We start from the raw sequence: 57,671 nt of genomic DNA on the forward strand, positions 1-57,671 counted from the left end.
AGCTAAAGCCCTTTGATGAGGGTAATATGCTTAAACAACAAAACTGGTTTTCGCAATTTAAAAACCAAGTACTGTGGCAAAACAAAGACAGTGCTCAACTTGTGATTATTACGCAAGAAAATTGCGGCTGTACAATTCAAGCACAGCCTCATTTATCAGCCCTGCAACGCTTTGCTACAAACCAAGGCGTTGAAGTGCAAAATTTTGTATTAAATAATGAGTTAAAGTCAGTGATTCCTGCCACACCTGCCGCCGTTTTAATTGATAAAAATGGTGAGTTTGTTTATGCAGGGCCTTTATCTGAAGGGCTGGCATGCTCTCAAGGTAGTGGCTTTGTGGAAACCGTTATTAGTAATTTACAGGCCGGATTTAACTCATCATTATTAATAGCGGATACAAAAGGCTGCTATTGTGTAAATAACGCCTAAATCATATACCCTTATATAAAAAGCGCTTACAACTAACTTGTATAAAAGTAGGTAAGCGCTTTTTATTGTTTAACGATTAAAGAGTGATTTAAACGTTATTTAATCATTATATAGCCACTAAACCATAAATACCCAACAGTACAAAAACACTGGCTGCTATCGCTCTTACGGTATTTAATGGAATTCTTTTTAGTAACGCCTTACCGGCATAAATAACAGGGACATTGGCAATTAACATGCCTACTGTAGTACCCACCGTAACCCAAAGTACTGATTGATATTGTGCACCGAGCAACACGGTTGCAATTTGTGTTTTGTCCCCAATTTCAGCAATAAAAAATAAGATTAAGGCCACTAAAAATGCACCATAGCGGTCGTATTTATGGCTCACTTCTTCATCTTTATCTGGAATAAGTAGCCACAGCCCTACCACAATAAAGCTTATATTGACTATCCAAGGTAAGTATTCGACGGCAAAGTTCCCGCTTAGCCAATCACCAAACCATGCAGATAAACCATGATTAATAATAGTAGCAGCGAGAATGCCTAAAATAAGTGCAATTTTATTATGAAAGCGAGCAGCTAATAGTAAAGATAAAAGCTGGGTTTTATCGCCTATTTCAGCAAGGGCAACAGTGACGGTAGAGGTTAAAAAAATATCCATTAATATAATCTTCAGGCGGGAATACTAAACCAAGGCAAACAGCTATCTCCCGCCATGAGGATAGTGTCTACCTAGGTCTCGCCGATAACGCTTGCTACAACATTACAAACTTACCATGCATATGAGATGCAATTATGTTGATAAGTTTACTCATTACTGAGCGGGCTACTCCCCTAAGAGGGAAGCGATTATTCCACAAAGTTTAAAGCAGGTAAATATATTCGGGTAACTTTTAAATTTAAAAGGTGGCTTTGTGGCGTTAGTGCACAAATAAACTTGCTTTTGGCTATCAAGTTAGCTGTAATAATAAACAGAAGGAAGTTGAACAATTTGAAATTATATGAACGTGTAAAGGAATTTAAATATGCAATCAACAGTCGTTAAATCAACAATGGCAACTATTCAAAATGGAGTTATGAAAGCGGACGGAAAGTTTTGGATTACGCAAACCGACTTAAATTTTGAACCTTTTAATGAAAAATTAGGGTTAGAACCATATACAATTGCCCGTGATACAATTTTAAAAGTGGTTGAATGTAAAGGCAAAGGCGCAGGCCTTGTTCCAATAACAGCTGATGCGATAGAGGTTTTCACGCAAGATGGCAGCTCGTATCAGTTTATACTCTCAAACCCCAGTGATTGGATAAATATATTGTCAAATCAAACTAGTGCTTAAAGTAACAAGCATGCCATCATTTACTCATTGTAAATGATTGAATGATGGCAAATGATGTTTTCATTTAGGTATCAGCTGCAATATGCGGCAAAATGAAAGTACCTAAACTTTAAATACATTAACTTGTCCTTGTAGCATTGCCGCAAGCTGTGCGAGTTCCTGCGATGCCTGTGCATTTTGCTGTGAGTTTTCGCTAACCGACGTGATACTCGCGCTAAACTCATTAATATTACTGCTTAGCTCATTTGCGACCATTTTTTGCTCCTGTGTGCGGTTTATATTTGAGTATTCATATCTGCAATTTCAGTAACTTCACGGTTAATTTCGCTGAGCACCTGCGAAGAATAATTAGCATGGTCAACACTCTCTTTAGCGCTGCTTTCAGCGTTACCTATGGCATTAACAGCTTGTTGGGCCATGCCTTGTCGTTTAGTGATTATTTCATTAATGCTAGCGGTTGCCTTTTGAGTATTGTGAGCAAGTTGCCTTACTTAATCGGCTACAACGGCAAAACCACGACCAGAATCGCCAGCTCTTGCTGCTTCAATAGCTGCATTTAAAGCTAACAAGTTAGTTTGCTCAGCAACGCTTTGAATCATCATAACAACTTGGTTTATATCATTGGTTTGTGTATTTAGATCTGTAATGAGCTGCGTATTAGTATTAACCAAAGTTGAAAGCGTATTTATTGACTCGATATTATCAGCAACAGCTTGTTGCCCTTGACCTGCCTTAATGTCGGCACTTGTTGCCTTGTCTGAGGTTGTTTGCGCGTTTTGAGCAACTTGTTCTATTGCACTGCTCATTTAAGTAATTGCAGTTGCAATCATAGCCGATTGTTGCTCTTGCTGCGTTGCTGAACTGGCAACCTGAATACTAATAGAGTTCATTTCTTCAGCTGCAGAGTCAAGTGTCAGTGTTGCGCCTGCCATATCTTTTACTAAACCTTGGATCCGAAGTAGCATATCATTAAAGTTAGATGCGGTATCTGCAATCTCACCCTTACCTTGAACCTCAGCACTAGCTGTTAAATCAGCATTGGTCGCAATGTGCGTTATGGTATCGCGTAAGGACATTAATGGGTTTTGTATCGAAGAATAAATAAAGTAAGCAACAATCAGTAACAGTAAAATCAATATCGCGATTATCACACTCATTATCAATTTTATAAATTGATAATTCTCATCAGCTTTAACTTTAAAATTACTTGCTTCTTTAAGTTGTAAATCAATTAAAGCTTGGTAGCTGGCACTCAGCGGATCAAATAATTGGTAAAGCTCATAAACAAATTGCTTTTGTGGGATTAAAAAAAACTCACCACTATTAATACTTACAATTAAATTTTTCAAGTGCGTAAGCACAGGCTGTAGTTTACTTTCAACATTATCTACTAAGCGCTTTTCTTCAGCTGTTAGCTGTGTGCTCAGGTAGGCTTTCCATTCATTATCAGCCGTATTTCTAGCATCATTAATATTCGCTAAAAGCGCTGATTTGGTAATAGACTCAGCACGATACTTGTGAAGTAAGTCAACAATATTTACAGCGTAATCATCAGACACATGTTTAATTTGCTTAAGTGGTACGACACGATCGTCGTATAAACTATCAATCCCTGCTACTAACCTTCCCATTGTTTGCAAGACGCCAAGCAAGTTATGTTTTGATTGAAGTTCCGCTTAGCGCTGTGAGTTAAACCATTCTATGCAACACACAGCCTAAATCGCTGCGCAGGTGTTTCGTATTCTAGTATTTTTCGCGAACTCTCATTGCCAAGGTGATTATGGATCGCATGGCTTCGCTACTTATCTGACCTACGTCAAAAGGTAGGTTGGTTAAGCCGAAGGCGCCACCCAACAGAGTTTCTAAGCATCAATTTAATAATGAAAAACTTACTCAAAGAAGGCTTTCATTAAACTTTAATGAAAAAATGATTGAGCACAGACTGACAGTATCGTTCAAACAATATTCCTATTAATTTCTTTTTTAATGATTACTATCGCACTTACTGTATAATTAATTTATTATATAACTAATTTGTTATGGATGGGTTATGAAAGTTCTATTTTTATGCACTGAAAACTCGGCTAGATCTATCATGGCCGAGGCGTTGTTAAAACATCATGGTAAAGGTGAGTACGAGGTTTACAGTGCTGGTACTGAGCCAAATAATGTGGACAGCCGAACGCTGTCAGCTATTGAACACTTTGGGTTGCGTACCGATGGTTTACGCTCAAAACACCTTGATGAAGTTAGCAATATCCATTTTGATTTTGTTATTACCCTGTGTGATAAAGCGGCAAAAGAGTGCGATAGCCGAGTTAATGGCACTAATTGCCTTGCATGGGATTTTCCTGAGCCTCGCTCCCGCAAAGAAGCCAATCCGTTTGAAAAAACACTACAAGAGCTAAATGAACGGCTCAAAATGTTTTTGCTAACAAAAGAAAAGCAAAAACTAGCGCCAATCACACCAACTACTTTTTACAAAGCGCTAGCTGATGATATTCGTTTGAAAAGTCTATTAATTATGGCTGTTGAGGGTGAAGCTTGTGTTTGTGAGCTAATGACTGCTCTGAGTGAAGAGAGCCAACCTAAAGTTTCTCGTCACTTAGCACAACTCAGAAAAACGGGCATTTTATCCGATAGAAAACACCAGCAATGGGTTTTTTATTCGATAAATCCAACACTACCAGAGTGGATGAAGCAAACTATTACATCAACGGTAGTGAATGATCCCATTTTCATTGAACAAGAGCTAGCCAGATTAAATGCGATGGGTGATCGTCCCACGCGTGTAGCAAGCTGCTGTAACTAGGGAGTATTATTATGGGAATTTTTGAACGCTATTTATCTGTTTGGGTCGCTATATCAATTGCTGCAGGTGTCTCATTGGGGGTTATTTACCCGCCGTTTTTTGAAGCAATCGCAGAGCTCGAAGTGGCGCATGTTAATATCGTCGTTGCCATCTTCATTTGGGTAATGATCTACCCAATGATGGTACAAATAGATTTCTCAACAATTAAAGAGGTGGGTAAAAATCCACAAGGACTGGTGTTAACTTTAGTGATTAACTGGCTTATCAAACCATTTTCTATGGCTGCATTGGGTTGGCTTTTCTTCGAAGGATTGTTTGCCGACTTTGTTTCGCCAGAAACCGCGCAAGAATACATCGCAGGAATGATTTTACTTGGCGTAGCGCCATGTACAGCAATGGTATTTGTCTGGTCCCAACTTACTAAAGGTGACGCAAACTACACCTTGGTTCAGGTATCGGTTAACGACATTATCATGATTTTTGCTTTCGCCCCACTTGCAGGATTACTGCTGGGGGTATCGGATATTCATGTGCCGTGGGGAACTTTGTTTACCTCTGTTGTGTTGTACGTATTACTGCCTTTAATTGCAGGGATATTGACCAGAAAGCACCTAAATGCCTCAGGTCGTGATGAAACAACTATCACAACCTTGTTAGAAAAGTTAAAACCATTTTCTGTCATTGGTTTACTAGCCACAGTTATGCTGTTGTTCGGCTTTCAAGCTAACACTATTTTAGAGCAACCACTCAATATTTTTGCTAATCGCGATTCCGCTGGTTATTCAAACTTATGGCATTTTCATCATTGCCTATTTTATTGCGCTAAAAATCAAGCTTAAACATAACATTGCAGCTCCATCGTGCTTAATTGGTACATCAAATTTCTTTGAGTTAGCTGTAGCTGTAGCTATTTCTCTTTTTGGCCTCCATTCCGGTGCAGCACTGACTACAGTCGTTGGTGTACTTGTAGAGGTGCCTGTGATGCTATCTCTTGTTGCCATAGTTAACAGAACAAAACATTGGTTTAACTAATAATTAGAGGATCTTTATGCAAACTCACCCATTTGACAAACTGACACTTGATAACGGCGCTAGCTTTATTTTCACGCCATGCCCAGGAACGAAAGACGTAGACTTAACGACATCAGTAAAGCAATTGAAAGGTGCAGGAGCGCAAGCGATTGTCACTTTAATGTATGATATAGAAATAAAGAAAAACGAGGCCGAAACACTTCCTCAAGTTTGTAACGAACAAGGCATAAAATGGTTTCAGTTACCTATTTTAGATGATGATGCGCCTAGTGATGACTTTGCAACGGCGTTCAGATCTCACCTTGATGATGTGTTAGTTATTTTGCGTAATCAGGGCACGATAGCTGTGCACTGTAAAGGCGGTTCAGGTCGCACGGGCTTAGTGATTGGCATACTGATGTATGAGCTAGGTTACAACAAGACAAGTATTATTAATCAAGTACAGAAAGTACGCCCTAAGGCGCTTTCTAACCCTGTGCAACTTTCATTTTTTAATGAATATCAAAAAGTAGGAGTTTAACCATGACAATTAAAATTGGTATTAACGGTTTTGGCCGCATGGGCCGATTAACGCTTAGAGCAGCCTTTGGTTGGCAAAATATTGAGTTTGTGCAAATCAACGATCCTGCTGGCAACGCAGAAACACTGGCACACCTATTAAAATACGATTCAGTGCATGGCACTTGGTCACATGATGTATCTAATGATGACAACAATGTGATAATCAACGGTCAAGCTATTCGGGTCACTCAAAATAAAGTAATTAATGATACGGATTGGTCTGAATGTGATGTCGTCATTGAAGCATCAGGTAAAATGAAAAAAATCGATCTGCTGCAAGCCTACTTAGATCAGGGTGTTAACAAAGTAGTGGTCACTGCACCAGTGAAAGAAGAAGGCGTACTCAATGTGGTGATGGGGGTTAACGACCACCTTTATAATGCTGAAAAACATGCCATTGTAACAGCTGCGTCTTGCACCACAAATTGCTTAGCACCAGTGATAAAAGTATTACAGGATAAAATCGGTATCAAACATGGTTCAATGACAACCATCCACGATATAACTAATACTCAAACGATTTTAGATGCACCGCATAAAGATTTACGTAGAGCGCGTGCCTGTGGCATGAGCCTTATTCCAACCACTACAGGCTCAGCAACGGCTATTACCCATATTTTCCCTGAACTAAAAGGCAAGCTAAATGGTCATGCCGTTCGCGTACCACTGGCAAATGCATCAATAACTGATTGTGTATTTGAAGTGGAACGTCCAACAACTGAAGCTGAAATTAACGCTTGGCTGAAAGAAGCGGCTGAAGGCGAGTTAAAAGGTATTTTGGGCTATGAAGAAAAGCCGCTAGTGTCAATTGATTATAAAACTGATCCGCGTTCAAGCATTATCGATGCGCTATCAACAATGGTCGTCAACACCACTCAGGTTAAACTGTATACATGGTATGACAACGAGTGGGGATACGCCAATAGAACAGCTGAGCTTACTCGTAAAGTGGGTCTATCAATAAAAGGGTAAAGTGACACTATGAAGCGCTTGGCATCATTATCAGACGATATTAAACAATACCTCGTGGTCACAGGCAATTATTGGGCATTTACCTTAACGGATGGCGCACTACGTATGTTAGTAGTGCTTCATTTCCATGCGTTAGGTTATAGCCCGCTTAGTATTGCTATGCTGTTTTTGTTTTATGAAATCTTTGGCGTTGTAACCAACTTGATTGGCGGCTTCTTAGGTGCTCGTTTAGGGCTAAATAAAACCATGAACATTGGTTTGGCTATTCAAATTGTTGCCTTGCTCATGCTAGCTGTTCCCTCTGAATGGTTAACAGTTGTATATGTGATGATTGCCCAAGCGCTTTCTGGTATTGCCAAAGACTTAAATAAAATGAGTGCTAAAAGTGCTATCAAGTCGTTGGTTACCGATGGGCAAGAAGGCACGCTTTTCAAATGGGTGGCAATATTAACAGGCTCTAAAAATGCTTTAAAAGGTGTGGGCTTTTTCTTAGGTGGTTTACTGTTAACCTTATTATCGTTTAAAGGTGCAATGCTGCTGATGACGGGTGGTTTAGCACTTGTATGGTGTTACAGCCTTTACGCTTTAAAAAGTGATTTAGGAAAAGCGAAGAGCAAAGCTAAGTTCACCGATATATTCTCAAAAAGTTGTTCAATTAACCTCTTGTCGGCTGCACGACTATTCTTATTTGGTGCCCGTGATGTCTGGTTTGTGGTTGCACTGCCCGTATTTTTGTCGCAAGCCTTTAATTGGGATCATTGGACGGTAGGCGGCTTCTTGGCACTATGGGTGATTGGTTACGGTTTCGTACAATCTATCGCACCTAAGGTAATGAATCTCAAAGAAGGTTTTTCGCCTGCTATAGAAACAACCAAATGGGCGAGTTTACTGGCACTGGTTACATTAGGTATAGCCTTATCCCTGTATTTTAATTGGCAAGTAAAAACAGTGCTCATTGCTGGTTTAATGTTGTTTGGTGTACTGTTCGCTATTAATTCATCGCTGCACAGTTATTTGATTGTTAGCATGGCCGATGCCGACGGTGTTTCTCTCGATGTTGGCTTTTACTATATGGCTAATGCGATGGGGCGTTTGATTGGTACAGTATTGTCAGGCTGGATTTTCCAGCTATATGGATTAGCGGCTTGTTTAGCGATATCGTTTGTATTTATTGCACTGGCTGGGCTTTTCTCAACAAAGTTACCAACAACAGCAACTAAATAAGCATATAGCTGATTTAATAACTATCCTATGGCACTCATCCGTCAGGGATAGTTAACCACTCCATGATGGTAATAAGCTTTTAGCTTAATGGTTGCATTGTGACACAAAAATACTGCCTTTCTAAAATAAGTGAATGTATAAATTAGCTTAAAGGCACCTATAAAGTATTTACCCTAAAGCGTTTTAGGCAGAAACGAGTTATATCTGAATGACTGTTTTTGGCACCCAGGCGTACTTCGGCAAAGAGCGATAACCGGTCATTGAGGTTGGCTAAATATCGTCGTTAATTGATTGGTGAAACTGCGCTTTTCACACATATTCATGAAAATGAGTCCTGAGCGCATATTAGTTCATTTAACTTTACCTAAAAAATTTACAAAACTTAGTAATAGTAATGCCTTAGGTAATTTGTTAAAACTATACAAAATAGATAAATGAGCGTTAAGTCGGCAGAAATATGCGCAATTTTCGGACTATAAAATATTATGTTTTACTTGGTATTCGGTGAATGAAAAAAAGAAATTCTACATTTTGTGGTGGTAAGCCGACTTGGGCTAATGCTTGTGTCGGTAACAACGGTTCACCAAGCTATGTCGAGTACGCCATAGGTTTTTCTAAAGCTGCAAACCTCATAATTGATCAAGTGCTTAGTTCTAGAGATTTTCTTGTTGATGATATGGTTTATCCCGTATGTTTTAACATGCGACACTCTGTCGAGCTAAGGTTAAAAGGGGCTATTGAAGATCTTAAGATTATTGCTGAATGGAAAGGTATTCAACTAGATTTTGACTTGGCTGGATCTCATGATATCTGCAATATATGGTCATTTTTCAAAGAAGAATCTGAAAATATAGATACACGATATAAAGTAATAAATGAACGAATCCAACCAACTATCCTCGACATTTCTGAAGTTGATTCTACGGGACAAACATTCAGATATCCAATCGACAACGAGAGCCAAAAGCATTTAACGGATGTTTCCCTTATTAATTTTACCGTTCTAAAAGATAAGTTTGGCACTTTAGAAAAAGAACTAGATAATTTGTTGCACTTAACCGAATTTCTCATCGAAGAATATTCATTAGGTTCATTTACAAAAAAGCTTTCGAGACATCAACTTTTTCTATTGGCAGATGAACTGCCAACACTATCATCATGGAAACTTGATGAGTTCAAAGAAACTAAGATGGTTATCCGAGAGAAGTTCTCGTTAACTAGTAATGACCTTACTAAAGTAATAAACCTGATAAAGTCCAATTATGAACTGTCCTTTAAAATAGACAATAGGCTACCTTTAAGAGGGGTTGATGAATATATTTTAGTTTGGTTCCTAGATTTCTGGATGCAGCTTAACCCTGAAATACTGAGTAGACATGATAAGGGCTTGTTTGAAGTAGATACGAGCAATATTTTTGAGTCGCTAAAACGTGATGATGAGATTAAAAAGAAATTTTGGGAAAACTTATACGGTTATTTAACTGCTGAAACCCTAGCAGGATTAAAGGCATTATTCTACTTCGCACAAGATAAGAAATTTTCTGAAACATATGTTCGCACGTATGAGCAAGAGCTAGAAGAGTCAACAGCACACATCAAGGGTGGTATTGATAGTTTGTGGGAGAGTTTTATGCATTTGGCTGACAAAGCCAACTTTTTTGAAAACTTGGTTATGAGTTTATTCTTCATAAACTATGACGATTTGGCACTTGAACTAATGGATATTTATGGCACTACCAATGCTTTTCCTTGGCTTGAAAAAGCAAAGAGTAGAGAGCTATTTCGTCTTCCGGCACTAGCTGGGTACACTTGTAAAATATAACAGGGCGTTACCAATGTCTGCTTCTGGCACTGAGCCGAACTTCGGCAAAGAGCGAACAGCGCTCGCTGATAAAGTCTTTACCTGCATGCAAAATACAAGACGTGACCCCATTAATACGCGTTAGATATACTTTTAGAGGAAAAATGAATCCATACAGAAAGCGATGTTTAAGTAGATACTCATTTATGAGTGAAAAAGCAATAGTTTACCTTGATACTAAATTCTGGATTATCCTTAGAGATGTTCAGCTCAATAACGTAAGCTGCGCAAAAAAAATAAAATTATACAATACAATTATTGAGCTTAATGAATCAAGAAAGATAATTATTCCCATATCACACTATGTGCTTAATGAATTTGTAAAACAAAAAGATAAGGATACTTTGAAAGAGTGTTTTGATCTAATTCTTCAGCTTTCTGGAAACATATCTATTAGAGACTATCATGAACGAATTTTTGAGGAGTTAATCTTATTTATTACACTTATAAAAAACGGAGAATTAAACACTAAGTTAGATGTAATAAGCCAATATGTTTGGACACCTATACCATATACCTTTGGCAAATTTGTTTGCTCTGATGGAGACGATGTATCATACGATGAGATTGTTCAAGATGCTATTTTTGAGTGTAAAACGATTGATTCCAAGTTCCTAAGTATGATTTTGGATAAAAGTGAAAGCATGAGCGACTACCCAGATCCAACTTGCATGATCAATGCAAAAAGGAAAGATAAATATGGAAGCTCAGCTAAGAATCAATGTAGTGAATTCTATTTAGCGCTTAAAAAAGGACTTATCGCTAACGCCTTAAAAGAAGTTATGGGATCTTATAATGAAGAGAATGTTAACCAAATTTTTATTATGCTAAACAATCTAAAGTATAAAAATAAGCTTGGAAATTTTTTACCAACTTTAAACACTTATTCAACACTCTTAAGTACATGGTTAGTTGAACAACAATCAAATATTAAGGTAAATCACTATTTTGATATTCATCATGCTTCTGCAGCACTGCCTTATTTTGACGTTTTTCTGACCGAAAAAAGTTTAAAAGATGCCATCCAACGGGTATCTCCTAAATACCTTTCATTCAATAAATGTAAAGTTGGTTCAACACCTGAAGAAGCTATCGAAATATTAAACTCCATTAAATAATCTCTCGCTAAGGAGATTTTTGGAGTCGCGTCTTGCACTGTGTATATTTGTAGATGACTAACGTCCGCTCATGGCACAAACCGGAAATAGCCCACGCACTAATTCTATATTTATACATTAAGGTTTCTTCAGACTTAATGTAATTCATTTCAATCATTCAACTATTTACTTAAATCTAAACCTATTTAAATTCAAGGTCAGACTTTAGTTAATAAATCTCAATTTAAGTGCCATACTTCGAATGAAATTCAAACAATTCTCAAGCTGCCGCGAATTCTCAACTTAAGTGGCGCTGGCCAAAAATGATCGACGCCATATAACTTGAGAATCTCAGCCATGTAATAAGATTTCAAAACAATAACTTAGCTTGTGTTCTTTATCGGTACTGCGCCTCTTAAATTGAGAATTATTTATAGCTAAAAACTGCCCCAACACAAATTCTCATCCAGCCAAAAAGTTCTCATTCTGCCTTGCAGATTCTCATTCTGCCACTGAAGAACTCTGACTTGATTTTAATGAGCACATAATTAAGTAGATTCTGTATTCGGTAAATTAGTGGCGAACACTATACGCTAATATTTACTTAGTAAAAGTGTAGTAAATCGATTAGAAAATGGATTTTTAGGATAAAGAGAAATGAAGCCATTTAAGTGAAAGTTAAAATGCAGATATGCGAAGCTTCATTTGTAATGTTGAGTTAATTCAAATTTGGTTTGATTTAGGTTTAGTTATGGATGAAATTACTAAACTTTTATTAAAAAAGGGAAAGTTAAACTTATTGATATTCAGTCGATTAGTTTTAGTGAACTGCCGGTATTGTTATTAATAAAGCATAGGCCGAGAACATGTCTCGGCCTAAAAATTAAAGTTGAAATTACAAAGTACTAAATGTCGAGTGATAGCTGTTTGTTTTGCGTTTTCGCCAACTTCAAAGTATCACAATTAAGTATACGTTTTGAATTATTGCCATGAATGTAAACGGGCCTGAGCTTACCGGTATTAATCAACCTCATTAGTTCTACCTTTGGTATACCGGTGACTTCAGCTACGTTTGCAACGGACATCGTTTTATCTCTTATAAGTTGAGTATGTAATTTACAAAAGGTATCGAATGCTTCAGGCAAAACGTGTATGGAATGCATTAAGTCTAATGAAGGTTTGTATGTTATTGATAATTCTTTATTTTTAGCAGCTATCAGTACATCAGTTATACAGATATTATGAAGAGCCATAAAGCGACGTAGCTCAGAAAGGGGGACGTAATCTTTATTGTGGCTGAACTCGGCTAAAAAGGTATAAACACCTGATATTTCAACGCGAGTATCTGTTCTTAAGGCCTTTTTTGAATCAGTTCTTATCAATCCAACTTCGACTAAAAGAGCGATTTGTTTAAACGTTACCCCAATTATAGAGGAGGCTGTTTGAGCTTCAAACCAAAGCTGAGTTATGGGAGCTTTTGAACGAATATACTCGCTATTATACATTTCATATAGTGTGGATAATGACCCCCATTCACATAGCAAATTCTGAACAATAATTTCAATTTTGTGAAACTCAATGTTCAACGGTAGATCTGTTGGTACACGTTTAGCCCTTTCACTTAAGAATACTCTAGCACTATCTGGGTTATTAAGAATATCAGCCGCTCTATTTAATAATGTGGAGGTAATCTCCTTTGGTGGGAAACTCGTTCGTGTATTACTATCGTCAACTATCACTTTAGCTATGAGGTATGCATCGTGGACTTGTTCAGGTGATTTTAATTGATTATTCAATGGCATATGCGTTAAGCGTAAGCCGCACAAAGGTGATGTGCAGCGGCCATTTAGAAGATTAATGGTAAATTGCAGCGGTGAATTGCAATGAGGGCATTCGGATAACAGGGCACACTCATGAATAATACAGTGTCGTAAAAATGGATTTTGCCACTGGGCCCTAAAATACCCATATTGGTTAACACAATCTGGACAAACTTGTGGCGTTAGCAATCTCGCATGTGTCCAGCACTTTATCTTTAATGATGATAAAGTGCGAGTTATAGGAATAAGGTGATCAAGGAGTCCGTTCTTTGTTGATCTACCTTTGATGATACTGGTTAGCATAGCCTTATTGAGTACGCGAGATTCTGATTGTATGCCATTTCTTTTAAGTAAACGAAGTACATAACCAATACCTGACTCCGCTTCATAGTAAGAGGGTTTTATTGGGAAACGCATTAGCATAACCCCGAATAGAACTGACTTCTAAGGTTTTTATCTTGCTCATTTAGATATGCATCTAATTGTTTTTTTGTTAAAAGTTCATAATCAAATGGATTGACAGCCCCAATTGCATATTTCTCAAAGTTTTCAAATAAGGCTTCTATAAGCTGATCATAGTTTTTTGCATTTCGTGTGTTATTACGTAAAAATAAATCGCGCATTGTACTCATGGTGTGCTCACTGTACGCAAGGTAAATACGATCAAGTAGCTCACTGTGCTCATCCTTTGTTAAATTTGGCAACCCAACTTGTTGAATGAACCAATTACAACAGGCAATCCAGTTTTTCGTTTTAGGAAGGATTGGCTTAATTTCAATGGGGCGCATTTGTCGACGAGACATCTGCTCGTCATCGTCAAATTTACCGGCGGTTCTACCAAATGTAATAAGGCGCTTAGCACTGCTTGTACCGGCGAAAATAATCGAACAACGGATCTTGTTGCTATCGATCAGATAGCAAAAATATTTAATAATTCGTTGAAACTCTATCCCATCATAACTTGAGGCAATATTCTGAATTTCATCAAGAATGATTAGCTCCACTTCTAGGCCTTTGAGAAGTGAGATAAGTTGGGCATCCAATTCAGCTGCAGTAGTGCGAGAATTTTGTGTTGTTCCGTCTAGCTCTGAAATTAAAAATCGAGTTATCTCTGCAGTACTTTTTTTAAACTCCTTAAAAGCGACATAAAAGATTGGTTTTGTCGTTTTTTCTGGCTTAGTAACAGGTAAAAACTGAGCGTGATACTGCTTTAATATATACGTCTTGCCAGCACCCGAGGCACCATAAATAAGTTGAGCTCGTTTATCCTCTGAAGGTACGTGATACATATTGTGGATTTCCGCTATCCTTTGCCATATCTTCATTTGTATGTCACATGCGAAAATTGTACTGGGCATAGTTACCATTGTTTTTCATTTCCTTCATCATCATTATAACGGGTAGAGGCCATTTCTCTGGTTTTGCTCACTATCGTATCTGCGTAGGTATCTTGTTCACCTGAGTGCGATATCTGTGATTTAAGTTCATTCACTTTATGAGATTTTTTTATTCGCTCTACAATGGATAAGTTCTCTTTCGTATTTTTATTGAAAGACGCTACCTTCGGGCCTCTGTGCTGTTTGCGTTTGGGCTTTTGCTTTACGAATTCAGTTATTTCACCGACATAGTGACCAGTAGGAGTATGGGAGAAAGTTTCTGTATATATTCCGAGTTGGGTCAGAGTTTGATTGCCATTTAGTTCAGCAAAGCTGACTGGTAGTTTAGTATCATGATGGTCAATATTATCAGCCACTATTTCCACAGGATTGTTCTCGCCAGGCAGTGTTGCTTGAACTGTTACTTTTCTGGCATCTAGGTCGTCATGAAACACATAAACAGAGGGGTTTTCACCCAGCTCCATGTCTGTTTTAGTAGCCGCGTATAGTTGTTTTAGCTCATCACTGTAATAATCTTGACCTAAACATCTGATAGTTCCACGTTGCTGTAATTTATGTGAGGCCTGGGCTCTGGACACGTGGAAGCAATGTTGTAGCTGATCATATGTGAATGAAGGCATAGGCGTATCAATAATGGACTGATTCCATTTTTTGATAGGCGTATGGCCAGCCTGTTTATGGTGTTTGTGCATGTATTCTGTCAAAAATATATTCAGTAGCTTTGTAAAATCAGATACCTTTATATCCGCACGTTTAGCTAATGGAATTGTGTCGAGTGAGTTCGGGTTAGTACGTTTTCCTGAATAACTTTGAAATCCAATACTCGTCTCACCACTTTGCGTTTCAATCTTCATACCTGAAAAAAAGTGATCTCTTAATACGTTAAAAAATGACTCAATGAATGGCTTCTTAGCAGGTTGATTTGATGGTGTATAATGAATATTTAACTCAAGTCGCTCCGCAGCCTTTTTTATCAAACGATTATTAAACCCTGGGCCATTATCCATAATCAATGTAGTCGGTTTGCGTCCATTCATTGTAAGATTACTATCCGCCATAAATATTTGACGTAAAAGGTTAAGCCCACCGGCAGAGTTTTCAGGTTCAAAGCTAAGCACCACAGAGATAGGTGCGCGTGTGTATACGTCTATTGCTACATACAAAGAAATAGGCGGTGTCGGAAGACCTGTTTTGTCGTCAATTAAACACATATTTAGCACAACACGGTCGCATTCAACGCGCTGCATTGCGTAATAGGTTTTTATTCGTTTACGTAGCGTTGTTAGTCGCTTATTGATTTCCGCTTGTGAAAGGCCTTTAAAATTAGCAAGTTTTTCGGCATCAGTAAGCTCTTGTAACCGGCGGTAAAAGGTGCGTTGTGATGCGATTTGAATCTCATTATTTTTCAAGCTAGCTTCTTGCGCTTCTCGTTTATAGTTACTGTAATATGCGCCTTTGAAAGCAGAGTTATTACACGAATAGACGGTAGCGATGTAGTGCTGTATGAAAGCCTCAGTGGCCGCATTTAGCCGTATAGGCCTATTACGCTTCACTCCCGCAAGCGCCTCATCATTAAAATCTGATTGAACCCATACGCGCCAATGGCGACATACCGTTTTCCATTGCGGGTGTTTTGTGGCAATAGTTGCAGGATGTTGACTCTCGACTCGTTTGATGAGCTCATCATATGTCTTCTTGGTTGTAGCAGGGTATCCTTCACTAACCAGTTCTTTCAAGATAGATTGATAAATCAATCGTGATGTAACCGTTAACTTTTGATATTCTGTTAGTTCAATATGTGGATGCTGTGCGTTTCTTAATATAAAGCCTTGATCATCAATTGATTTCTCAAAGTCGTCTCGAGGTAATAGGCGCTTCTTAGTCTCTATACCATCACCGGAAAGGAGTATTGATGTACTGTCAACAAACGCAATAGATTCAACGTTACCGTACTTATTAGTCAAGTCAGTGCCCGTAGCATATCCGATCATTTGAGGTGACCTCGCATCAATGTAGTAGAGGCGTTTAACGGCTTCTCCATATCGAATTTATATACATTTGATGCAATTAGTCCATAAGCCTCTGACACTGGGTTTTTAGCTATACCCTCCAAGCATTCGATGAGTTGACCAAAGGTTAAATCTCCATCAGGCAGCATTGTTAATGGGAATGAATGCTCCGAGTAATACATTGTTATCAGATTCAGGTTCGCCATAAAGATAGTATTGAGCTTATCGACGATGATTAACCGTAAACCTATTTGTGCTTTTTTTCGGGTGTACTCATTAAAAAGATGAATTTTCGAGTGATACTCTTTATCAACCTGAGACTCATGATGAACTTCAATATATTCAGCGAAGCCAGAATGATATAGGACTAAGAAGTCGGGTGTATAGCGGTAAACTTTTTTGTCTATAGTCACTTCTATTTGCTCAGGCTGGGTGGCAAACAGCTTCACATTAGGGTCACATTCCAGTTTAAAAGCCAGGATCAGCTCCTGAAATGACTCGGGATTAAGTGCGCACTGATTTTTATGGGAGTAAAATCGTATAACAAATCGACCTCTGTGAACGTTAGCGTTCGTCTTTGTAACGGTCATAATTTTACCTCCCAAAAAATAAATGTCTTTACACTATAGATAATGGGTGATAAATTAAAAGGTTTATCTTTAGAATAGTTGTTCTTGGTAAGCATTTTTACATTATTCCTTTCGTCATAATTAGGCTTATCAATCCTTGGAGCCACTGAAAATTTTGTTTTATTTTCAAGGGTTAATCTCACTTTAAAATTCAAAAGTTAAGTTCAATGTTTTTTCTACGAGCAAATTATTTATTCTCAAAAAAAATTTATCTTTAAAGTACTGTGAAGGTTTCTCGAGTTGTTTTTACCTTATCCAAACCGGTTTTATGTTTGTGTTTAACATGACGTTGTTATGTTCAAGTAAAACACCCAAAGCGTAATTAATATTCCGCGCTACCCCCAAAAGCTTAAATTTAAAATTTCACACCTGGACCCAGCAAAGTTGATGCTTTTCATAAGGCAGTCACTATGATTGCAGATATTACAGAAATAGAGAAGGTTAAACTGGTCAGACCTCTCGCTATCTTCTTTAAGTGTCTTTGATTTGGGTTTTAAAATTCATAAAATGCCAACGATATTAATTCTAGGTTAATTTAAGCATTTTTATTTTTTGTGTTTTTTAAGAAAAAAGAGGGGGTGTTCTTGTTTATTAAGTTAAGGTTAATGGAGGCTTAAATTTTTTTGTAAACAAGATGGAGTGACATATGAAACACAAGCCAGAAGGGTGGGTTGTTTTAACGTTTCAAACTATTGATAGCAAACCCTGCTATGTGTTGTTTTGTTCGTGGAAAAATGATGATGAATGGAGAGTAAGCTCAGGTTCAATGGTTCTACCCCACTTATCAGCCTGTGGGAATTATTGGATTTGGCCTCAAATATCAGGCTCTGTTTATGAGCTTCCCGTTGATGAAGAAAATGGCTATACCTTTTACACCGGCGCTGTATTAGATGAATTGTTAGTAAAAGGGTATCGCGATGGTACTAAGCTAAAGCGCATTGCACTTAAAGATATTATGGAAGATAAATAAGGCGATTAGCGCCTTCTAATCTGTCTATTTTACTTTTAAAGGTCATGAGCTCTACATTACGGTAGATACCTAGGGGCTTTGGTAGGCAAAGATGAGAATCTGTATTTTGTAAATGTTGCTAGTTTTACATTAAAAGCTAATAAATGAATACAGTAAAAGCTAATAAATGAATAGAGTATAGGTATAACTAACGCGCACTCCTTTAGTAATCCAGCCTAATAAAATTTGGCTAGTATCCAATGAGGTTCTGCTTGCGTTGCCGAAGGAGTTGATATTCTGGCTTCATTAATCTTTAATAAGCACAAATATTACTTCACAAAGGATTACTTATGGGAAAGGAACTCGATATTTATAAATTGCACAAACCAGATAGAACATACGATATAATTGACCTAGATATCGTATCGATGGCAGACCAAATTGCCGAAGAAAATAACCTCAGTTATAAAGAAGCAGTAATATTAGCCAAGATTGGCTTTCCAAGCGGCAAAACTAGAATAACGGATATAGTCAAAAACGGATTTAGCTGCAAAGTTGAAAAAGAAGCTTTATAGCAAGCCTACGACGTAAACTTATTTTCGAATTACCTTGTTTTGAACCATAAAGCGTATATTGCCCTAGGGAACTATCTGCAAGTTTACGGGGAATTTATACCGCTTAGGTGTGATAAAGAGCTAATTTTATTTAATCCACTCGTTTTCGAAGAAGAAGACGAATTTCTTACTGAAAAGGCTTACCTGAATGGTATTGAGGATGGCCTCAAATCCTTATCATTTAAATCAGACAAACATCTTGTTTTCAAATCATGCATTCAAGGCGGGACAGCACTTTATTGCAATGCTGAGTTTAAATCTCTGATTAATGAAAATAACTTAAGCGGACTTTCTTTTAATAGTGATTTAGTTAGCATTTTTGCTTAACAAGATAAGCGCGGAATGAATTCATTTAATAAGACCTAACCAAAACTGTCAGATTTGAACAAATAGAGTCAACCAAATCGAACAGACGCATTTGTGCCATGAGCTGCCTTTCCGATTTAACTCATTTCTGCCCCAAGACGAGTTAACGTAAATGCTCTAAGGGCAGCTTTTAGTGAAAACCAGTCATTGTAGTTCGAGCAATTTTACTTCGTATTGATATACTAATGTCATGATTAAAGTTGATTTTATGGTTGGACGATGAAAACAATAGGCAAGTTGGCTAAAGAACTTGATATAGGCGTAGAAACTATACGGTTTTATGAGCGGGAAGGCTTGATAAAACAGCCTCAAAAACCTCAAAATGGTTATCGTGTCTATGACGACTCAATCACCAAACAATTACAATTCATCTGTAAGGCCAAAGCACTTGGCTTTACTCTAAAAGAAGTGGCTTCATTGATGTCAATGGATGGCGATTGTGCCAAAGTAGAATCCCTAGGCTTGCTGAAATTGAACGTAATTCAAAATAAGATAGCTGACCTTCAACGCTTAGAAGTCGTCATAAAAGAAATGACTAATTCATGCCGCAACAATAACGATCAATCCCACTGCCCAATAATCGATTCGCTAAAATAGTATTGACTCCGTACCTACCTACGGAGTTCATACTCAAATCATTCAAATAATGTTAGACGTTAAAAATGATTAATAAGATTTTAGATAAAGTTAGCTCAGGTGGTGTTTGGCTTGCGGCTCTTAGTTGTACGGGGTGCTTCCCCGCACTCGGCTCGTTAGCATCAGCATTAGGATTAGGCTTTCTCTCTCACTTTGAGGGAATTGCTGTAAATACCTTGTTACCTATATTTGCAACTCTGGCATTGTTGGTAAATTTGTATAACTGGTATAAAAACCAAAATCATGCGAGAGGTATTCTTGGGGTTATTGGCCCTATAGCGGTTTTGTTAACCCTCTATCCACTATGGCAATACGAATGGAGCACTTATTTGTTTTATGTAGGTATTTGTTTGATGATTGTAATGTCCGTATTAGACATTGTTAAACCTTTGAAGGAGCAAACATACAAAGTATAGAGTTAAATTCTACCATTACTTGCCCTGAGTGTGGCTTCAGTAAAACTGAAGAAATGCCAACCAACGCTTGCCAGTGGTATTATGAATGTGAATCTTGCAAAGTTCTCCTAAAGCCTTTGAAAGGCGATTGTTGCGTATATTGCTCTTATGGAACAGTGAAATGCCCGCCAATTCAAGAAGGTCAAAGTTGTTGCGATAGCTAAATGACAGTCTATTAATGGCAATGAGAAGGCATAAAAAGAAATAGTGAAATGTCAGCAATCGTATCATTGCAGCCTTTATCACTAAGTCACTCAAGGGCTGCTTTTGGCACAGAGCCGTCCTTCAGCTCTAACTCATTTTTGTCCAAAAAACGAGTTTACCCGACCCTCCGCTTTTCGCTCAAATAAGACCCCGAAAAATGGCTCATATAGCTATCTAGGCCAACGCTTTCAAAAACAGAAGTATATTTCCGATAACTACCTTTGAATTCCTATAAACGGAAGTTTGCTTCCGAAATATAGCAATATTGGGTTAGAAACCGGAAGTTTACTTCCGTTTTGTACTTTAAGTTTATAAACCGGTGTTTAATGAAAGCTGGGAAGTCTAGAGGTACAAGCAAACATTGGGTTATTAAATTTAATAATTAGCTTTTAGCTAAATTTAGAAAAACTTTAAAGCTGGTAGTTTGATTATTTGAACTGACCTCTATATTTCCACCGTTTGCTTGCGCTAGAGCTTTAACTATTGCAAGCCCTAAACCAGCTCCATCGCTGTGTCGTTGGCGCGATTTATCGGGTCGATAAAAGCGGTCAAATAAATAAGGTAAATGCTCAGAAGGTATTCTCTCCCCAGTATTAATCACTGAAATACATATTTTATCAGCGGTAAATATTTCACTATTTACTGTGATTGATGAGCCTTTTGGGGCATACCTTATTGCATTGGATAGGAGGTTTGATAATAATTGGCGAAAGTGTAATTTGTCACAATAAAAACAAAGGTTTTGACCTTTTTTCTTAAATGTAATCAATGAGTCTTCAGCCAAAGCATCAAAGTACTCAAATAATGCTTCAATTTCATCATGGCTTTTTAGAGTATTTTGAACGGGTTTAACCAGTCCATTCTGAGTTTTTGCAAGCCAAAGCATATCACTAACCATCTTAGTTAGTCGTTCCAGCTCTTCTAGATTAGAAAACAATAATTCTTGATACTCTAACAACTGTCTTTTTTTAGATAAACCAACCTGTGTTTGAGTGATTATATTTGTTAGTGGAGTACGTAACTCATGCGCAATATCACTAGAGAAATTTGATAAACGAATAAATTCACCTTGGAGCCTGTCGAGCATCGAGTTAAACGACTGCACCATATTAACAAGCTCAATAGGCACTTTATTTTCATCAAGCCTTACATCCATCTTATTAGTTTGGATGTCATGCATTTTCTGACTCAAACCTCGTAAAGGGTTCAATCCTTGATGTATAGCAAACCAAGCCACCAATAAAATGAGTACCGCAGAGCCAAACATAATAGCCCAAAGACTTTGTTGAAATTGATTGAGAAAGTGTAAATGAAAGCTCATGTCTATCGCTGTAGTAATTTTGTATTGCTGTTGCCCAGTACTTAAATTACTCACCAGAGCTCGGTAGGTGTGGGTATCATTTTGCCATGAGGTAATGTTGTTACGGTTAAAGCCAGCTGAAGCATTAGCACTCATTACAAAATCACTAAAATCTCGTTCAGAACTTTGAAAAATGAGCTCTCCTTTTGCGGTATTTACCTGATAGTAAACACCGTGATGACCCGCTACAGCGTTAGATAATTCATTTTTAAGTTTCAGGTTTGATTTATACTGTTGTCTTAAAACTAATTCAATAGATTGATTAATAACATGCAGTTCACTACTATCTTGCTGGAAAAAATGATGTTTTATCGAACTATTTATTAAGGTGGCAACTAAAGTTAAGCACGCAATAACGGTTACAGCCACAAACAACACAACACGCATCGTAAGTGATAAAGGCCGTGACTTAGTAGCCATCAGTTTCAACCTCTAATTTATAGCCCATACCACGAACCGTATGAATTAATTTAACAGTAAAGTCATCATCAACTTTTGCTCTTAGCCTACGAATGGCAACATCAATCACATTGGTGTCGCTATCAAAATTCATATCCCATACTTGAGAAGCAATTAACGAACGTGGCAGTACTTCACCTTCGCGCCGTAACAATAGTTCAAGTAAGCTAAACTCTTTATTACTCAATAAAATACGCTTGCCTGCACGTTGTATTTTTCGCTTTGGAATATCCATTTCTAAATCAGCAACTATCAGTATATCGTCAACTGTTTGTACTACACCACGGCGAATAAGAGTGCGTACTCTTGCTAAAACTTCAGCAAAAGCAAAAGGCTTTATTAAATAGTCATCAGCACCAAGTTCGAGCCCCTTTACTCTATCGTCTATACTATCGCGAGCAGATAAAAATAGTACTGGGGTTTTGTTATCTGCTTCACGTAGCGACTGTAAAATTTTCCAACCGGATACGTCAGGTAACATGACATCAAGTATTATTACATCAAATAAGTCGGTCATTGCTAGGTGATGACCGTCAAGTCCATTGCGCGCCAAAGAAACCTGAAAACCAGCTTCACTTAGTCCCTGTTTTAAATAATCTCCTGTCTTTGATTCATCTTCAACAACTAATAAGCGCATACAATTCCTTCATTAAAGTCCTAACAACTACCTCTGCAAATATTATGCAGTATCTGTCACTACAGCAACATGACACCAACATTACAACTTTGTAATGTTCGCGTCATGTTTAAGACAGGTCTATTTTCTATACTCAATACATATTCTGGTATGAAGGAGTAAGGAAATGGGGTTTAAAAAGTCATCACAACAGGTTAGCACACCACGAAGACGATTTGTTCAAGGCTTAATTGCAGGAGGTGTACTTGCTGCTTTTCCGAGTGTATTACATGCTGCATCATCTTTAGTAGCAGGAACAATAACAGGCACTGTGCCCGAACTTAGCGGCAAAGTAATTGATCTGGTTATAGATGAATCGCCGGTTAACTTTACTGGCGTAGTACGTATGGCGACAACTATCAATGGCTCTATACCCGCCCCTACCTTGCGCCTCAAAGAAGGCGATGACGTTACTATTAGAGTAACAAATAAGTTATCAGTACCGAGTTCAATCCATTGGCATGGTATTATTTTACCGTATCAAATGGATGGCGTACCTGGTATCAGTTTTAAAGGCATTATGCCTGGCGAAACCTTTGTTTATAAATTTAAATTACAACAAAGCGGGACATATTGGTATCACTCACATAGTGGCTTTCAAGAAATGACTGGCATGTACGGTGCATTAATTATTGAACCGCGAGAAAAAGATATTATTAGTGCAGATAACGAGCATGTTATTCAATTATCTGATTGGACTGATGATGACCCAATGGCGCTGTTCCGCAAATTAAAAATACAGAGTGATGTATTTAACTTCAATCAGCCCACTGTTCCAGAATTTTTTGATGACGTTTCAAATAGCGGTGTTTCGAATGCTTTGCAACGCCGCAAAATGTGGAATCAAATGAGAATGAATCCTACAGATTTAGCTGACTTATCTGCATCAGCAATGACCTTTTTAATGAACGGTAGTACGCCAATGTCAAATTGGCGAGGAATGTTTAAAGTTGGAGAAAAAGTAAGACTTAGGTTTATTAATGGCTCAAGCAATACTTTTTTTGACGTTCGTATTCCCGAACTAAAACTAACAGTTGTACAAGCTGATGGGCAAAACGTTGAACCAGTGACAGTTGATGAATTTAGATTCGGCCCTGGTGAGACCTACGACGTAATTGTTGAGCCTAAAAATGATGCCTATACGATTTTTGCTCAAAGTATGGATCGCTCTGGTTACGCAAAAGGAACTTTATCAAGCTCGCCTAATATTGATGCGCCAGTACCTGCACTTGACCCTGTTGAATGGTTAACGATGACCGATATGATGGGCAATATGACCCACGGCGGTGAGCATTCTGCAATGGCAGGTATGGCTGGCATGTCAGGTATGAACTCTAAAGAAATGGATCATAGCGCTATGGAGCACGGTGCAATGGCGATGGATCATAGCAAACATGGTATGTCTGAAAACCCATTGGCAGTTGCCAGCCCTAAAGTGCGTCATGCCAAAACGGAGTATGGAGCTTCAGTTGATATGCGCGTTGATATGCCTAGAACAAATCTTGATGATCCTGGTATTGGTTTACGTAAAAATGGTCGCCGTGTTTTAACACTTGCAGATTTACACTCACTTGAAGGGATCACTAACCAGCAAGAGCCAGAAGCTGAAATTGAGTTGCATTTAACCGGAAATATGGAACGTTATAGCTGGTCATTTGATGGCTTAGAATTTGGTAAAAGCACGCCAGTGCATATGAAGCATAACCAACGTTTAAGAGTTATTTTACAAAACGATACCATGATGACGCACCCTATGCATCTGCATGGTATGTGGAGTGATTTAGAAAACGAGCAAGGTGATGTGCAAGTGCGACGTCATACAATACCTGTTCAACCCGCACAAAGAATCAGCTTTTTAACCACCCCTCACGATGTAGGGCGCTGGGCTTGGCATTGCCATTTATTATTCCATATGGATGCCGGCATGTTTAGAGAGGTAGTCGTATCATGAAACAATTAAAACTATCTAAATCATTTAGTTTATTAATGTTAACTGGGGCTTCATTAATTAGTTTCCCTTTATTAGCGCAAAGTGAAATGGCACAAATGAATAGCGCTAAGATGCAACCACAAGGAGGAAGTGCACCTAAAGATGCAAGAGACCCCCATGCTTACTCTGCGGGAACAACTTTAACAGAAGGCCCATATGCGCTTGAGGGCAATGAGCGATTAACACTCGCTGATGAGCATCCATTTTACGCATTACTAGGCGATCGTCTTGAATATAACGAGCAAGCAAACGCAGGTGTATTTGACTTACAAGCATGGTACGGCACTACCTTTGATCGATTGGTAATTAAAACCGAGGGTGATTTCAGCGAAGGAAGTATTGAAGAAAACCAAACCGATATTTTATGGGGTCACGCCGTATCAGCATATTGGGATACTCAAGCAGGTGTTCGTCTTGATTACAATAAAGAAGGTGAAAATCGGCAATGGTTGGCTTTTGGCTTACAAGGTTTAGCCCCTTATTGGTTTGAACTTGATATGACAGCATACGTAGGTGAGCGAGGCAATACCGCATTTACGTTAGAGGCAGAGTACGAACTACTACTCACGCAAAAGCTAATTATACAACCGCGAGCCGAAATTACACTTTATGGCAAAAACGATAAACAAAACGAGCTTGGAAGTGGCCTATCAAGCAGCGCGATTGGCTTTAGGGTTCGTTATGAATTTACACGCCAGTTTGCGCCCTATATTGGCGTTGAATGGAGCAATAAATTTGGCAATACCGCCGACTATGCCACATCAAGTGGACAAAGTAGCAACAACACCGCATTTGTTGCGGGTATTAAATTTTGGTTTTAATCATTTTAAATAAGAGGTAATTATGAAGTTTTTTAACTCTGCAGTAGCCATTTTAGGTTTAGTGCTTACATTTTCCGCATCAGCGCATATATCACTCAAGCAATCAATACCTGCACAAGAAGCCATGTTAATGCAAGGACCAGAGGAACTTTCGTTAATTTTTAGTGGTGAAGTAAGGCTAGCAAAAGTCATCATCAAAGATGAAAAAAATAAAACAATAAACTTTGATTTCAAACCCAGCGCCACCCCAAGCACAGACTTTAATTGGTCATTACCGAGCCTAGCCCAAGGCACTTACACGGTTAAATGGACAGCACTGGGTGGTGATGGACATAAAATGACTGGCACGTTTAGATTTATGGTACATAAAAATGAATCGCATAAGATGATGCAAGAACAATCTAATACCCACAGCAAACATAATCATTAAGTAGCAACATCATGCAATTAAGTGAATGGTCAGTGCTCTTACTATTATTAAAACTAGCAAGCTATATAGCAATTGTAGGGCTTGCGGGCACTTTATTAATGCGCTTTATGTGTGGCAACAGCAATGTTGCAGGGCATCACTTAATTAGCTTTCATCAGTTCTTAAAACGTTGGCAAATTACGTGTGTAGTTACAGGTAGTATTGCTGCACTTTTACAAGTACCTATAGAAGCTGGAGCAATGGCTGAATCAGGCTTTATGGGAATGTTTGACCCCTTTATGCTTGAAATTGTTTGGCAATCAGTCATAGGTGACCAAGCAAGGTTTAGAATACCAGCGCTTATTATTGCTCTAATTAGCGCATGTATGTGGAATGTGGAATCAGATGATAACGTAGCAGGTTATAAAAACGGTGCCGTTATACTAATCATGCTTGGGTTTATCGCTTATAGCTTCACTTTTACTGGGCACAGTGCAAACGAAAATGGGTTAGTGAAAAGTATTTTAACCTTTCACCTTATTGCCATTGCGAGCTGGTTAGGGTCATTGTGGCCGCTTTACAAAAGCTGCACTTTACTACCTACCAGTGAAGTAAAGCGGTTAATGCATTACTTTGGTCAACTCGCTATTGTTATTGTATTTGTACTACTTATTTCGGGCTTAACTCTGCTCCTGCAGTACCTAGAGTCATTTTCTGCATTGTTTACATCAGATTATGGGCAACTAATTTTATTAAAGCTGTTACTCGTCAGCGCGATGCTGCTCCTAGGTGCATGGCATAAGCTTTTTTTAGTCCCGCAAATCACTCAACAACACCATATAAGTATATTAAAACGCTCGATTACTGTTGAAATAGTAATTGCCCTGTTTGTACTTATTACAACAAGTGTATTTACCACACTTGTTGGTCCGCCTATTTAACGATTAATAAAAAGGGAAACGTATGTTAATTAAATCCTTTAATTTAAAAATTTTATTGCTACTAATTTTTAGCACTGTTAGTTCTTTTACTGTTAGTGCACATGACGATGAAAAATATTCAAAAAAAGGCAAGGCCTTTGTCAATGTTGATAGCGAGGCTGCAAAAACAGTCAGCCTATTTCATGCATCTCTAAAACAAGGTAATCGCGAAGCTGCACGTAAATTACTGGCCGACGATGTCATCATTTTTGAAGGCGGAAGTGTTGAGCGTTCTGCAGATGAATACGCGAAACATCATATGATAGCGGATATGAAATTCTTAAGTGCTGTTAATAGTGAACTACTAGAGCATCAAGTTTACACAAATGGAGACATAGCTTACTCAATTTCAAGAAGTAAAACTCAAGGAAAGTACAAAGGAAAAGATATTAAGTCTATGGGAATGGAATCAATCACATTAAAAAACACCGATACAGGTTGGAAAATCACTCATATTCATTGGTCAAATTAAGGAGTTAAGAATGCGAGTAATCTACATTACCTCAGCGTTATTTTTATCATTAACTATGTCATTTTCGGCGATAAGTATCGAAAAAAAACATAAAGCATTAATAACTTATGAGAATTCAGAAAAACCTAAAATTGAGCTTACCGTTTATAAAAGTAAAAATTGTGGATGTTGTAATAAGTGGATTGCTCATTTGAGCGAAAACAATATTCAAACAAAAGCAATTAACGTCAATGACATGGGGACGATTAAATCTCAGTATCAAATAAAATCAAATATGCGGTCATGCCATACAGCCGTTTCAGCCGATGGATTTGTATTTGAAGGTCATGTTCCCGCCAAACATATAAAACAGTTTTTAGCTGAACAACATCCTGAAAAGACGATAGGGCTCTCTGTTCCCGCTATGCCTGCTGGTACGCCAGGTATGGAAATGGGCGATCGCTTTTATAAATATAATATTGAAATGCTTACGCACGATTTACAGCAAAATACTTATAAGCATATTAGCAAATACGCTGAGCAGTTTTAACACTTATGGCACAACTCTTGATGTAATATTAAACATTGATTCAATGATTAAATATATAGTGGGTTTACGCCTAATAACCTGTAAGAATTACCCATTGGTATAAATGATATACAAAGTAAATGATAGAAAGGAGCCATCTAATGTCGCAGTATTTAAAGTTTTTCTTAATGATAGCCACATCAACATTAGTCATGTTTGTACTGATGTATTTGAATACTTATCAGCTAAGTCATGTTTTTTTTAGTGAAACTCGCACTTATATGGCGCTTTATATGGGAGCCATGATGGCAGTGATAATGCTACTTTTCATGCTCAATATGTATAAAGATAAAAAGAAAAATATAACAGTACTCATTGCAAGTGTTACCGTATTTGCGGGAAGTTTATTTTTAGTTCGATCACAAGCGACTGTTGATGATAGCTCATGGATGTCGGCGATGATCCCACATCATTCAATTGCAATACTCACCAGTGAAAGGGCAAAAATCAAAGATAAGCGAGTCCAAGAGCTTGCAACAAATATTATTGAGGCACAGCGTCGTGAGATTAAAGAAATGCAGTGGTTACTAAAGGATATAGAGAAAAATGGCCTAGCAGAAACTCAGGAGCAAGCACAATCTAGGACCGTACCGGATTTTAATGCTAAGTAAAATTTTATACCAATACATAAAAGGGAGCTAAACATGAGTAAATCAGCCCAACTTTTTAGAATGGCCACAGATGAGCATATTTGTCCGTTTGGTTTAAAATCAAAAGACCTACTAGAGCGAGAGGGATATACAGTTGATGATCAGCTATTAACTTCTCGAGAGCAAACAGATGAATTTAAAAAACAACACAGTGTAGAAACTACACCTCAAACATTTATTGATAATAAACGTATAGGTGGCTATGACGACTTACTCGATTACTTTGATAAGCCAAAAGCTGGGCAAGAAGGTACAACTTACACGCCCGTGATTGCGATTTTTTCGGTTAGTTTTTTGCTTAGTGTGGCATTTAGTTTTGCAGCGAATAATAGCTTATTATCAATGCAAACCGCTGAACTGTTTGTAGCCCTAACAATGGCAGTGTTAGCAATACAAAAGCTTCAAGACTTATTTAGCTTTACTAATTCATTTATAACCTATGACTTAGTCGCTATGAAAGTAGTCAGGTACGCCTATGTTTACCCATTTTTAGAAGCATTTGTTGGCATTGGAATGATAGCCGGATTACCAGCCTATATTATTGCCCCTATTTCATTGTTCATAGGTGGGGTTGGTGCTGTTTCAGTGATAAAAGCAGTCTATATAGATAAACGAGAGTTAAAATGTGCGTGTGTAGGCGGTGACAGTAACGTACCACTAGGGTTTATCTCCCTAACAGAAAACCTGTTTATGATCGCTGCCGGTATTTGGATGTTTGTTAAGTAAACAACAGCTTTAATTTAAAAACATGATGATGTACTAGTGTGATTACCAAGGGATTATGTCGCTCTAATTACCGAGCGACTTTGTCGTAAATAGCATATCAGCTGTACTAGCTCATATCAGATCTCACAGTTTAAGTGAATAAGTTTAGACTTCATCAGGCAGACTGCTATGAGCGAAAAGCAGACATTGACCGTTAATCGTTTCAACGACGGCAATTAGCCATACGTTGCATGTTTGCTCCCTTACTGGTTTTACGATATCCAAAACCGACATAACGACCATTAAGCAAATACCAAAGTAAAATAGGTATGTGCTTCAATCATATAGCCAAAGAGGATAAAGCGTTAATAGCACTGCTACAGGCCCTAGAATGCTGAAGACAGCTCTGGTATGGTTTTTATTTTTGTGCCAGTTGTATAAGTTTACCAATAGTTCCAAAGATGCAAAAATAGGTAAAAGCGTATTTACAGCTATTCCTTCGAAGTGAGAGAAGAAGCCTAGTCCTAATGCCGATGCAAGTGACCTTAATGCAGGGAAGCAGGCCGTGCCGCTAGCCAAACGCCACTAGAGCCTACTCTGTCTAATATTTTATTTATCATTTGAAAGTCTATTGGTTGATATTACCATCATTCTAAACTCCGTATATAAGTACGGAGTCAATCATTTTAATGAATCAATTATGGGGCAATGTGTTGGATCTTCGTTTTGCATACAGGTATTTGTCATATCCACAATTACTTTCTCTAAACGTTGAAGGTCATTAATTTTGTCTCGAATGATTGCTAACTTTTGTCGGCTTAATAGCTCAACTTGAGTGCAGTTGCTGTCCATAGACATTAGCGATTTTATTTCTCTTAACGTAAAGCCGAGCGCTTTGGCTTTTGTGATAAACCTAAGTTGTCCTGCTATTGTTTCGTCATATTGTCTATAACCAGATATTGGTTTTTCAGGTTGTGTAATCAGCCCTTCTCGTTCATAAAAACGAATGGTTTCTACATTTAAATTTAATGATTGTGCTAATTTGCCAATGGTTTACATTATTGCCTTTGTGAATACTACTAATCTAAAGTTATATTTAGTTTAGCTATCCAATGATTTGATGATGCCGCACGCTTCAATTGTATTGTCTGAACCACAAGCACTTGCCATCTGTTGTAATTCAGCTTTAAGCGCCCTTAATTCTTTCATACGTTTATTCACTAGTGCAAGTTGCTGATCAATTAATGCATTAACGCTAGAGCAGCTTTCTTCTGGCTTATTTTTTAATTCGATAAGACGTTTAATATCATTGAGTGATATATCTAGGCTGCGACAATGCTTTACGAATTCCAATTGTTTAAGTGCTTTACTATCATACAGCCTGAAATTACCTTCTGAACGGTTTGGATTTAACAGTAATCCTTCTCTTTCATAATATCTAATCGTTTGTATTGAACAGCCCGATTTTTTTGACAATTCGCCTATTTTCATCAATTTCCCCCAGACATTTGACTCTATAGTTACTATAGGATCTATAGTATAGGTATGCAACGAAAGGGATATATAAAAATGACTGAGAAATATTTAAACAATACGAATATCGTTAATTTTGAACACAAAGATATCCAATCCCTGATCGATCAACGAGGGTGGAAAAATTTGGATAATTTCAACAAAATTGGTGCCGCTTATCAGTTTGTAAAAGATGAAATAATGTTTGGCTATAACAAGAGTGATGATATTTCAGCAAGCGATGTGCTAGCAGATGGTTATGGACAATGTAATACTAAGGGTAATCTGTTAATGGCACTATTGCGTGGACTAGGTATCCAGTGTCGTTTCCAAGGTTTTACCATTGATCAGCAACTATAAAAAGGTGCTATCCTAAGCTTGTATTTTGGTTAGCACCTAAATACATCATTCATAGTTGGGTAGAAGTTTACTTTGAAGGGCGTTGGATAAACTTAGAGGGCTTTATATTGGATGAGCAATACTTAAGCTCACTACAGCAGAAATTTAGCCAAGCAAAAGATGAGTTTTGTGGTTATGGTGTTGCAACAAAGTGCTTATCTTCACCCGGTACGGATTGGCGTGGAGAGGATACCTATATTCAAAAAGAAGGTATTCATGACGACTTTGGGCTTTATGATTCACCAGATAAGTTCTATCTCGAAAAAGGTACTAATCTATCAGGTGTAAAACGTTGGTTGTATCAACGAGTGATCCGACATTTGATTAATATGAATGTATCAAAAATAAGAAATAAAAAAGTACTGGAGGTACAAAATGCACAACCATAGTCACAGTCATCAGCATGGTAAAGACGACCGGATTGGTTGGGCATTTTTCCTTAATGTGATATTTACCATTATCGAATTTATAGGTGGTTGGCTCACAAACAGTACGGCGATAATGGCGGATGCCGTTCACGATCTTGGTGATAGTCTTTCAATAGGTTTTGCGTGGATTTTAAGTCGTTTTTCAGATAAAGAAGCATCAGACAAATTCAGCTATGGTTATCGCCGACTTACACTTTTTGGTGCATTGGTAAATAGTATTGTTTTGATTATCGGCTCTATTTGGGTTTTATTTGAAGCAATACCTAAGCTGTCCAATCCTGAAATGCCTGTAGTTGAGGGGATGTTAGGGCTAGCCATACTCGGTGTTGCCGTAAATGGTTATGCGGTATTCAAATTAAAAGCGGGTGAAACACTAAATGAAAAAGTGCTGACATGGCACCTACTTGAAGATGTACTCGGTTGGGTTGCCGTTCTTATAGTCTCTATTGTATTGTTGTTCGTTGAACTGCCGATATTAGATCCTCTATTATCAATAGGGTTTACGCTGTTTATCTTATTTAACGTTTTCAAAAATCTTAAATCAACATTGGTGCTTTTTCTTCAAGCTGCACCCGATAAAGAGACCCAAGAGCGTATTAAGCAGTCATTAATTGAATTTCCTGAAGTAAATGGTATACACCATATGCATTTTTGGTCACTGGATGGTGAAAGTCACGTTTTAACAGCGCACCTTGAGCTGAGTGACAACTTTGACGTTAAAGAATTAATTAAGCTTAAACAAGAGGTTGCAGCTAAATTATCTTCCTATCATTTATCGCATACGACGATAGAGTTTGAGTTTTTAAATGAAAATTGTAGGGATGAAGCAGAGTAAGTTTTATCAATAAAATTTTGGAGCATACAATATAAAAAGCAGCTTAATTAGGCATAACTTAGTAATTAAGCTGCTTTTTTGCTTTTAGATTTCGTCGGATTGCTGTTTGTTACTCTCAGCGCCATGCGCCCATTGATATAAAATAGGCAATACAAACAAAGTTAAAATGGTAGAAGATACAATACCGCCGATAACAACTGTTGCTAGTGGTCGTTGTACTTCTGCACCAATTCCAGTGTTTAACGCCATTGGAATAAAACCTAAACTTGCGACCAGTGCCGTCATTAAAATAGGTCTTAAACGAATGATGGCACCTTCAATGATCGCTACGTATAGGTCGCCTTTTTCATGCCAAAGATCTCGAATAAAAGCCAACATAACCAAGCCATTTAATACTGCGACACCTGACAATGCAATGAAGCCGACACCTGCCGAAATTGATAAGGGCATGTCTCTTAAATAAAGTGAAAATACGCCCCCTGTTAATGCTAAAGGCACGCCACTGAAAATGATTAATGCATCTTTTAATGAACCAAATGCTATAATCAAAATACCTAGGATAACAACCAATGTTATCGGTACAACTAGGCTTAATCGCTTACTTGCTGATTCTAGTTGTTCAAACGTTCCACCATAATCAAGCCAGTATCCTGCTGGAATTTCTCCTTCCTGATTAATTTTAGCTTTAACTTCTTTTACAAAACCGCCTAAATCTCTACCACGAACATTGACGGTAACCACAACTCTTCTTTTTCCGTTCTCTCGGCTAATCTGCGCGGGTAAAGACTCTGATTTAAGCTCTGCAACTTCTTCAATTGGCACATAGTTACCATTCTCAAGTGGAAGCGGCAGATGCTTCAAGCTATCGATATCCGTTCTTATTTGCTCTGGTAGGCGAACAACTAACTCAAACCGTCTGTCACCTTCATAAATGATCCCCGCAGATTCACCGCCAATCGCAGTGGCAACCCAGTCTTGCAATTCGGTAACGTTCAATCCATACCTACCAAGCGCTTCTCGTTTAGGAATTACTGATAAAGATGGAACACCTGTGACCTGTTCCATTCGAGCATCAGCGGCACCATCCACGGTTTTCACAATATTTAGAATATCTTTTGCGGTAAGTAATAACCGATCCAAATCATCACCAAATATTTTGATGCCGACATCAGCTCTAACGCCAGAAATCAATTCATTGAAACGCATTTGAATAGGCTGAGTGAATTCATAGTTGTTGCCTGGAATGTTTTTCAGTACTTTTTCCATTTCTTCAACTAATTCACTTTTTGGTTTTGAAGGTTCGGCCCATTCTTTACGTGGTTTTAAAATAACAAAGATATCAGCAATACTCGGTGGCATTGGGTCGGTTGCTACTTCTGGTGTGCCAATGCGCGAGAATACTTTATCAACTTCAGGAAACGCTTTAATACGTTGCTCAAGTACTTCTTGCATTTCTACTGATTGCTCTAGGCCAGTCGATGGAATTCTTAATGCCTGTAGTGCAATATCACCTTCATTTAATTGAGGAACAAATTCTGTCCCAAGCGTAGTTGCTAACCAAAGGCTATACCCCATTAACAGCGTTGAGAATGAAACAATAATCCAACGAAATTTCATCGCCATTTTTAACAATGGTTCATAAATAGACTTGGTTGAACGAATAACTACACTTTCTTTTTCGCTGATTTTACCTTTCATAAACACAGCTACAGCAGCAGGAACCAGTGTAACTGAAAGGATCATTGCGGAAATTAACGCCATAACGACAGTTGCCGCCATAGGGTGGAACATTTTCCCTTCAACGCCAGTTAGCGTGAAAATGGGGATGTAAACAACAGTGATAATTGCCACACCAAACAAGCTTGGACGTATCACTTCTGAAGTGGCTTCAAAAACGGTATTTAGGCGTTCTCTTAAGTCTTGCCTATGACCGTTGTGTTGGGCCTGTGCTAACCTACGGACAGAGTTTTCAACGATGATTACAGCCCCGTCCACTATCAAGCCAAAGTCCAATGCGCCGAGACTCATTAAATTGGCAGATACTCCTGCTTGCACCATACCTGTGATTGTCATTAACATGGAAATAGGGATAACAGCAGCGGTAATGAGAGCTGCACGTAAATTTCCAAGTAGAATAAATAACACAACAATAACTAAAAGCGCACCTTCAACGAGGTTTTTGGTAACGGTTGCAATCGCTTTATCTACTAACGTTGTTCTGTCGTAAACAGGCTCTGCGGTAATGCCCTTTGGCAGAGATTTTTGTATTTCGCTGAGCTTATGTTCCACTTCTAAAGCAACGGTGCGAGAATTCTCACCAATCAGCATCATGGTTGTACCAAGCACTGTCTCAATGCCATTACGAGTAGCAGCCCCTGTTCTAAGTTCTTTGCCTATAGCAACATTGGCAACATCACTTATTTTTACAGGAATACCATCGTTCTTTTTGATGATGACATTGAGGATTTCATCCATTGTCGCAAGTTGCCCGATGGAGCGCACTAACACTTGTTGTCCGTTTTGCTCAATATAACCCGCGCCACGGTTATCATTATTTTTACGTAATGCATCAGAAACGTCTTCAAAGCTTACCTGATGAAAAAGTAATTTTTCGGGTTTCGGCGTTATATGATACTGCTTGTTATAGCCGCCGATGCTGTTGACCTCAATGACGCCTTTAACTTGAGCCAATTGCGGTTTAATGATCCAGTCTTGTATTTCTCTTAAGGCAATAGCGGTATAAGGCTCTCCATTAGGCATTTTAGCGTCAGGAGAAGCTTGTACGGTATACATAAATATTTCACCAAGCCCTGTGGAAATAGGACCCATCTCTGGCTCTAAGCCAGAGGGAATAACGCCTTTTATCGCAGCTAATCTTGCATTGATTAAGTTGCGTGCGAAATAAATATCGGTTCCCTCTTCAAAGATAACGGTCACCTGGGATAAACCATATCTTGAAAGAGAGCGGGTGTGAGACAGCTTTGGTAGTCCAGCTAATGCGTTTTCTACTGGAAAAGTTACCCTTTGCTCCGCTTCTAAAGGTGAATAACCGGGGGCAGAGGTATTTATTTGTACCTGTACGTTTGTTATATCTGGAACAGCATCAATGGGAAGTTTTTGATAACTCCACATACCAACGCCGATGATTACCATCAGCAAGCTTAATACTAAATAGCGCCTATTTATTGCAAGACGCAAAATTGATTCAATCATATTGCGTCTCCTAATCGTCGTCTTCTACTTCAGATTTCAAGATATCTGCTTTAATCAGATAACTGTTTTTGTTTACATATTCAGCGTCTTTACTGAGGCCATCAATGACCTCGATATAGTTTTTGTCTGAACGACCAAGGACAAGTGGTGCAAACTCGTACTCTTCATTTTCTTTTACAAAGACACCTAATTGTCCACCTAGCTCTTGTATGGCAACTTTCTCGACCGCTAAATCCACCTCAAATTGGTTTATCTTTACGTTGCCTTTTAATAATTGACCTGACGTTAGCTTTAACTCAGTGTTGTTTAATCGTACCCGTGCTAAAACATAAGGCTGATCTTTAGCTGGAATAATATTAGTGATGACTGAACTGAATGCGTGTTCACCTTGCTCAATATCAACATGCTGACCGACTTTGATTTGATTATATTGGCTGGTAAACACCTTAAATTCAGCCCACAAGGTGTCAAATTTGACGATTTCAAACAAGCTAGTGTTTTGCGTGATACCGCCAATATTTCCATTTCGCTGTAAAACAGTCCCAGAAACAGGCGATGTTATTTTATAAGTATTTAAGCTCTCATTAGATTCAATAACGGCTAATAGATCGCCTTTTTTTACCGTATCACCAACAGTGAAGTTTATTGTCTTTATAACGCCGTTATATCTAGCGCTAACTTGAAATAATTGTTCAGCGCCTATCGTCGTAGAGCCGTATACAGGGATAGTTTGGTTCAACGTTTTTGAAGCTAAATAGGCTGTTTCAACACCAACCTTTTTTGCCATGTTATTGTCGATTTTGCTTATGCCTTCTTCGCCTTCATGTTCATCTTCACTAGCGAAAACACTTTGAATGGGTGATAGATACCCAATAAAAATCAATAGTGCGAGTAAATAGTTTTTCATTTTGAATTCCTAAACGATTCAGTTAATCACTGAATCAATAAATTGTTATTAAACTTAAAGTGATGTTTATTTAGAGTGACAGCGCTTCGTTTGTTAGTTTTTCTATCTCTGCGCCATAAATTAGGGCAGCAGATGCCGCGTCAATAAGGGTTCGCCGAGCATTTAACAGCTCTTGTCTAGCCGATACATAATCAAGATATCCATATCGACCTTTTTGATAGGCGTCTTGAGTATCTTCCAGTGCATCTTCAAGCATTGGGATAACCGACTGCTTTAATGAATTAGCTGTTAATATGGCTTGTTTTCTATTGGAGTATGCTCGTAGTAAGTGATTTCTAAATCTTAACTTAGTCGCCTCTTTCTCTATGGCAACTTGGTCACGCTCTGCTAGCGCACTAGCGATTGCGCCAGAATTTCGCTTTTCAGCAAACAAAGGTAAGCTAAAGCCAGCGACCAGTGCCGTATCATTGGCTTCTTGAGAGCGCCTAACACCAACAGACCATTTGATATTGGCCGTTGACTCTGTTTTAGCCAACTGTAACTCGGCCTCTTTTAGTCGCTGCTCACTTGCATAAACTTGAATAGCAGGGTTTTTCTCTAATTTCGCAAAAAGGCTGTTAAAGTCACTATCATTGCCAAACTGAAACAGATCTCCAGTTACTCTAGAGAATGACACTGATGTTTCTCCCCAGTAAGCTGATAAAGAAAGCTTTAGATATTCCAAGCGCTTTTGTTCAGATTGAAGGGTGAGGTTAGCCTGAGCAATAACTGCTTTTGAGCGTTTCACTTCAGCCTCAGGAGTAGCACCTGCGCGGTTACGCTGAGATACAATCTCTAAGGTTTCTTGTGCTAAGCTCAAAGCATTTTCTGCCAATATAACTCTTTGTTGGGCTGCAAGTACTTCCACGTACTTCTCAGTGACTTGAGCCATTAAATTAAGCGCAGAGACTTCTTTTTCAGCAGTGAGTAGTGTTCTTGATTTTGAAACAATTCCAATCCGCGCTGAGCGTTTATCTCCCATTTCGATAACCGAAGATAGAGCGACTGTTAATTCAGCACTGTCGAATGTATTAAATTCACCTGAGCCTGCAAAGTTCTCAGCTTCAAGCTCTAGTTCATAAGCAGGATTTAAACTTGCGATTTGTTCTCGTCCAATTAATGCCGTTTGCTTGAAATCAAATATTTTAAGTTCTGGATTTTGTTTAAGCGTCCACTGAATTGCCTCTTGAAGGTTTAACTGCTTCTCAAAGGCATAAACATTAAATGTAAAAAGTGACAAAGCGAGAAACGCGATATATTTAAGCCGAGGTGTTACACACCTTAAAATTGCTATCTTGCGATGCACACAGGTATTAAGTGCCATGTATACTTTCCTATAAATTTATATGTGATATTTAGGTCATTAACATTTGACCTTTCTTAATTTTCTATAAAATTTAGGCGTATTTAGGTGGGCGGAATGGCACCGAGATATAGCCTTTTAGCTCAGGGGAAACTAAGGCGTAGGTAGGGAAATATTCTATTGCTTGTAAAATATTACAAGAAGAATCTGTATTTAAAAATAACTGACAGCAGCAACAAAAATTACAATTATCAATTAAAGTTTGGCTATTACCCTCCTCAAATAAATTAGAGCTTTCAGGAGCTTTTAGCGGGGTAATAGACTCAGTTAGTGATATATTAAAAGAACTTTCAATTAAGTTTCCTTCAATCTCTTCTTGCGAAAAAAACACAGACTGCACCGCGATTAAAATCATTATCACGTATGATATATATGGTTTAAAATATGACGGGTGCATTCTTTTAACTACTTTCTACTTAAGACTTTAGCTGTAAGATGCGGCGAGCACCGTTTAAAACGACAACAGCAATAATCAAACCAATCACTAAATCTGGATAACGGCTGCTAGTTACTGTAACTAATAAGCCAGCTAAGATTACACCTACGTTTGCGATTACGTCATTTGCGGAAAAAATCCAACTCGCTTTCATATGAGCGCCGTCTTCTTTGTTGCCAAATATTAAAAACAGACAAGCAATGTTAGCGATTAGTGCTATTCCACCAAATATCATCATTAAAGAAGAGATAGGTTCACTACCGTAAATAAAGCGTCTTACGACTTCACTCAAAGCACCTAGCGCTAGAATAATTTGAAGTACACCAGATATATGTGCCGCTCTAAGTTTCATGCTTATGCTTTTACCGACAGCATATATAGCTAAACCATAAACAGCAGCATCAGCAAACATATCTAATGAGTCGGCAATAAGGCCAGCAGATTGCGCAATAATCCCAGCAATTACTTCTATAAAAAACATGACTCCATTAATGGCTAACAACCATTTTAGCGTTGATGCTTCTTTCATCTCATTTTTTTGGGCTAGATCTTTTGCTTTTGCAGCTTCGGTGCTGCAACTTTCTTTAGTTGATGCCAACTCTGCACCGAGATTGAGTTGTTGTAATTTTTTTGTTATCTCATCTAAATTTTCATCATGAAAAACCTTGACTAAACGGCTAGGAATATCAAATTGCAACCCAACTGAAGGCTCAATTGAGTCAAGTGCTAACCTAATCAATCTCTCTTCTGAAGGACAGTCCATTTGAGGTACTTTAAATGTACTGACAAACGCGCCACTATAGTTATCTAATTGTGTATCAATTTTTACATCTTCATTGGTAGAAGATGATTGACACTGACCACTACATTTTTCTGACATATTTAACACTCCGTAATAATATTAAAATAAGTATAAAATCTATAGTGGCTATAGAGTCAAATAAAAAATTATTTAATGTAAAAGCGTGGAAACTGAATTGAAAAGCTAGTTTAAGAAAATAGTTTCTGCTAGTATTTTAAATACTATATTTAACTGGTGATAACTTTGAACCTTAATGTTGTACTAAAAATGCTCTTGGTTATTTCGATTGTTTTACAATCGTTAACTGCTGTAGCATCCTCAACATCTGAGAATCACCAAATAGATATAGAGCACCTTCAAACTCAACATGATCATGCAGATGATCGAAATGTCTCAAATGATAATGTAGGTGATGAGCAGCATAATGAAAAAGATTGTCATCACTGCGGTCATTGCAGTGGCAGCCACTTATCTTGGATTTTAGTCAGTAATTCAAATACCACGGGCAAACTAAACATTATCAATAAAACGCCTTATCAAATTGATCAAACAAATACTTACCTTGAAGCGATACTTCGCCCACCCATTTCTTAATTAGATTGATTTTTAATGACCTATTTGTCCATGAGAAGGATAAAGGGTTCGTGTTTATAAATTAAAAAATTAAGAAGTTTTATGTATATATTTTTAAAAAATACAGGTTTAACCCTGTCTTTATGCATGGCTGTGAGTTTTTCAGTTGCCACTTATGGCAAACAGAAAAGTATTTCATGGCTAGATAGTCAAATAAATAAAGATCCCGAAGTTGTTGCGGCTAAAGAGTTACTTAATGCAAGTAATCATAGAGCCAAAAGCTTAACTCAAGCCGTATATAACCCAGAGCTTGAAGCAAGCTATGAAAAAGAAGGTGATTTTGATAATTACTCTATTGGTATCAGTCAAACGATAGATTTTTGGGATAAGCAATCAACAAATAAAACCATTGGTGAAATTGATGTTTATGCAAACCAGCAACAATTGTTATCTCTACTCGATTCTAAAAAGGCTAATGCCTTAACTGCATTAGTTAATTGGCAAGCAGCAAAAAAAGCTGCTCAGTTACTTTCAGAAAGAGAAGAGCAATTGCAAACGCTCGTTGGAATTGTTGAAGACAAACGAAAAGCTGGACTTCTAGAGCCACTTGACGCTGAGCTAGTCTATTTAAACTTGTCGCAAATTTTTAGTGAAATATCTGAGTCTCAAATTGCTTTGAAAAATGCAGAGGTAAAGGTTCAGGAGTTATTGCCTGATTGGACGCCTAATACTACCAATTTGTTTTCATTTACTTTTGGAGCAACAAGCTACTCATTTAACTCCCAGTGGGTTGAGGAACATCCAAAAGTTAAACTTGCTAGAGCGAAATGGAAGGGACAACAATCTAAAGCTCAACTAACCACTATGGAATCTAAAGCTAATCCAACCATTGGCGTTAGCGCAGGGAAAAGTGGAGATGAAGACTTGGTTGGTGTGACTTTTTCAATGCCTTTAAACATCAGAAATAACTATACAGATAATGTTAAAGCCGCTTATTCAGAAGCCATTGCAGCCGAGGCGAATTTTCAGTCGGTATATCGAAAGCAGTCTTTTGAAGCAAAAGCTAATTATGAATCGCTTAATGTCAGTAGAAAATATTATGAGCAATGGCAAAAACTGACAAAAGGCAGATTAGATAGCAGCGAAAACTTATTAAATAAGCGCTGGCAAGCTGGTGATATTAATACTTCTGACTACTTACTTGCATTAAATCAACGTGCGGAAGGGCTTCATGCAGGAATACGTTTGGAAAATCAATTCAAGCTTGCAGAAATATCCTTCATTTTAAGTATGGGTCAGTTATCCAAATTTGAGATTTGAGCGCTTTGTTTTTTCAGTAGCGAAAAACGAAATCTTAAATTTATTAAAAATATAGGTTACAAAAATGAATACAGTAATTAGTAAAAAATTTTTAGCCGTAGTAATTAGCAGCCTGTTAGTTGGGTTTACTACAAATCATGATGCTTTTGCACAGTCGTCAGATGGAACTGGTTCTGTCACAAACGTTTCGAAACAAGAAGAAAAAGAACATCAAGATGAGCATGAACACGAAAAGGGACATGAAGAAGATAAAGGTGACCATGACGAGCACGGCCATGAAGGTGGTAATAAAGAGGGAGAAGAAGAACATGAAGAAGGTATCACTATTGATCCAAAGAAGATGTCGCTTGCTAAAATTAAAGTGGAAAGTGTTAAGCCTGAATATCAATTTAGCTCCGTATATGCACCTGGCGAAATAAAAGCTAATGGCTATAAAAGTTATGTGGTATCACCACGTACAGAGTCAGTCATTATCAGTCGCCATGCAGCGCTTGGCGAGTATGTAGAAATAGGTCAGAAGTTAGTTACATTATTTAGTGAAGCAATGGCACAAGCACAAGCTGACTATTTAATCGCTTCAACCGAATGGCAACGTGTAAAAAAGCTGGGTAATAAGACGGTGAGTGAAAGTCGATTATTACAAGCTGAAACAACATACAATGCGAGCTATGGCAAGCTCATTGCTTTAGGGTTAACTGAAAAAGCAATAAATGGTATTTCTAACAAAGACATTAAAGCATTTGGGCAATATGCATTAACGGCGCACCGTGAAGGTGTCGTGCTTCAAGACGACTTTATCCAAGGGCAACGTGTTGATGCTGGGGATTCAGTCATGTTGTTAGCTGATGAAAAACAACTATGGGTTGAAGCAAAAGTTTCTCCAAATAAAAAGCTAAATTTATCAATTGATTCTCCTGCGGTACTTAAATTAGAAGGCCAGAGTTACAATGCCAAAGTTATCCAAGAAGCCCATACAATTGATCCCGTAACTCGTACAAGAATTATTAGATTGGGGGTACAGAATGCTGATGATAACCTTCATTCAGGTATGTTTGTAAAAGTTTACTTTCAGTTTGCCACAAAGCAGAAAGTGATGGCTGTGCCAGAAGAAGCATTGATCCGCAGCGCAGATGGTGATTGGACCGTATTTGTCGAAGACCACCCTGGAGAATTTAAAGCTGTAGAAGTAGAACTAGGCCGAGCCTTAGGTGATTTTAGGGAAATCATTGGCCTTGATAGTGGGACGCGAATTGTAACCAAAGGCGCATTTTTTGTTGCTTCTGAAATCGCTAAAGGCGGATTTGATCCGCATAACCACTAAGGAGCAAGACTATGTTTAATAAAATAATAGATTGGTCTGTTAATAATAGACTCCTGATTTTGATTGCGCTGTTTGCCACAATTGTCGGCGCAATTATGGTTATACCAAAACTAAATTTAGATGCCTTTCCTGATGTTACTAATGTTCAAGTTGCTGTAAATACTGAAGCGCCAGGACTAGCTGCTGAAGAAGTTGAACAACTCATTACGTACCCCATTGAAGCGGTCATGTATGCCTTACCTGATGTAGAACAAGTGCGCTCAATTTCTAAAACAGGCTTGTCTGGCGTCACGGTTGTTTTCAAAGAAGGCACCGACATTTACTTTGCAAGACAACTTGTATTTGAGCGTCTTCAAGCCGCAAAAGAACTGATACCAGAAGGTGTCGGCACACCCGAAATGGGGCCAAACACCTCAGGGCTAGGCCAAGTATTTCAGTACCTTCTTATTTCAGATAAAGATGCAGGCTATGATGCTATGGCACTCAGGAGTCTCAATGATTGGGTAGTAAAATTACTCGTTATGCCTGTCGATGGTGTTACTGATGTACTCTCCTTTGGAGGTATTGTTAGGCAGTACCAAGTAAATGTAGATCCATCTAAGCTTCTTTCTTATAACCTAACGCAAGAAGACGTTGTTGGTGCCCTAGATAACAACAATGCCAATGTTGGCGGATGGTATATGAACCGTGGGCAAGAGCAGCTTGTTATTAGAGGTGCAGGTTGGTTTGAAAGTGGTGACGCTGGTATTAGTAATATCAAACAAGTTCCCGTCAAAACAGTTGATGGGACAGTTGTGACGGTTTCGGATATTGCTAAAGTTGAAATGGGCAGTGAAATTCGTCAAGGTGCTGTCACAATGACGCGCAAAACCGAAGACGGTAAAGTCGAAAATTTAGGTGAAGTTGTCTCTGGCATTGTCTTAAAACGCATGGGGTCTAATACTAAAGCCACCATTGATGGTATCAATGCAAGAATCCCATTAATTAATCAAGCATTGCCTAAAGGTGTTCGCTTTGAACCATTTTATGATCAGGCTGATTTGATTGAAAAAGCCGTTGATACAGTAGTTGATGCACTATTACTAGCATTTATTTTCATCTGTATTGTATTAGCACTATTTTTAATGAATATACGTGCAACCTTCCTTGTCCTAATATCTATTCCAATTTCAATTGGTATCGCGTTAATGATCATGGCTTGGTGGGGCATTTCTGCAAACCTTATGTCATTGGGTGGCATTGCCGTAGCCATTGGTATGCTAGTTGATGGTTCAGTCGTGATGGTTGAAAACATGTTTAAGCATTTAAATAGACCAGACTCTACCCATTTAAAAACTGTAAAAGAAAGAGTGCCTAGTGCTGATACTGATCCACATGATGTAGAACAAGATGAGCATGGTATTAAGTTACGTCTTCAAAATGCGGGTAAAGAAGTGGCTCGTCCCGTATTTTTTGCAGCTTCTATTATTTTAGTCGTATTTACGCCTTTATTTAGCTTTGAAGGTGTTGAGGCAAAGTTATTTCAACCTATGGCAATAAGCATCATTTTAGCTGTTATATCTGCTATTGTGGTTGCGTTGTTTGTTGTACCCGCTTTAGCTACTTATTTATTTAAGTCAGGTGTAAAAGAGAGGGAAAGCTTTGTTCTTAGGCCATTAGACAAACTCTACAGAAAAGGGCTTACATTCGCACTAAAACGCACCAAATTAGTCATTTCAGCCGCACTTATATTAGTTTTCTCTGCCTTTGCATTAGTTCCATTAATTGGTACTGAATTTGTACCTGAGTTAGAAGAAGGGACGATAAACTTAAGAGCAACGCTTGCACCTTCTTCCAGTTTAGATACCGCGCTCACTGTGGCACCAATTCTAGAAGAAAAACTAATGGCTTTCCCTGAAGTAACCTATGCATTAAGCCGAATTGGTCGAGCAGAAATAGGTGGAGACCCAGAGCCTGTGAATAACATCGAAATTTACATAGGGTTGAAGCCTGTTTCTGAGTGGACCAGTGCATCTAATCGATATGAACTTCAAGGAAAAATGGAGAGATCTTTAGAAGAATTCCCTGGGTTGCTACTCAACTTTTCTCAACCTATTGCGACTCGTGTCGATGAGCTACTATCTGGTGTTAAGGCTCAGTTGGCGATAAAGTTGTTTGGGCCTGAACTTGAGGTACTGGCGGCTAAAGGTCAAGAAATAGAAACAGCAATTAAAAACATTGAAGGTGCAAGGGATGTTGCATTGGAGCAAATTGCTGGTGAAGCGCAATTGGTGATAAGTCCTAACAGGCAAGAACTATCGCGCTTTGGATTGTCTGTGAGTGACATAATGGAGGTTGTGCGTGATGGTATTGGTGGTGTTGAAGCCGGACAAATAATCAATGGTAATGAACGTTATGATATTTACGTTCGCATAGAGGAAGAGTACCGAAGTAACAAAGAAGCTATTGCTGATATTCGGCTTCAATCACCTACTGGTGCTTGGGTGCGACTGGGTGACGTAGCCTCAGTCTCATTTGAGTCAGGCCCACCACAAGTTAGACGCGATGATGTACAACGAAGAGTCGTTATCCAAGCAAATGTACAAAATCGAGATATGGGAAGCGTGGTTGCCGATATCAGAACGGTAATTGCTGAAAAGGTTGACTTACCTTCAGGTTATTCTGTTTCGATTGGCGGCCAGTTCGAAAGTCAAAAACGTGCTCAAAATAGGTTAGCTATAGTTGTACCTTTATCGTTAGCACTAATCGCACTACTACTTTACTTTGCCTTTGGTTCTGTTGGTCAAGCTATGCTGATATTGGTCAACGTGCCGCTTGCTGTAATTGGCGGAGTTTTCTCCTTATATTTATCTGGACAATACTTGTCTGTACCAAGCTCCGTTGGCTTTATTACCTTATTTGGTGTAGCGGTATTGAATGGGGTCGTTATGGTAGAAAGTATCAACCAACGTATTAAAGACGGTCTAGAAGCATCTAAAGCCGTTTTTGAAGGCGCTACTTCAAGATTAAGACCTGTACTTATGACTGCTATAACATCAGCTTTAGGTTTGATACCGATGTTAATGTCTAATGGTGTTGGTGCAGAAATACAGCGCCCATTAGCGAGTGTTATTGTTGGCGGCTTGGTAACTGCAACACTGTTAACATTATTTGTTTTACCTGTTTTATATCGCTGGTTTTCAGAGAAAAAAATAAAAGAGCTATCCAGATAAAATTACTGTGAACTCTAACCCCACGCTAAAGTCACGTTTAGCGTGGGGTTATTGAGTAGATGAACGAAAAGAAAGATTAGATTTAACAATAAACTAATAGTCATGACTGCTTTGTCGGAATATTTGTCGTTAAACAGGCCAAAGCTAACTTCCGCTTTCGTATCTTTGCAGTCTTAATCTCTATGTGTCTCAAGGTCGGCTTATGGCACAGAGCAGACCGCCGGTAATTATTGAGTGATGCAATCCACGGCTATAACTGCCCATGAATACAAGTTCTTTATGTAATGAAAAATAAAGATGCGCTGTTGCTACTCCGCAAAGTATCGGCCTAAATAAACTCTACCTCGAAGTAAACCGATTAGCTTTCGTATAACAGATAGGCAAATTATCAATTCAAATCACTTACTGTAATAGATGTTTTCAAGCGATTTCTCGTTGTTTAAGAAATTTACCTAATAAAAAACATAATTATTTTTAGAGTGTAATTTAGTTAATAAATCTCAATTTAAGTGCCATATTTCAATATAAATCAACAAGTTCTCAACGCGCCGTGAATTCTCGATTTAAGTGGCACTGATCAAAAAAAATGCAAAAAAATCAATTTTTATAAAAAACCAATTGATAACTATTTTCGTTTAGATTAATATAAATCCACTAAATGAAATTGAGAGTTGTTTGTATTCATGTATGTTTGTCTTTGTCACGGTGTGACCGATAAAAAAATTGAGCAAACCATCGACGATGGTGCTACTACCATGCGCGAGTTAACTAAAGAGCTTAAAGTGGGCAGCCAATGCGGTAAGTGTTGTTGCTGTACTAAAAAGATCCTCAATCGTAAACTGATTCAAATTGCAGATATAACCGATCAAGTGGCTTAATAGTAACTTATAAAAGTAGGCCCTATCTAAACGAATTGGTTTAACATTTAAAAATTAAACATAAAAAAAGCAGCCTTAGCTGCTTTTTTTGTATTTATAACTTTAATTTACAGTTGCGATTGTAAGTAGTTTTCAAGCCCAGTATTTTTAATCAGTAGTTGCTGTGTTTCTAGCCAATCAATTTGCTCTTCTTGCTCATTTAAAATGTTATCGAGCGCTTCACGGCTAATATAATCTTTTTTACTTTCAGCTAGTTTAATGGCAGCACGTAGCTCATCTACTGTATCAAGTTCAAAGCTCATGTTAGCGGCAATCATTTCTTCGCTGTTTTCGCCAATGCGTAAGCGTCCTAAATCTTGAAGGTTCGGTAAGCCTTCTAAAAATAAAATACGCTCAATTAAACGATCAGCATTTTTCATTTTTTGTATCGATACTTTGTAATCAGCTTTGTCCAGTTTACTAAAACCAAAATCTTTAAACATACGTGCATGTAAAAAGTATTGGTTAATACCCACAAGCTCATTAGCAAGTACTTTATTTAGCGCTGCAATAACGTCTTTATCGCCTTTCATAATATAGTCCTTATTCGCCCATTTGAGCTTGGTGATAGTTTTGAGTGCCAATTTTGTCAATCAGCCCCAGTTGTTGCTCTAACCAGTAAACGTGATCTTCTTCGGTATCAAATAATAGCTTTTCTAATATTTCACGAGATTGATAATCTTGCTGTTGTTCACAGATAGCAATAACTTCTTTAACACACTCAACCACTTCAAGTTCTAAGGTTAAGTCGTTTTGCATCATGCTTTTTACATCGTCACCAATTAACAGATCACGACGTTTGGTCATGTTTGGTACGCCTTCTAAAAAAAGAATACGTTTAATTAACCAATCAGCGTGATCTTTTTCTTCTTCCATTTCATGGTTAAGACGCTCATAAAGTTTGTTTAGGCCCCAATCGTCGTACATACGAGAATGAATAAAATACTGGTCAATAGCAGCTAATTCGTTAGCTAACAATGTATTGAAGGCGTCGATTACTTTTTGATTACCTTTCATAGCGCTTATCCTAAAAATTCTAATTGTGGCTAGTCTAGTATATAGGCACAGAATTGCAAGTAATTTACTTATAAATCATATGGTTAATATTGAGTTTGATTCTCGTTTAAGTTTGCATTGCTGGCTGACAAATGGACAGGTTGTTATTTGTATTTTAGATCAGCAAGTTAGTTGAGGGTATAAGCGCGTTCATACCGTAAAAGTACGAACGCGTAAGTGATCAAAATTGATAAGTAACACCTACTGTGGCGGTTGTACCTAAACCTTTAATGTTGTATCCACCATAGGTGTAAGATTGTGCACGGGCAGGGAAGTAATCTTGGTTAAATAAGTTTTCTACCCCGATAAAACCTTGCCAACTATCTGCAAACTGATACTGACCACTTAAATTAAACACAGTGTAGTTATCAACAGGCCCCTGATCGCCAACATATTTACCATTATCATTAGGCTCAAAGCGTTTTCTATCACCCACATACAAGTAACTTAATATTAGTGACAGGGTATCCGTAGGCTGCCAGTTAAGGTTTGCTGTGGCTTTTGGTGGGCTGATTTGCTTAGAGCCTAAATATATATCGGCTTCAGTATTTTTACCTTCTACATAACTATAAGTTGCTAGTAATTTAAGAGATGGGCTTATGGTGTAGTCTACTAAGGCTTCATAACCCCAAATTTCTTGAGGTGCTCTAACCGGTTCATAAACACCGGTTACTTCATTAAATTTGTTTGTAGTGCCAAGCTCAGAGGTGCTTCGATATGCTGCGACTTCTAAACGAACTGCATCGAATTGAGAATTAAAACCAATTTCATAATTATCGATAATTGAAGCTTGTGTTTGAATAAGGCCTATATCATTTACTGTGGCAGAGCGAAGTAGGCGGCCAATATCTGATATATCAGATCCCTGTGAGTAGTTTAAAAAGGGGCTGAATTTTTCATCTAGATTGTATTTAATGCCCACGTTATAGGTTGTAGCATTGTAATCAACCGTGTCGCCTTTTACGCTAATTGGCACAGAGCATTGCGTGGCCGTTTTACATAATTTGAGCGTGCGATAATCGTCTACGCTAAGGTCAATATTTTCTTTGCGTACACCGGCCTTTATTATTAAGTCATTAGCGATGACCCACTTAGTTTGTAAAAAGCCCGCGACACTTTTCATGTCCATTTCTGGCACCCAAACCCGGCCATCAACTAGCGGTTGTGCAGTCACATCATTTAACGCATCAATTCCGTAAATAAATGACGCTTCAACTGAGTCAAAGTCAACCTGGGTATTAAAAGTTGCTCTGGCGCCTTTTTTTTCTGAACTTATAACGGATTGACCACCTTGATAATTCTCATCAGGATTGGCAAGGTTTGGAGAAAAGAAAAACACATTTTCTATATCTTGCGTATAGAGGTCTAACGTCATTTGTGTGTTTTCAAGCAGTGCGTAGTCAATGTATTTTAAGGTTATATTTTTGTTGCCTTCTGGCCCTTGTGGTTTACCTTGCTTTTGTAATTCTGACGGCACATGAATCGCGTAGGTTTTTTCTCCTAGGCTCATATCACCAACAACATCGCCTAAGTCGGTTTTTTGTTGTGAGCTGAAGTAGTTATAACTAAATTGGAGTTGCTTTTCATCATCAAAGTCATAGCCAAGTTTAGTGAAGTAATTTTGTGTAACGGCATCAGATAAACCATATTGTAAACCGAGAATATCGCCCTGCGAATCGCGTTGTACACCGTTTTCTTCGTAACTTGCAGTTACTAAGTAGCTAAATTTATCTGCACGACCATTAAATGCTGCAGATACCCTTGCGCCTGCGCTTTCTTCAAGTTTTACCGCACTAAAACGACTCGATAAGCTTATTTTACCTTGGGTTTGCCCATCGCTTTGTGCTTGTTTGGTAATATAGTTAATAATTCCGCCTGATGCGCCGTTACCATAAATCGACGTTGCCCCTTTAATGACCTCTATTCGACCTATTGCGCTTGGATCTAAGGTTTTCACCCCTAATGATCCGTTACGCAATGGTGTTGACTGTGGCACGCCATCAATCATGATCAGTGGGGCCCGCCCGCGTAAAGTTTGTCCTGAATTACTTGAGCTTCCAGTATCTGGAGCAAGGCCGGGAACCATTTGTGCTAAAAGGCTTTGTAATTCTGGATTAACTTTTAAATGCGCTTCTATTTGTTTTTGACTAATAATAGTTATGGAAGCAGGAACCTCATCAATACTTTCAAAAACACGACTACCCGAAACAATAACGTGCTCCATTTCTGTTTGATTTAAATTTCTTTGGATCGTTGATTCGTCTGCAATACTGGCGCCACTGACTATTAATGCTATTAAGCTCAGAGATGTTTTAAACATGCGGGTCCTTCGTTTGAATGGTTTTAGTTGTATTAATGATGGGCGCAATATTAAGAGTAATTTAAAGTAAACGCAAGGTTAATGATAATTGTTGTTATTTGTATTTGATAAGAAGGGGGTAATAGAGATTTAAATATAGCGTTGTGTTAAAAATAGAGGTTTTACTCGTACCGATAGTGGATTATTGTTAGCAGGTCTTCTGCATTATGTTGCACAAGGCATAAAAATAAGGATGCGATCAGCTTTAATTACAAAGCACTTTGTATAATCAAACTAAGATGAACAACACTCAATTACGCAGTGTTCAATTGCAAATTCATCATGTAAATAGTGTTTTATGGCATTAAGCTCAATAGGGGTATCTGTTTGCATCACAATTTCACAGTGAGTGGTAGTATCGTCCAGTTGCCACGCTTTTATTGATTTTATTTGCGTAATAGCAAACTGTTGTAGTAATTTTTTGCTGATAAGTTGCTGGTCAAAACCAATGGGTGCTGCCTGCATTAAAATGCTGCAGCTGGCTTTAAGTAATAATACGCCGTGATAAATAACATACATTGATATCAATATAGTCGCTATTAAATCAACTACATACCACTGGTATAAAATAATTAAAGTACCCGCAATAATAACCACAATAGAGGCCATGGCATCAGACACATTATGAATAAACGCCGCCTTTATATTCATGTTGTTTTTAGCGCCGGCTTTAAAGGTTAATAATGCAGTGACTAAATCAATGAATAGCGCTACTGCAGCAACCCACACAATGATCCAGCCATTGATAGGTTGAGGGTTTACATACCCGCTAATTGCTTCAAAAACTAAATAACAGCCAATCACAATTAAGGTTGTACTGTTAAAAAGTGTGGCTAATATTTCAGCGCGTTTGTAGCCAAAATGATGGGTTGTATCAGCCTGCTTATTGCCAATTTTTCGAGCAACGAGGGCGATAAAAATTGAGGCCGCATCACTTAGGTTATGTAATGCATCGGCAATTAATGAAAGGCTGCCAGAAAATACGCCGCCAACAACTTGCACTGCAGTCAGTAAAACATTTATAAATACGGCAAGAGTGAGCTGTTTATCACTTTGGTTATCATCAACGTGACTGTGTGAATGACCATGACCCATCTTAGTTAAACTTCCTCATTGCTTTACTGTGTACTCATAATGACAACTTTTTGCCATATATAAAAGCATTGTTTTAATTTGTTTTTTTAATGCTCTAATGGCTAAATTGAAATAAGCTCATGAACGTTACTCATTGAATGTAAAACGATATGCTAGGGTATAAATAAATGTATTAATAGCTTAAATTATTATAATTAGTTAAGCACTTTTTATATTAAATTAGATGCTTGCCAGGCATAAAAGTAGTTTTTTAAAGGTCAATAACAATGAACACAGCAATAGAAATTCGCGATGCAAAGCCAAGTGATGCAAAAACAATTCTACACTTTATCAATGAGCTTGCTATTTACGAAAAAGAACCTGATGCAGTTAAAACCGATGAGCAAGCCATTTTAAACACCCTGTTTTGTGAAGGCGCAACGGCGCACAGTTTAATATGTTTACAAGATGATGAGCCAATTGGTTTTGCCGTGTATTTTTACAATTACTCGACTTGGTTAGGTAAAAATGGCCTCTACCTAGAAGATTTATACGTGAGCCCTGATAGCCGCGGAAATGGGGCTGGTAAAGCCATTATGAAAGAACTGGCAAACAGAGCAATCAATAAAGACTGTGGCCGCTTTGAATGGGTGGTACTTGATTGGAATAAACCCGCGATTGATTTTTATAATAGCATGGGCGCTGAGCCACAAAATGAATGGATTATATATCGTTTAACGGGTCAGGCATTAATTGATTTTGCAAACAAAGATTAGTGCCGAATATGGCCAGTAATACGCTTAGTTTTTGCTAAGCTAAGCGCTACCGAATTTACAAGAGCATTTTATGGGTGATCAGCATTGGCAAAAAGCACGTCAAAGTCGTGATGCGCGTTTCGATGGGCTTTTTTATGTAGCCGTTAAAAGTACCGGTATTTATTGCAGGCCAATTTGCCCTGCGCCCACAGCTCACGAAAAAAATGTGGTTTACTATCAGTTTGCGCACTCTGCCGCGCAAGCTGGTTTCAGGCCTTGTATTCGTTGTCGGCCCGATAGTGCACCAGGAAGTGCGGCTTGGCAGGGAACAAAAACAACGGCTCTACGAGCCAAGCAATTAATTGATCAGAATAATCAGCACGACTGCGAAAAGCTCGCTACGTGTTTAGGAATAAGCAGCCGTTATTTAAGGCGATTATTTTCTCAATATTTCGGCATTTCTATCACGCAATATCGATTATTTAACCAATGTCATTTTGCAAAAAAATTAATTCAAAAAACCAGTTTATCGCTTACCGAAATAGCATTTGCCTCAGGCTTTAAAAGTGTTCGGCGTTTTAATGATGCTTTTTTAAAACAACTTAATATTGCGCCCTCAGCGCTCAGAACCGCCAGGCACCCAACTAATATTGGGCTCACCTTAATTTTGCCTTTTCGTCCGCCGTATAACTGGCGGGCATTGCATGGGTTTTTAGCAAAGCGAGTAATAGAGCCAATAGAGTGGTTAACGCCAACCAGTTATGGGCGTACTTTTACTTATAAATCGTGTAGAGGGCGCTTTGATGCTGAGTTTGTTGCAGATAAACATCATTTTCGGGTGCAAATTGATATAGATAATACGCAATATTTACAGCCAATTATTAACAACATTCGCCGCGTACTTGATTTAGATGCTGATATAAATCTAATCGAGGCACATTTAAGCGAACACATTAATAATGCATTTCCACTTACGAAAGGCTTAAGGCTACCGGGTATTTGGTCAAGCTTTGAAGCAGGTATTCGTGCTGTGTTAGGTCAGCAGGTGAGTGTAACTGCGGCGCACAACCTAGTGACTAATTTAGTAACACAGCTTGGTGAAAAGCAACACCAACAGGTCTATTTTCCAGAGCCTGAAGTGTTAGCAAACTGTGATTTTGCATTCTTTAAAATGCCACGGGCGCGTAAAAATGCCCTGCATAACCTCGCTGAATTTTGTGCCGTTAATCCAAATTGTGATGACTTAGATCAATGGCTTAGTTTAAAAGGGATTGGCCCATGGACGGTTAATTATGCAAAGTTACGCGGCCAAAGCCAGCCCGATATTTTACTCAATGGCGATTTAGGCGTTAAAAAGGCACAAGCGGCAGTACGTTCTTTTGAACCTAAGAACTGCGCACCATTTCGATCTTACTTAACTTTTCAACTTTGGCAGCAATTATGATAGTGCAAACCAGTTTACCCAGCCCGATTGACGATATTATTATTCAGGCAACTGAAAAAGATATTAGTTATGTGGGGTTTTATCCACCGACCAGTTATATCAGTACGCCTTTAAATAAGGTGACTAATTCGCATGTTTTATCTTGTGTGGCGCAGCTTAATGAGTACTTTGCTCATACGCGTACTGAGTTTGATTTAGAGCTTGATACCGGCGGCACACCATTTCAGCAAAGCGTATGGCAGGCATTGTGTAGCGTACCCTATGGAAAAGTGGCGACTTATAAAGATATTGCCGAGCAGTTAAACAATCCTAAAGCTGTGAGAGCGGTAGGGGCTGCAAATGGAAAAAACCCAATCAGTATTATTGTGCCGTGTCATCGTATTATTGGCGCAAATAAAAAACTAACTGGTTATGCCGGTGGTTTAGAGCGCAAGCAATGGTTACTAGAGCATGAAGCAAAATAAATAAAATAATGTTTCCAAATTTGTATTCTCTGCACTTTAGGGTAGCATAAGCGCACTTTTTATTTGAAGGCATGGCTATGGCGCAATTATACTTTTACTACTCTGCAATGAATGCAGGTAAATCAACCACTTTATTACAATCAGCGTTTAATTATAAAGAGCGCGGTATGGAGCCGGTGATCCTCACCGCTGCCATTGACGATAGAGCAGGAGTAGGTAAAGTATCCTCACGTATTGGCTTGCAAGCAGATGCGCATATTTATGATGCAGATAAAGATGTATTTGAGCTAATTCAAACTCTTAATGCAGATAAAAAACGTCATTGTGTGCTGGTGGATGAATGTCAGTTTTTATCAAAAGACCAAGTTATGCAGTTAACCGATGTGGTTGATGAGTTAGGTATACCCGTATTGTGTTACGGATTGCGTAACGACTTTAGAGGGGAGCTGTTTATAGGGTCACAGTATTTACTTGCTTGGGCTGATAAGCTGATTGAGCTTAAAACGGTGTGTCATTGTGGGCGCAAAGCAAATCACGTATTACGTACCGATGAAAATGGCGAGGCTATTGCCGATGGTAATCAAGTTGAAATTGGCGGCAACGATCGTTATGAATCGGTGTGCCGCAAGCATTACAAAGCGGCGTTAAATATGGGCCGTTAAGGCTTTAATAAAGGTATCTATATCCGCTTTAGTAATACCTAAATGGGTTACTAGCCTAAGTTGCTTACTTGGGCTAATAAAAATGCCTTGTGCTTTTAAATCGGCTGCTAGCTTTGTAATGTTTATGCTGTTATCAAACGTAGCGTAAACCATATTTGTGGTATTACTCATATTTACTTCAAAGCCTGAAATTTCATTTAACTGCTGTGCTAAATAACGCGCGTTGGCGTGGTCATCGACTAAACGTTGCGTGTTGTTTTCTAAGGCATATTGCCCAGCAGCAGCTAACATACCCGCTTGGCGCATACCGCCGCCAAGCACTTTACGCCAGCGTCTTGCTTTAGCGATTAACTGCTCAGAACCTAATAATAATGTGTCAACTGGCGCACCTAAGCCTTTCGATAAATAAATAGAGACTGAATCAAAATGTTTGGTGATTTCTTTAATGTCAAGGTTAAGCTCGGCTGCGACATTAAATGCTCGCGCGCCATCTAAATGCAGTGCTAAGTTATGTTGATCAACAAATTCACGTGCTTTAATTAAATAATCAATACCCAGTACTTTGCCACCTATGGTGTTTTCAAGGCTCAGTAATCGCGTTTTCGCAAAGTGGCTATCATCGGCTTCATTTTCAATAGGCTGTGATTGAATAGAGCCTATAACGGCAGCGCCACCGCCTTCAAACTTGTAGTTATGAGCAGTTTGCCCACAAATATACTCATCACCACGCTCACAATGCGCCATTAATGCAAGTAGGTTTGCTTGTGTGCCTGAGCTACAAAAAAGTGCATCTTGGACATAGCATAGGCTTCTAATTGGTTAACGCTTTCATCATCACCGTATAGATCATCGCTAACTGGGGCGTGGTACATAATATCTCGCATTTTATTGCAAGGCTTGGTCACTGTGTCTGAGCGAAAATCTATCATGAGTGGCCCTTATGGTTGTTATATGAATTCTTCACAAATTTGTTCACGGGTTGTTTTATCAAAATAACTCCACGCAATAAAGCGACTGACTTTTTGCCCTTGTGCCATTTCAACTATTTTATAGTCGCAAATAGGGAGCTGTTTTAGTTGTGTTTGTAAAGCAGCAAGGGTCTCTTTTTTAGAAACCAACGAGGTGAACCAGATCACTTGCTCACTGTACTGAGCGCTTTCTTTGATCATGTTAGAAATAAAGGCCAGTTCGCCGCCTTCACACCACAGCTCATTACTTTGTCCGCCAAAGTTGAGGGCGTTACTGGGGGCTTTACCTAAGTTTTTCCATTTACGTTCACTGCCTTTATTGGCTTCTTCTGCACTGGCGTGAAATGGCGGGTTACACATCGTTAAATGATACAAATCTTTCGCATTAACCACCCCTTTAAAAATATGCTCGGGATTTTTTTGTTGTTTAAGCGTTATTTTTAAATCATTAAACTGAGCGAGCTGCTTGGCTATTTTTATTGCTGCTAAATCGATGTCGCTGCCAGTAAAGTGCCATTGGTATTCGCTATTGCCCGTTAGCGGGTAAACTAAGTTAGCGCCAGTGCCTATATCAAGCACTTTAATTTGTCGGCCAGTGGGAATAACCTGCTGATTATCTTCGCTGAGTAAGTCAGCTAAGTAATGAATATAATCTACTCTACCTGGAATAGGTGGGCATAAGTTGTGCTCAGGAATGTCCCAAAAGTTAATGTTGTAATGGCTTTTTAATAGCGCCTGATTTAAGGTTTTTACAGCTAAGTTATTACTAAAATCAATACTTTGATTGCCTGCTGGCGTCGTAATTAAAAAAGCAGTTAACGAAGGGGTTTGCGAGGTAAGCAAATTAAAATCGTAACCATTTTTGTGTTGATTGCGTGGATGTAATTTAGAACGAGTTGATTTTGCTTTCATGAGGCTTTTTTAACAACAGGAATAAAAGCCAATAGTAACAAATACAGACAGAAAAAGTGCATATTTTCCCTTTGGCTTACCAGGTATTACTGGTAGGATGAGTTGTTAACAATTATAAGGAATTCGCTTTGGCAGTTACTCAAGAGTCTGTTTTTATTAAATTAGGTGACCATCAAACACTGCATTTGCGCCGTATCGCCAACCAGAAGCCAAGTGGGCCTGTGGTGCTATTAATTCATGGCGCGGTAGAAAATGGCAAAATATTTTACACTCATAGCAATAAAGGGTTAGCGCCTTTTTTAGCTGAACACGGGTATTGTTGCTACGTAGCTGATTTACGCGGGCGTGGTGAAAGTAAACCAGCTATTTGTAAGCAAGCACGGTATGGACAAACTGAGGCGATTGTTGAAGATATTCCGGCATTTATTAAAAAAATTGAACAGTTAGAGAGTAAAAAACCTGACTTTTTAGTTGCTCATTCTTGGGGTGGGGTGTTGCTTAATAGCGTGTTTGCTCGCTTTCCTGAGCTGATAAACGATGTAAAAGCGTGTGCCTATTTTGGTTCAAAGCGTTCGCTATTTAATAACCACCCTAAAAAGTTATTTCAGGCTAATTTAATTTGGTATTTTATGGCGCCAATATTGGCGAAAAAACACGGTTATTTACCAGCAAAACGCTTAAAGTGGGGCAGTGATGATGAAACTCAAAAGTCGCATTATCAAAGCATGCAGTGGGCTAAGAAAAATCCGTGGATAGACAGTGATGATGGCTTTGATTACGCTAAAACATTAGCAAATCTCACGCTTCCTCCAACGTTACATATTGCGGCAGTAAAAGATAAAGCATTGGCACAGCCTATCGATATTCAAAAGTTTATTGATGAGTCAGGTACTGGGGTGCAAAAAATGCAAATATATGGCCGCCGCTTTGGGCACAAAGTAGATTACGACCATATTAATATGCTTACCCATCCACAGGCACGCCAAGAACAGTTTATGGATGTGCTTAATTGGTTTGAGGCAACGAGAGCAGACTAAGTAAAGGGGCTTCATAACGCTGCCATTTATCAAGGCTTTTGTTATTTACAGGCTGCCTAATCGCATGTTTACTGAGCGTTGTAACGGCGCTTTTATTTTTGTAAAAGTCTAGACAAGTCTGTTCAAATTCACAGCCAGTAAAACTCAATAGTGCGGTTAATTGATCT

Annotated in this window: 58 protein-coding genes and 3 pseudogenes (2 of these 61 running past the window's edge); 35 read left to right on the plus strand and 26 right to left on the minus strand. The window is 38.4% G+C overall.

All coding sequences use genetic code 11. The features are described 5' to 3' along the window. Positions 1-428, plus strand: partial view of a DUF6436 domain-containing protein gene (locus LOC50_RS16395; RefSeq protein WP_013463088.1) — the 3' portion only. It extends 97 nt beyond the left edge of the window; the window shows 428 of its 525 coding nt (coding positions 98-525); its start codon lies beyond the left edge, outside the window; the stop codon is at positions 426-428. Positions 429-534: 106 nt separating this feature from the next. On the opposite strand, the gene LOC50_RS16400 is transcribed toward LOC50_RS16395, so the two are convergent. Continuing rightward, the gene (locus LOC50_RS16400; protein ID WP_069440178.1) at positions 535-1,092 is read right to left on the minus strand and encodes a TMEM165/GDT1 family protein; all 558 of its coding nucleotides are present in this window, start codon (positions 1,090-1,092) and stop codon (positions 535-537) included. A 364-nt stretch (positions 1,093-1,456) separates the two neighbouring features. Here LOC50_RS16400 and LOC50_RS16405 point away from each other — a divergent pair, with 364 nt between their 5' ends. Further along, positions 1,457-1,768, plus strand: a complete 312-nt coding sequence (locus LOC50_RS16405) for a hypothetical protein (protein WP_013463090.1) — start codon at positions 1,457-1,459, stop codon at positions 1,766-1,768. A 102-nt stretch (positions 1,769-1,870) separates the two neighbouring features. On the opposite strand, the gene LOC50_RS16410 is transcribed toward LOC50_RS16405, so the two are convergent. From LOC50_RS16410 to LOC50_RS16425, 4 genes are all read right to left on the minus strand, one after another. Beyond that, positions 1,871-2,023, minus strand: a complete 153-nt coding sequence (locus LOC50_RS16410) for a hypothetical protein (protein WP_250653981.1) — start codon at positions 2,021-2,023, stop codon at positions 1,871-1,873. 20 nt (positions 2,024-2,043) lie between these two features. Beyond that, positions 2,044-2,187, minus strand: a complete 144-nt coding sequence (locus LOC50_RS16415; RefSeq protein ID WP_250653982.1) for a hypothetical protein — start codon at positions 2,185-2,187, stop codon at positions 2,044-2,046. A gap of 72 nt (positions 2,188-2,259) precedes the next feature. Continuing rightward, complete coding sequence (locus LOC50_RS16420; RefSeq protein ID WP_250653983.1) at positions 2,260-2,574, minus strand: methyl-accepting chemotaxis protein; 315 nt, start codon at positions 2,572-2,574, stop codon at positions 2,260-2,262. Continuing rightward, the gene (locus LOC50_RS16425; RefSeq protein ID WP_250653984.1) at positions 2,575-3,399 is read right to left on the minus strand and encodes an MCP four helix bundle domain-containing protein; all 825 of its coding nucleotides are present in this window, start codon (positions 3,397-3,399) and stop codon (positions 2,575-2,577) included. It abuts the gene before it with no gap. A 419-nt stretch (positions 3,400-3,818) separates the two neighbouring features. On the opposite strand from LOC50_RS16425, the gene LOC50_RS16430 reads away from it, so the two are divergent. The 7 genes and pseudogenes from LOC50_RS16430 to LOC50_RS16460 all read left to right on the plus strand — a co-directional run bounded on the left by LOC50_RS16430 (position 3,819) and on the right by LOC50_RS16460 (position 11,348). After that, positions 3,819-4,580, plus strand: a complete 762-nt coding sequence (locus LOC50_RS16430) for a metalloregulator ArsR/SmtB family transcription factor (protein WP_250653985.1) — start codon at positions 3,819-3,821, stop codon at positions 4,578-4,580. An 11-nt stretch (positions 4,581-4,591) separates the two neighbouring features. Next, positions 4,592-5,612, plus strand: a pseudogene (arsB, locus tag LOC50_RS16435) (ACR3 family arsenite efflux transporter). A gap of 16 nt (positions 5,613-5,628) precedes the next feature. After that, a complete protein-coding gene (locus LOC50_RS16440; protein ID WP_069440175.1) occupies positions 5,629-6,132 on the plus strand; it encodes a phosphatase domain-containing protein in 504 nt (167 codons plus the stop codon). Between the two features lie 2 nt (positions 6,133-6,134). After that, positions 6,135-7,145 carry an ArsJ-associated glyceraldehyde-3-phosphate dehydrogenase gene (locus LOC50_RS16445; RefSeq protein ID WP_069440174.1) on the plus strand — a complete coding sequence of 337 codons (1,011 nt, stop codon included), beginning with the start codon at positions 6,135-6,137 and terminating at the stop codon, positions 7,143-7,145. A 9-nt stretch (positions 7,146-7,154) separates the two neighbouring features. Then, positions 7,155-8,369 (plus strand): organoarsenical effux MFS transporter ArsJ, encoded by a 1,215-nt coding sequence (arsJ, locus tag LOC50_RS16450; protein ID WP_250653986.1) that lies wholly within the window; start codon positions 7,155-7,157, stop codon positions 8,367-8,369. Positions 8,370-8,877: 508 nt separating this feature from the next. Beyond that, positions 8,878-10,191: a hypothetical protein gene (locus LOC50_RS16455; protein ID WP_250653987.1), complete on the plus strand. Its 1,314-nt coding sequence runs from the start codon at positions 8,878-8,880 to the stop codon at positions 10,189-10,191. A 185-nt stretch (positions 10,192-10,376) separates the two neighbouring features. Further along, the gene (locus tag LOC50_RS16460; RefSeq protein ID WP_250653988.1) at positions 10,377-11,348 is read left to right on the plus strand and encodes a hypothetical protein; all 972 of its coding nucleotides are present in this window, start codon (positions 10,377-10,379) and stop codon (positions 11,346-11,348) included. Positions 11,349-12,232: 884 nt separating this feature from the next. Here LOC50_RS16460 and LOC50_RS16465 read toward each other — a convergent pair. The 4 genes from LOC50_RS16465 to LOC50_RS16480 form a co-directional block, all read right to left on the minus strand. Then, positions 12,233-13,123 carry a hypothetical protein gene (locus LOC50_RS16465; protein ID WP_250653989.1) on the minus strand — a complete coding sequence of 297 codons (891 nt, stop codon included), beginning with the start codon at positions 13,121-13,123 and terminating at the stop codon, positions 12,233-12,235. Positions 13,124-13,563: 440 nt separating this feature from the next. Next, on the minus strand, positions 13,564-14,472 hold the full coding sequence (locus tag LOC50_RS16470; protein WP_164834667.1) for a TniB family NTP-binding protein: 909 nt from the start codon (positions 14,470-14,472) through the stop codon (positions 13,564-13,566). A 35-nt stretch (positions 14,473-14,507) separates the two neighbouring features. After that, a complete protein-coding gene (locus LOC50_RS16475; protein ID WP_250653990.1) occupies positions 14,508-16,535 on the minus strand; it encodes a TnsB C-terminal domain-containing protein in 2,028 nt (675 codons plus the stop codon). Next, on the minus strand, positions 16,532-17,143 hold the full coding sequence (locus LOC50_RS16480) for a TnsA endonuclease N-terminal domain-containing protein (protein WP_055253882.1): 612 nt from the start codon (positions 17,141-17,143) through the stop codon (positions 16,532-16,534). Before LOC50_RS16480 ends, LOC50_RS16475 begins: the two co-directional genes overlap by 4 nt. Before the next feature lie 685 nt (positions 17,144-17,828). Between LOC50_RS16480 and LOC50_RS16485 the strand changes: the two genes are divergently transcribed. The 6 genes from LOC50_RS16485 (at position 17,829) to LOC50_RS16510 (ending at position 20,366) form a co-directional block, all read left to right on the plus strand. Next, complete coding sequence (locus LOC50_RS16485) at positions 17,829-18,152, plus strand: hypothetical protein (protein WP_054981787.1); 324 nt, start codon at positions 17,829-17,831, stop codon at positions 18,150-18,152. A 329-nt stretch (positions 18,153-18,481) separates the two neighbouring features. After that, the gene (locus tag LOC50_RS16490) at positions 18,482-18,706 is read left to right on the plus strand and encodes a hypothetical protein (protein ID WP_055011434.1); all 225 of its coding nucleotides are present in this window, start codon (positions 18,482-18,484) and stop codon (positions 18,704-18,706) included. Between the two features lie 39 nt (positions 18,707-18,745). Then, positions 18,746-19,072, plus strand: a complete 327-nt coding sequence (locus LOC50_RS16495; protein ID WP_055011433.1) for a hypothetical protein — start codon at positions 18,746-18,748, stop codon at positions 19,070-19,072. A gap of 258 nt (positions 19,073-19,330) precedes the next feature. Continuing rightward, positions 19,331-19,708, plus strand: a complete 378-nt coding sequence (locus tag LOC50_RS16500; protein WP_010557530.1) for a MerR family transcriptional regulator — start codon at positions 19,331-19,333, stop codon at positions 19,706-19,708. Positions 19,709-19,773: 65 nt separating this feature from the next. Then, a complete protein-coding gene (merC, locus tag LOC50_RS16505; RefSeq protein ID WP_250653991.1) occupies positions 19,774-20,163 on the plus strand; it encodes an organomercurial transporter MerC in 390 nt (129 codons plus the stop codon). Between the two features lie 53 nt (positions 20,164-20,216). Then, positions 20,217-20,366, plus strand: coding sequence for a GDCCVxC domain-containing (seleno)protein (locus LOC50_RS16510; protein ID WP_464711497.1), 150 nt, complete (start codon positions 20,217-20,219; stop codon positions 20,364-20,366). A gap of 422 nt (positions 20,367-20,788) precedes the next feature. On the opposite strand, the gene LOC50_RS16515 is transcribed toward LOC50_RS16510, so the two are convergent. Together LOC50_RS16515 and LOC50_RS16520 are read right to left on the minus strand one after the other, a co-directional pair. Next, the gene (locus LOC50_RS16515) at positions 20,789-22,186 is read right to left on the minus strand and encodes a heavy metal sensor histidine kinase (RefSeq protein ID WP_250653992.1); all 1,398 of its coding nucleotides are present in this window, start codon (positions 22,184-22,186) and stop codon (positions 20,789-20,791) included. Beyond that, a complete protein-coding gene (locus tag LOC50_RS16520) occupies positions 22,176-22,862 on the minus strand; it encodes a heavy metal response regulator transcription factor (protein ID WP_004588805.1) in 687 nt (228 codons plus the stop codon). Before LOC50_RS16520 ends, LOC50_RS16515 begins: the two co-directional genes overlap by 11 nt. A 166-nt stretch (positions 22,863-23,028) precedes the next feature. Here LOC50_RS16520 and LOC50_RS16525 point away from each other — a divergent pair, with 166 nt between their 5' ends. The 8 genes from LOC50_RS16525 (at position 23,029) to LOC50_RS16560 (ending at position 29,517) form a co-directional block, all read left to right on the plus strand. After that, on the plus strand, positions 23,029-24,852 hold the full coding sequence (locus tag LOC50_RS16525; protein ID WP_055011432.1) for a copper resistance system multicopper oxidase: 1,824 nt from the start codon (positions 23,029-23,031) through the stop codon (positions 24,850-24,852). Further along, entirely contained in the window at positions 24,849-25,712 is an 864-nt protein-coding gene (locus LOC50_RS16530; RefSeq protein ID WP_055011431.1) for a copper resistance protein B, read from the plus strand. The genes LOC50_RS16525 and LOC50_RS16530 overlap by 4 nt, the downstream gene beginning before the upstream one ends. Before the next feature lie 22 nt (positions 25,713-25,734). Beyond that, positions 25,735-26,142: a copper resistance CopC family protein gene (locus LOC50_RS16535; RefSeq protein ID WP_004588802.1), complete on the plus strand. Its 408-nt coding sequence runs from the start codon at positions 25,735-25,737 to the stop codon at positions 26,140-26,142. A gap of 11 nt (positions 26,143-26,153) precedes the next feature. Beyond that, positions 26,154-27,062 carry a CopD family protein gene (locus LOC50_RS16540; protein ID WP_024032685.1) on the plus strand — a complete coding sequence of 303 codons (909 nt, stop codon included), beginning with the start codon at positions 26,154-26,156 and terminating at the stop codon, positions 27,060-27,062. 22 nt (positions 27,063-27,084) lie between these two features. Next, positions 27,085-27,573 (plus strand): YybH family protein, encoded by a 489-nt coding sequence (locus tag LOC50_RS16545; RefSeq protein ID WP_008109928.1) that lies wholly within the window; start codon positions 27,085-27,087, stop codon positions 27,571-27,573. Between the two features lie 10 nt (positions 27,574-27,583). Then, complete coding sequence (locus tag LOC50_RS16550; protein ID WP_250653993.1) at positions 27,584-28,102, plus strand: DUF411 domain-containing protein; 519 nt, start codon at positions 27,584-27,586, stop codon at positions 28,100-28,102. A 140-nt stretch (positions 28,103-28,242) separates the two neighbouring features. Beyond that, on the plus strand, positions 28,243-28,752 hold the full coding sequence (locus tag LOC50_RS16555) for a DUF305 domain-containing protein (protein WP_024032683.1): 510 nt from the start codon (positions 28,243-28,245) through the stop codon (positions 28,750-28,752). Between the two features lie 33 nt (positions 28,753-28,785). Further along, on the plus strand, positions 28,786-29,517 hold the full coding sequence (locus tag LOC50_RS16560; RefSeq protein WP_024032682.1) for a MauE/DoxX family redox-associated membrane protein: 732 nt from the start codon (positions 28,786-28,788) through the stop codon (positions 29,515-29,517). 315 nt (positions 29,518-29,832) lie between these two features. On the opposite strand, the gene LOC50_RS17545 is transcribed toward LOC50_RS16560, so the two are convergent. The 3 genes from LOC50_RS17545 to cadR form a co-directional block, all read right to left on the minus strand. Continuing rightward, complete coding sequence (locus LOC50_RS17545; RefSeq protein WP_327077832.1) at positions 29,833-30,075, minus strand: MerC family mercury resistance protein; 243 nt, start codon at positions 30,073-30,075, stop codon at positions 29,833-29,835. A 102-nt stretch (positions 30,076-30,177) separates the two neighbouring features. Further along, complete coding sequence (locus tag LOC50_RS16565; RefSeq protein WP_028834999.1) at positions 30,178-30,546, minus strand: MerR family transcriptional regulator; 369 nt, start codon at positions 30,544-30,546, stop codon at positions 30,178-30,180. Positions 30,547-30,597: 51 nt separating this feature from the next. After that, positions 30,598-30,987 carry a Cd(II)/Pb(II)-responsive transcriptional regulator gene (gene cadR, locus LOC50_RS16570; protein ID WP_002962247.1) on the minus strand — a complete coding sequence of 130 codons (390 nt, stop codon included), beginning with the start codon at positions 30,985-30,987 and terminating at the stop codon, positions 30,598-30,600. A 78-nt stretch (positions 30,988-31,065) separates the two neighbouring features. Between cadR and LOC50_RS16575 the strand changes: the two are divergent. Together LOC50_RS16575 and LOC50_RS16580 are read left to right on the plus strand one after the other, a co-directional pair. Beyond that, positions 31,066-31,796: pseudogene (locus LOC50_RS16575) on the plus strand (transglutaminase-like domain-containing protein). Next, positions 31,783-32,670, plus strand: a complete 888-nt coding sequence (locus LOC50_RS16580; RefSeq protein WP_002962252.1) for a cation diffusion facilitator family transporter — start codon at positions 31,783-31,785, stop codon at positions 32,668-32,670. The pseudogene LOC50_RS16575 and the gene LOC50_RS16580 overlap by 14 nt, the downstream one beginning before the upstream one ends. A gap of 84 nt (positions 32,671-32,754) precedes the next feature. Here the strand turns inward: LOC50_RS16580 and LOC50_RS16585 are convergent, their stop codons facing one another. The 5 genes from LOC50_RS16585 to LOC50_RS16605 all read right to left on the minus strand — a co-directional run bounded on the left by LOC50_RS16585 (position 32,755) and on the right by LOC50_RS16605 (position 39,508). Continuing rightward, positions 32,755-35,883, minus strand: a complete 3,129-nt coding sequence (locus LOC50_RS16585) for an efflux RND transporter permease subunit (RefSeq protein ID WP_010557527.1) — start codon at positions 35,881-35,883, stop codon at positions 32,755-32,757. Positions 35,884-35,893: 10 nt separating this feature from the next. Continuing rightward, the gene (locus LOC50_RS16590; RefSeq protein ID WP_002962254.1) at positions 35,894-36,790 is read right to left on the minus strand and encodes an efflux RND transporter periplasmic adaptor subunit; all 897 of its coding nucleotides are present in this window, start codon (positions 36,788-36,790) and stop codon (positions 35,894-35,896) included. A gap of 70 nt (positions 36,791-36,860) precedes the next feature. After that, positions 36,861-38,153, minus strand: a complete 1,293-nt coding sequence (locus tag LOC50_RS16595) for a TolC family protein (RefSeq protein WP_350309927.1) — start codon at positions 38,151-38,153, stop codon at positions 36,861-36,863. Between the two features lie 73 nt (positions 38,154-38,226). Further along, positions 38,227-38,523 (minus strand): hypothetical protein, encoded by a 297-nt coding sequence (locus LOC50_RS16600; RefSeq protein WP_232007049.1) that lies wholly within the window; start codon positions 38,521-38,523, stop codon positions 38,227-38,229. A gap of 85 nt (positions 38,524-38,608) precedes the next feature. Next, the gene (locus LOC50_RS16605) at positions 38,609-39,508 is read right to left on the minus strand and encodes a cation efflux transmembrane domain-containing protein (protein ID WP_002962256.1); all 900 of its coding nucleotides are present in this window, start codon (positions 39,506-39,508) and stop codon (positions 38,609-38,611) included. 156 nt (positions 39,509-39,664) lie between these two features. Here LOC50_RS16605 and LOC50_RS16610 point away from each other — a divergent pair, with 156 nt between their 5' ends. The 5 genes from LOC50_RS16610 (at position 39,665) to LOC50_RS16630 (ending at position 46,734) form a co-directional block, all read left to right on the plus strand. After that, complete coding sequence (locus LOC50_RS16610) at positions 39,665-40,024, plus strand: hypothetical protein (RefSeq protein WP_227006932.1); 360 nt, start codon at positions 39,665-39,667, stop codon at positions 40,022-40,024. Positions 40,025-40,105: 81 nt separating this feature from the next. Further along, positions 40,106-41,323 carry a TolC family protein gene (locus LOC50_RS16615; protein WP_010388430.1) on the plus strand — a complete coding sequence of 406 codons (1,218 nt, stop codon included), beginning with the start codon at positions 40,106-40,108 and terminating at the stop codon, positions 41,321-41,323. Between the two features lie 64 nt (positions 41,324-41,387). Beyond that, the gene (locus LOC50_RS16620; protein ID WP_010388432.1) at positions 41,388-42,644 is read left to right on the plus strand and encodes an efflux RND transporter periplasmic adaptor subunit; all 1,257 of its coding nucleotides are present in this window, start codon (positions 41,388-41,390) and stop codon (positions 42,642-42,644) included. Positions 42,645-42,655: 11 nt separating this feature from the next. After that, entirely contained in the window at positions 42,656-45,856 is a 3,201-nt protein-coding gene (locus LOC50_RS16625) for an efflux RND transporter permease subunit (RefSeq protein WP_004588883.1), read from the plus strand. A 683-nt stretch (positions 45,857-46,539) separates the two neighbouring features. Next, a complete protein-coding gene (locus LOC50_RS16630) occupies positions 46,540-46,734 on the plus strand; it encodes a (2Fe-2S)-binding protein (RefSeq protein WP_010389142.1) in 195 nt (64 codons plus the stop codon). Between the two features lie 107 nt (positions 46,735-46,841). Here LOC50_RS16630 and bfr (LOC50_RS16635) read toward each other — a convergent pair whose 3' ends face one another. The 4 genes from bfr (LOC50_RS16635) to LOC50_RS16650 all read right to left on the minus strand — a co-directional run bounded on the left by bfr (LOC50_RS16635) (position 46,842) and on the right by LOC50_RS16650 (position 51,283). Continuing rightward, positions 46,842-47,306 (minus strand): bacterioferritin, encoded by a 465-nt coding sequence (gene bfr / locus LOC50_RS16635; protein WP_008112262.1) that lies wholly within the window; start codon positions 47,304-47,306, stop codon positions 46,842-46,844. Positions 47,307-47,316: 10 nt separating this feature from the next. Continuing rightward, the gene (gene bfr / locus LOC50_RS16640) at positions 47,317-47,790 is read right to left on the minus strand and encodes a bacterioferritin (protein WP_013463107.1); all 474 of its coding nucleotides are present in this window, start codon (positions 47,788-47,790) and stop codon (positions 47,317-47,319) included. A gap of 220 nt (positions 47,791-48,010) precedes the next feature. Continuing rightward, entirely contained in the window at positions 48,011-50,149 is a 2,139-nt protein-coding gene (locus tag LOC50_RS16645; RefSeq protein ID WP_250653995.1) for a TonB-dependent receptor, read from the minus strand. Positions 50,150-50,422: 273 nt separating this feature from the next. Then, positions 50,423-51,283: a cation diffusion facilitator family transporter gene (locus LOC50_RS16650; protein ID WP_138626958.1), complete on the minus strand. Its 861-nt coding sequence runs from the start codon at positions 51,281-51,283 to the stop codon at positions 50,423-50,425. Positions 51,284-51,549: 266 nt separating this feature from the next. Here LOC50_RS16650 and LOC50_RS16655 point away from each other — a divergent pair, with 266 nt between their 5' ends. The 4 genes from LOC50_RS16655 to LOC50_RS16670 all read left to right on the plus strand — a co-directional run bounded on the left by LOC50_RS16655 (position 51,550) and on the right by LOC50_RS16670 (position 54,587). Then, positions 51,550-52,038, plus strand: a complete 489-nt coding sequence (locus tag LOC50_RS16655; RefSeq protein ID WP_016899173.1) for a GNAT family N-acetyltransferase — start codon at positions 51,550-51,552, stop codon at positions 52,036-52,038. Between the two features lie 70 nt (positions 52,039-52,108). After that, on the plus strand, positions 52,109-53,461 hold the full coding sequence (locus tag LOC50_RS16660) for a DNA-3-methyladenine glycosylase 2 family protein (protein WP_250653996.1): 1,353 nt from the start codon (positions 52,109-52,111) through the stop codon (positions 53,459-53,461). Continuing rightward, the gene (locus LOC50_RS16665; protein WP_250653997.1) at positions 53,458-53,925 is read left to right on the plus strand and encodes a methylated-DNA--[protein]-cysteine S-methyltransferase; all 468 of its coding nucleotides are present in this window, start codon (positions 53,458-53,460) and stop codon (positions 53,923-53,925) included. The genes LOC50_RS16660 and LOC50_RS16665 overlap by 4 nt, the downstream gene beginning before the upstream one ends. A 77-nt stretch (positions 53,926-54,002) precedes the next feature. Next, positions 54,003-54,587, plus strand: a complete 585-nt coding sequence (locus LOC50_RS16670; RefSeq protein WP_036983857.1) for a thymidine kinase — start codon at positions 54,003-54,005, stop codon at positions 54,585-54,587. On the opposite strand, the pseudogene ltaE reads toward LOC50_RS16670, so the two are convergent. Both ltaE and rlmF read right to left on the minus strand, forming a co-directional pair. Then, positions 54,570-55,516, minus strand: a pseudogene (gene ltaE / locus LOC50_RS16675) (low-specificity L-threonine aldolase). The gene LOC50_RS16670 and the pseudogene ltaE overlap by 18 nt on opposite strands. 18 nt (positions 55,517-55,534) lie before the next feature. Beyond that, entirely contained in the window at positions 55,535-56,467 is a 933-nt protein-coding gene (gene rlmF / locus LOC50_RS16680) for a 23S rRNA (adenine(1618)-N(6))-methyltransferase RlmF (protein WP_036983858.1), read from the minus strand. 128 nt (positions 56,468-56,595) lie between these two features. Here rlmF and LOC50_RS16685 point away from each other — a divergent pair, with 128 nt between their 5' ends. Further along, complete coding sequence (locus LOC50_RS16685) at positions 56,596-57,504, plus strand: alpha/beta fold hydrolase (RefSeq protein ID WP_036983859.1); 909 nt, start codon at positions 56,596-56,598, stop codon at positions 57,502-57,504. Here the strand turns inward: LOC50_RS16685 and LOC50_RS16690 are convergent. Further along, positions 57,473-57,671, minus strand: the end of a protein-coding gene (locus LOC50_RS16690; protein WP_214552671.1) for a tetratricopeptide repeat-containing sulfotransferase family protein. The gene runs 1,244 nt beyond the window's last position; the window shows 199 of its 1,443 coding nt (coding positions 1,245-1,443); its start codon lies beyond the right edge, outside the window — the gene reads right to left on this strand; it ends in the stop codon at positions 57,473-57,475. The two genes, LOC50_RS16685 and LOC50_RS16690, sit on opposite strands and share 32 nt — an antisense overlap.

Source organism: Pseudoalteromonas sp. SCSIO 43095, assembly GCF_023650455.1.
In the GTDB taxonomy this organism is placed as follows: domain Bacteria; phylum Pseudomonadota; class Gammaproteobacteria; order Enterobacterales; family Alteromonadaceae; genus Pseudoalteromonas; species Pseudoalteromonas tetraodonis.

Coding starts and splice junctions, on each gene's coding strand:
- LOC50_RS16400 (WP_069440178.1), bottom strand. CDS start 1,092: ATGGATATTTTTTTAACCTCTACCGTCACTGTTGCCCTTGCTGAAATA.
- LOC50_RS16405 (WP_013463090.1), top strand. CDS start 1,457: ATGCAATCAACAGTCGTTAAATCAACAATGGCAACTATTCAAAATGGA.
- LOC50_RS16410 (WP_250653981.1), bottom strand. CDS start 2,023: ATGGTCGCAAATGAGCTAAGCAGTAATATTAATGAGTTTAGCGCGAGT.
- LOC50_RS16415 (WP_250653982.1), bottom strand. CDS start 2,187: ATGGCCCAACAAGCTGTTAATGCCATAGGTAACGCTGAAAGCAGCGCT.
- LOC50_RS16420 (WP_250653983.1), bottom strand. CDS start 2,574: ATGAGCAGTGCAATAGAACAAGTTGCTCAAAACGCGCAAACAACCTCA.
- LOC50_RS16425 (WP_250653984.1), bottom strand. CDS start 3,399: ATGGGAAGGTTAGTAGCAGGGATTGATAGTTTATACGACGATCGTGTC.
- LOC50_RS16430 (WP_250653985.1), top strand. CDS start 3,819: ATGAAAGTTCTATTTTTATGCACTGAAAACTCGGCTAGATCTATCATG.
- LOC50_RS16440 (WP_069440175.1), top strand. CDS start 5,629: ATGCAAACTCACCCATTTGACAAACTGACACTTGATAACGGCGCTAGC.
- LOC50_RS16445 (WP_069440174.1), top strand. CDS start 6,135: ATGACAATTAAAATTGGTATTAACGGTTTTGGCCGCATGGGCCGATTA.
- arsJ (WP_250653986.1), top strand. CDS start 7,155: ATGAAGCGCTTGGCATCATTATCAGACGATATTAAACAATACCTCGTG.
- LOC50_RS16455 (WP_250653987.1), top strand. CDS start 8,878: ATGAAAAAAAGAAATTCTACATTTTGTGGTGGTAAGCCGACTTGGGCT.
- LOC50_RS16460 (WP_250653988.1), top strand. CDS start 10,377: ATGAGTGAAAAAGCAATAGTTTACCTTGATACTAAATTCTGGATTATC.
- LOC50_RS16470 (WP_164834667.1), bottom strand. CDS start 14,472: ATGAAGATATGGCAAAGGATAGCGGAAATCCACAATATGTATCACGTA.
- LOC50_RS16475 (WP_250653990.1), bottom strand. CDS start 16,535: ATGATCGGATATGCTACGGGCACTGACTTGACTAATAAGTACGGTAAC.
- LOC50_RS16480 (WP_055253882.1), bottom strand. CDS start 17,143: ATGACCGTTACAAAGACGAACGCTAACGTTCACAGAGGTCGATTTGTT.
- LOC50_RS16485 (WP_054981787.1), top strand. CDS start 17,829: ATGAAACACAAGCCAGAAGGGTGGGTTGTTTTAACGTTTCAAACTATT.
- LOC50_RS16490 (WP_055011434.1), top strand. CDS start 18,482: ATGGGAAAGGAACTCGATATTTATAAATTGCACAAACCAGATAGAACA.
- LOC50_RS16500 (WP_010557530.1), top strand. CDS start 19,331: ATGAAAACAATAGGCAAGTTGGCTAAAGAACTTGATATAGGCGTAGAA.
- merC (WP_250653991.1), top strand. CDS start 19,774: ATGATTAATAAGATTTTAGATAAAGTTAGCTCAGGTGGTGTTTGGCTT.
- LOC50_RS16510 (WP_464711497.1), top strand. CDS start 20,217: ATGCCAACCAACGCTTGCCAGTGGTATTATGAATGTGAATCTTGCAAA.
- LOC50_RS16515 (WP_250653992.1), bottom strand. CDS start 22,186: ATGGCTACTAAGTCACGGCCTTTATCACTTACGATGCGTGTTGTGTTG.
- LOC50_RS16520 (WP_004588805.1), bottom strand. CDS start 22,862: ATGCGCTTATTAGTTGTTGAAGATGAATCAAAGACAGGAGATTATTTA.
- LOC50_RS16525 (WP_055011432.1), top strand. CDS start 23,029: ATGGGGTTTAAAAAGTCATCACAACAGGTTAGCACACCACGAAGACGA.
- LOC50_RS16530 (WP_055011431.1), top strand. CDS start 24,849: ATGAAACAATTAAAACTATCTAAATCATTTAGTTTATTAATGTTAACT.
- LOC50_RS16535 (WP_004588802.1), top strand. CDS start 25,735: ATGAAGTTTTTTAACTCTGCAGTAGCCATTTTAGGTTTAGTGCTTACA.
- LOC50_RS16540 (WP_024032685.1), top strand. CDS start 26,154: ATGCAATTAAGTGAATGGTCAGTGCTCTTACTATTATTAAAACTAGCA.
- LOC50_RS16545 (WP_008109928.1), top strand. CDS start 27,085: ATGTTAATTAAATCCTTTAATTTAAAAATTTTATTGCTACTAATTTTT.
- LOC50_RS16550 (WP_250653993.1), top strand. CDS start 27,584: ATGCGAGTAATCTACATTACCTCAGCGTTATTTTTATCATTAACTATG.
- LOC50_RS16555 (WP_024032683.1), top strand. CDS start 28,243: ATGTCGCAGTATTTAAAGTTTTTCTTAATGATAGCCACATCAACATTA.
- LOC50_RS16560 (WP_024032682.1), top strand. CDS start 28,786: ATGAGTAAATCAGCCCAACTTTTTAGAATGGCCACAGATGAGCATATT.
- cadR (WP_002962247.1), bottom strand. CDS start 30,987: ATGAAAATAGGCGAATTGTCAAAAAAATCGGGCTGTTCAATACAAACG.
- LOC50_RS16580 (WP_002962252.1), top strand. CDS start 31,783: ATGCACAACCATAGTCACAGTCATCAGCATGGTAAAGACGACCGGATT.
- LOC50_RS16585 (WP_010557527.1), bottom strand. CDS start 35,883: ATGATTGAATCAATTTTGCGTCTTGCAATAAATAGGCGCTATTTAGTA.
- LOC50_RS16590 (WP_002962254.1), bottom strand. CDS start 36,790: ATGAAAAACTATTTACTCGCACTATTGATTTTTATTGGGTATCTATCA.
- LOC50_RS16595 (WP_350309927.1), bottom strand. CDS start 38,153: ATGGCACTTAATACCTGTGTGCATCGCAAGATAGCAATTTTAAGGTGT.
- LOC50_RS16605 (WP_002962256.1), bottom strand. CDS start 39,508: ATGTCAGAAAAATGTAGTGGTCAGTGTCAATCATCTTCTACCAATGAA.
- LOC50_RS16615 (WP_010388430.1), top strand. CDS start 40,106: ATGTATATATTTTTAAAAAATACAGGTTTAACCCTGTCTTTATGCATG.
- LOC50_RS16620 (WP_010388432.1), top strand. CDS start 41,388: ATGAATACAGTAATTAGTAAAAAATTTTTAGCCGTAGTAATTAGCAGC.
- LOC50_RS16625 (WP_004588883.1), top strand. CDS start 42,656: ATGTTTAATAAAATAATAGATTGGTCTGTTAATAATAGACTCCTGATT.
- LOC50_RS16630 (WP_010389142.1), top strand. CDS start 46,540: ATGTATGTTTGTCTTTGTCACGGTGTGACCGATAAAAAAATTGAGCAA.
- bfr (WP_008112262.1), bottom strand. CDS start 47,306: ATGAAAGGCGATAAAGACGTTATTGCAGCGCTAAATAAAGTACTTGCT.
- bfr (WP_013463107.1), bottom strand. CDS start 47,790: ATGAAAGGTAATCAAAAAGTAATCGACGCCTTCAATACATTGTTAGCT.
- LOC50_RS16645 (WP_250653995.1), bottom strand. CDS start 50,149: ATGTTTAAAACATCTCTGAGCTTAATAGCATTAATAGTCAGTGGCGCC.
- LOC50_RS16650 (WP_138626958.1), bottom strand. CDS start 51,283: ATGGGTCATGGTCATTCACACAGTCACGTTGATGATAACCAAAGTGAT.
- LOC50_RS16655 (WP_016899173.1), top strand. CDS start 51,550: ATGAACACAGCAATAGAAATTCGCGATGCAAAGCCAAGTGATGCAAAA.
- LOC50_RS16660 (WP_250653996.1), top strand. CDS start 52,109: ATGGGTGATCAGCATTGGCAAAAAGCACGTCAAAGTCGTGATGCGCGT.
- LOC50_RS16665 (WP_250653997.1), top strand. CDS start 53,458: ATGATAGTGCAAACCAGTTTACCCAGCCCGATTGACGATATTATTATT.
- LOC50_RS16670 (WP_036983857.1), top strand. CDS start 54,003: ATGGCGCAATTATACTTTTACTACTCTGCAATGAATGCAGGTAAATCA.
- rlmF (WP_036983858.1), bottom strand. CDS start 56,467: ATGAAAGCAAAATCAACTCGTTCTAAATTACATCCACGCAATCAACAC.